The sequence below is a fragment of the Acidovorax sp. GW835-FHT14B10 genome (assembly GCF_058793725.1).
Genome location: NZ_JBXAGC010000029.1, coordinates 1 through 56,627, shown reverse-complemented (window position 1 = coordinate 56,627; position 56,627 = coordinate 1). Strand labels below are relative to the sequence as shown.

Annotated in this window: 52 protein-coding genes and 1 tRNA gene (1 of these 53 running past the window's edge); 20 read left to right on the top strand and 33 right to left on the bottom strand. The window is 64.2% G+C overall.

From position 1 onward, the window contains the following. Positions 1-1,249, top strand: the 3' portion of a protein-coding gene (gene msbA, locus AC1Q5S_RS18565; RefSeq protein ID WP_422204480.1) for a lipid A export permease/ATP-binding protein MsbA. The gene continues 539 nt to the left of window position 1, outside the view; 1,249 of the gene's 1,788 nt are visible here — the last part of the coding sequence; its start codon lies beyond the left edge, outside the window; its stop codon occupies positions 1,247-1,249. A 22-nt stretch (positions 1,250-1,271) separates the two neighbouring features. Here the strand turns inward: msbA and AC1Q5S_RS18560 are convergent, their stop codons facing one another. The 6 genes from AC1Q5S_RS18560 to mltG all read right to left on the bottom strand — a co-directional run bounded on the left by AC1Q5S_RS18560 (position 1,272) and on the right by mltG (position 5,898). Next, the gene (locus tag AC1Q5S_RS18560; protein ID WP_492239207.1) at positions 1,272-1,943 is read right to left on the bottom strand and encodes an ankyrin repeat domain-containing protein; all 672 of its coding nucleotides are present in this window, start codon (positions 1,941-1,943) and stop codon (positions 1,272-1,274) included. Continuing rightward, entirely contained in the window at positions 1,940-2,746 is an 807-nt protein-coding gene (locus AC1Q5S_RS18555) for a TatD family hydrolase (RefSeq protein ID WP_492239206.1), read from the bottom strand. The genes AC1Q5S_RS18560 and AC1Q5S_RS18555 overlap by 4 nt, the downstream gene beginning before the upstream one ends. A gap of 61 nt (positions 2,747-2,807) precedes the next feature. After that, entirely contained in the window at positions 2,808-3,167 is a 360-nt protein-coding gene (locus tag AC1Q5S_RS18550) for a PilZ domain-containing protein (RefSeq protein WP_303834462.1), read from the bottom strand. A 16-nt stretch (positions 3,168-3,183) separates the two neighbouring features. After that, positions 3,184-4,194: a DNA polymerase III delta subunit-related protein gene (locus tag AC1Q5S_RS18545; RefSeq protein ID WP_492239205.1), complete on the bottom strand. Its 1,011-nt coding sequence runs from the start codon at positions 4,192-4,194 to the stop codon at positions 3,184-3,186. Further along, positions 4,191-4,868 carry a dTMP kinase gene (gene tmk, locus AC1Q5S_RS18540; protein ID WP_422204488.1) on the bottom strand — a complete coding sequence of 226 codons (678 nt, stop codon included), beginning with the start codon at positions 4,866-4,868 and terminating at the stop codon, positions 4,191-4,193. Before tmk ends, AC1Q5S_RS18545 begins: the two co-directional genes overlap by 4 nt. Before the next feature lie 46 nt (positions 4,869-4,914). Next, positions 4,915-5,898, bottom strand: coding sequence for an endolytic transglycosylase MltG (mltG, locus tag AC1Q5S_RS18535; protein ID WP_492239204.1), 984 nt, complete (start codon positions 5,896-5,898; stop codon positions 4,915-4,917). Between the two features lie 45 nt (positions 5,899-5,943). Here mltG and ygfZ point away from each other — a divergent pair, with 45 nt between their 5' ends. Next, positions 5,944-6,861, top strand: coding sequence for a CAF17-like 4Fe-4S cluster assembly/insertion protein YgfZ (gene ygfZ / locus AC1Q5S_RS18530; protein WP_492239203.1), 918 nt, complete (start codon positions 5,944-5,946; stop codon positions 6,859-6,861). Between the two features lie 52 nt (positions 6,862-6,913). Here the strand turns inward: ygfZ and AC1Q5S_RS18525 are convergent, their stop codons facing one another. Genes AC1Q5S_RS18525 through AC1Q5S_RS18515 form a run of 3 tightly spaced genes read right to left on the bottom strand, consistent with a single transcriptional unit; the run spans position 6,914 to position 9,672 of the window. Next, positions 6,914-7,771: a YbgC/FadM family acyl-CoA thioesterase gene (locus AC1Q5S_RS18525; protein WP_492239202.1), complete on the bottom strand. Its 858-nt coding sequence runs from the start codon at positions 7,769-7,771 to the stop codon at positions 6,914-6,916. A 9-nt stretch (positions 7,772-7,780) separates the two neighbouring features. Continuing rightward, on the bottom strand, positions 7,781-8,743 hold the full coding sequence (locus tag AC1Q5S_RS18520) for an alpha/beta hydrolase (protein ID WP_492239201.1): 963 nt from the start codon (positions 8,741-8,743) through the stop codon (positions 7,781-7,783). 59 nt (positions 8,744-8,802) lie between these two features. Then, entirely contained in the window at positions 8,803-9,672 is an 870-nt protein-coding gene (locus tag AC1Q5S_RS18515; protein WP_492239200.1) for a 2-keto-4-pentenoate hydratase, read from the bottom strand. A gap of 59 nt (positions 9,673-9,731) precedes the next feature. On the opposite strand from AC1Q5S_RS18515, the gene gbd reads away from it, so the two are divergent. Both gbd and AC1Q5S_RS18505 read left to right on the top strand, forming a co-directional pair. Continuing rightward, complete coding sequence (gbd, locus tag AC1Q5S_RS18510) at positions 9,732-10,868, top strand: 4-hydroxybutyrate dehydrogenase (RefSeq protein WP_303834475.1); 1,137 nt, start codon at positions 9,732-9,734, stop codon at positions 10,866-10,868. 327 nt (positions 10,869-11,195) lie between these two features. After that, positions 11,196-13,970 carry a bifunctional diguanylate cyclase/phosphodiesterase gene (locus AC1Q5S_RS18505; RefSeq protein WP_422204496.1) on the top strand — a complete coding sequence of 925 codons (2,775 nt, stop codon included), beginning with the start codon at positions 11,196-11,198 and terminating at the stop codon, positions 13,968-13,970. Positions 13,971-13,992: 22 nt separating this feature from the next. Here the strand turns inward: AC1Q5S_RS18505 and AC1Q5S_RS18500 are convergent, their stop codons facing one another. The 11 genes from AC1Q5S_RS18500 to AC1Q5S_RS18450 all read right to left on the bottom strand — a co-directional run bounded on the left by AC1Q5S_RS18500 (position 13,993) and on the right by AC1Q5S_RS18450 (position 26,012). Continuing rightward, a complete protein-coding gene (locus tag AC1Q5S_RS18500; protein ID WP_303834480.1) occupies positions 13,993-14,820 on the bottom strand; it encodes an HDOD domain-containing protein in 828 nt (275 codons plus the stop codon). 48 nt (positions 14,821-14,868) lie between these two features. Next, positions 14,869-17,268 (bottom strand): Tex family protein, encoded by a 2,400-nt coding sequence (locus tag AC1Q5S_RS18495; RefSeq protein ID WP_422204499.1) that lies wholly within the window; start codon positions 17,266-17,268, stop codon positions 14,869-14,871. A gap of 229 nt (positions 17,269-17,497) precedes the next feature. Continuing rightward, a complete protein-coding gene (locus tag AC1Q5S_RS18490) occupies positions 17,498-18,367 on the bottom strand; it encodes a sensor histidine kinase (RefSeq protein WP_422204500.1) in 870 nt (289 codons plus the stop codon). Between the two features lie 28 nt (positions 18,368-18,395). Further along, positions 18,396-19,187 carry a LuxR C-terminal-related transcriptional regulator gene (locus tag AC1Q5S_RS18485; RefSeq protein WP_422204502.1) on the bottom strand — a complete coding sequence of 264 codons (792 nt, stop codon included), beginning with the start codon at positions 19,185-19,187 and terminating at the stop codon, positions 18,396-18,398. Between the two features lie 313 nt (positions 19,188-19,500). Next, positions 19,501-20,922, bottom strand: a complete 1,422-nt coding sequence (locus tag AC1Q5S_RS18480) for an MFS transporter (RefSeq protein WP_492239199.1) — start codon at positions 20,920-20,922, stop codon at positions 19,501-19,503. A gap of 43 nt (positions 20,923-20,965) precedes the next feature. Beyond that, the gene (locus AC1Q5S_RS18475; RefSeq protein ID WP_422204506.1) at positions 20,966-21,871 is read right to left on the bottom strand and encodes an SDR family oxidoreductase; all 906 of its coding nucleotides are present in this window, start codon (positions 21,869-21,871) and stop codon (positions 20,966-20,968) included. A 157-nt stretch (positions 21,872-22,028) separates the two neighbouring features. Further along, the gene (locus AC1Q5S_RS18470) at positions 22,029-22,961 is read right to left on the bottom strand and encodes a glutathione S-transferase family protein (protein ID WP_303834492.1); all 933 of its coding nucleotides are present in this window, start codon (positions 22,959-22,961) and stop codon (positions 22,029-22,031) included. 61 nt (positions 22,962-23,022) lie between these two features. Further along, positions 23,023-23,490: a GNAT family N-acetyltransferase gene (locus tag AC1Q5S_RS18465; RefSeq protein ID WP_422204509.1), complete on the bottom strand. Its 468-nt coding sequence runs from the start codon at positions 23,488-23,490 to the stop codon at positions 23,023-23,025. 2 nt (positions 23,491-23,492) lie between these two features. Beyond that, positions 23,493-24,509 carry an NADP-dependent oxidoreductase gene (locus AC1Q5S_RS18460; protein ID WP_492239198.1) on the bottom strand — a complete coding sequence of 339 codons (1,017 nt, stop codon included), beginning with the start codon at positions 24,507-24,509 and terminating at the stop codon, positions 23,493-23,495. A gap of 110 nt (positions 24,510-24,619) precedes the next feature. Beyond that, the gene (locus AC1Q5S_RS18455) at positions 24,620-25,042 is read right to left on the bottom strand and encodes a PaaI family thioesterase (RefSeq protein ID WP_303834496.1); all 423 of its coding nucleotides are present in this window, start codon (positions 25,040-25,042) and stop codon (positions 24,620-24,622) included. A 178-nt stretch (positions 25,043-25,220) separates the two neighbouring features. Beyond that, complete coding sequence (locus AC1Q5S_RS18450; RefSeq protein ID WP_492239197.1) at positions 25,221-26,012, bottom strand: SDR family oxidoreductase; 792 nt, start codon at positions 26,010-26,012, stop codon at positions 25,221-25,223. A 469-nt stretch (positions 26,013-26,481) separates the two neighbouring features. Between AC1Q5S_RS18450 and AC1Q5S_RS18445 the strand changes: the two genes are divergently transcribed. Then, positions 26,482-27,162, top strand: a complete 681-nt coding sequence (locus tag AC1Q5S_RS18445; protein ID WP_492239196.1) for a PEP-CTERM sorting domain-containing protein — start codon at positions 26,482-26,484, stop codon at positions 27,160-27,162. Positions 27,163-27,386: 224 nt separating this feature from the next. Next, positions 27,387-28,559: a VanZ family protein gene (locus AC1Q5S_RS18440; protein ID WP_303834502.1), complete on the top strand. Its 1,173-nt coding sequence runs from the start codon at positions 27,387-27,389 to the stop codon at positions 28,557-28,559. 8 nt (positions 28,560-28,567) lie between these two features. Here AC1Q5S_RS18440 and AC1Q5S_RS18435 read toward each other — a convergent pair whose 3' ends face one another. After that, the gene (locus tag AC1Q5S_RS18435) at positions 28,568-30,406 is read right to left on the bottom strand and encodes an acyl-CoA dehydrogenase (protein ID WP_492239195.1); all 1,839 of its coding nucleotides are present in this window, start codon (positions 30,404-30,406) and stop codon (positions 28,568-28,570) included. A 269-nt stretch (positions 30,407-30,675) separates the two neighbouring features. Next, a complete protein-coding gene (locus AC1Q5S_RS18430; protein ID WP_303834505.1) occupies positions 30,676-31,464 on the bottom strand; it encodes an IclR family transcriptional regulator in 789 nt (262 codons plus the stop codon). A gap of 200 nt (positions 31,465-31,664) precedes the next feature. Here AC1Q5S_RS18430 and AC1Q5S_RS18425 point away from each other — a divergent pair, with 200 nt between their 5' ends. Genes AC1Q5S_RS18425 through AC1Q5S_RS18405 form a run of 5 tightly spaced genes read left to right on the top strand, consistent with a single transcriptional unit; the run spans position 31,665 to position 36,745 of the window. Beyond that, positions 31,665-32,684: an amidohydrolase family protein gene (locus tag AC1Q5S_RS18425; protein ID WP_492239194.1), complete on the top strand. Its 1,020-nt coding sequence runs from the start codon at positions 31,665-31,667 to the stop codon at positions 32,682-32,684. Positions 32,685-32,728: 44 nt separating this feature from the next. Further along, on the top strand, positions 32,729-33,703 hold the full coding sequence (locus AC1Q5S_RS18420; RefSeq protein ID WP_492239208.1) for a Bug family tripartite tricarboxylate transporter substrate binding protein: 975 nt from the start codon (positions 32,729-32,731) through the stop codon (positions 33,701-33,703). Positions 33,704-33,736: 33 nt separating this feature from the next. Beyond that, positions 33,737-34,699, top strand: a complete 963-nt coding sequence (locus tag AC1Q5S_RS18415; protein ID WP_303834509.1) for a tripartite tricarboxylate transporter substrate binding protein — start codon at positions 33,737-33,739, stop codon at positions 34,697-34,699. Positions 34,700-34,709: 10 nt separating this feature from the next. Continuing rightward, on the top strand, positions 34,710-35,909 hold the full coding sequence (locus AC1Q5S_RS18410; RefSeq protein ID WP_092697897.1) for a CaiB/BaiF CoA transferase family protein: 1,200 nt from the start codon (positions 34,710-34,712) through the stop codon (positions 35,907-35,909). Continuing rightward, positions 35,906-36,745 (top strand): citryl-CoA lyase, encoded by an 840-nt coding sequence (locus AC1Q5S_RS18405; RefSeq protein ID WP_492239193.1) that lies wholly within the window; start codon positions 35,906-35,908, stop codon positions 36,743-36,745. The genes AC1Q5S_RS18410 and AC1Q5S_RS18405 overlap by 4 nt, the downstream gene beginning before the upstream one ends. Before the next feature lie 252 nt (positions 36,746-36,997). On the opposite strand, the gene AC1Q5S_RS18400 is transcribed toward AC1Q5S_RS18405, so the two are convergent. The 8 genes from AC1Q5S_RS18400 to AC1Q5S_RS18365 form a co-directional block, all read right to left on the bottom strand. Next, positions 36,998-38,173 carry an acetyl-CoA C-acyltransferase gene (locus tag AC1Q5S_RS18400; protein ID WP_303836310.1) on the bottom strand — a complete coding sequence of 392 codons (1,176 nt, stop codon included), beginning with the start codon at positions 38,171-38,173 and terminating at the stop codon, positions 36,998-37,000. Positions 38,174-38,206: 33 nt separating this feature from the next. Then, entirely contained in the window at positions 38,207-40,306 is a 2,100-nt protein-coding gene (locus AC1Q5S_RS18395) for a 3-hydroxyacyl-CoA dehydrogenase NAD-binding domain-containing protein (protein ID WP_492239192.1), read from the bottom strand. A gap of 209 nt (positions 40,307-40,515) precedes the next feature. Next, on the bottom strand, positions 40,516-41,211 hold the full coding sequence (locus AC1Q5S_RS18390) for an ABC transporter ATP-binding protein (protein ID WP_303836314.1): 696 nt from the start codon (positions 41,209-41,211) through the stop codon (positions 40,516-40,518). A 1-nt stretch (position 41,212) separates the two neighbouring features. After that, entirely contained in the window at positions 41,213-41,995 is a 783-nt protein-coding gene (locus AC1Q5S_RS18385) for an ABC transporter ATP-binding protein (RefSeq protein ID WP_492239191.1), read from the bottom strand. Positions 41,996-41,997: 2 nt separating this feature from the next. After that, positions 41,998-43,320 carry a branched-chain amino acid ABC transporter permease gene (locus AC1Q5S_RS18380; protein ID WP_303836316.1) on the bottom strand — a complete coding sequence of 441 codons (1,323 nt, stop codon included), beginning with the start codon at positions 43,318-43,320 and terminating at the stop codon, positions 41,998-42,000. A gap of 4 nt (positions 43,321-43,324) precedes the next feature. After that, entirely contained in the window at positions 43,325-44,278 is a 954-nt protein-coding gene (locus tag AC1Q5S_RS18375; protein ID WP_026437649.1) for a branched-chain amino acid ABC transporter permease, read from the bottom strand. Positions 44,279-44,346: 68 nt separating this feature from the next. After that, on the bottom strand, positions 44,347-45,579 hold the full coding sequence (locus tag AC1Q5S_RS18370) for a branched-chain amino acid ABC transporter substrate-binding protein (RefSeq protein ID WP_492239190.1): 1,233 nt from the start codon (positions 45,577-45,579) through the stop codon (positions 44,347-44,349). A 183-nt stretch (positions 45,580-45,762) separates the two neighbouring features. Beyond that, a complete protein-coding gene (locus AC1Q5S_RS18365; RefSeq protein ID WP_492239189.1) occupies positions 45,763-47,406 on the bottom strand; it encodes a 3-(methylthio)propionyl-CoA ligase in 1,644 nt (547 codons plus the stop codon). 384 nt (positions 47,407-47,790) lie between these two features. Here AC1Q5S_RS18365 and AC1Q5S_RS18360 point away from each other — a divergent pair, with 384 nt between their 5' ends. The 6 genes from AC1Q5S_RS18360 (at position 47,791) to AC1Q5S_RS18335 (ending at position 52,169) form a co-directional block, all read left to right on the top strand. Next, a complete protein-coding gene (locus tag AC1Q5S_RS18360) occupies positions 47,791-48,483 on the top strand; it encodes a Crp/Fnr family transcriptional regulator (protein WP_492239188.1) in 693 nt (230 codons plus the stop codon). 76 nt (positions 48,484-48,559) lie between these two features. Continuing rightward, the gene (locus AC1Q5S_RS18355; protein ID WP_303836325.1) at positions 48,560-50,044 is read left to right on the top strand and encodes a protein adenylyltransferase SelO; all 1,485 of its coding nucleotides are present in this window, start codon (positions 48,560-48,562) and stop codon (positions 50,042-50,044) included. After that, positions 50,041-50,454 (top strand): peptide-methionine (R)-S-oxide reductase MsrB, encoded by a 414-nt coding sequence (gene msrB, locus AC1Q5S_RS18350; RefSeq protein ID WP_492239187.1) that lies wholly within the window; start codon positions 50,041-50,043, stop codon positions 50,452-50,454. The genes AC1Q5S_RS18355 and msrB overlap by 4 nt, the downstream gene beginning before the upstream one ends. A gap of 35 nt (positions 50,455-50,489) precedes the next feature. Then, the gene (locus AC1Q5S_RS18345) at positions 50,490-51,044 is read left to right on the top strand and encodes a septation protein A (protein ID WP_303836329.1); all 555 of its coding nucleotides are present in this window, start codon (positions 50,490-50,492) and stop codon (positions 51,042-51,044) included. Positions 51,045-51,076: 32 nt separating this feature from the next. Continuing rightward, positions 51,077-51,316, top strand: a complete 240-nt coding sequence (locus AC1Q5S_RS18340) for a BolA family protein (protein WP_422203404.1) — start codon at positions 51,077-51,079, stop codon at positions 51,314-51,316. Positions 51,317-51,383: 67 nt separating this feature from the next. Beyond that, entirely contained in the window at positions 51,384-52,169 is a 786-nt protein-coding gene (locus AC1Q5S_RS18335) for a foldase protein PrsA (RefSeq protein ID WP_303836332.1), read from the top strand. A 332-nt stretch (positions 52,170-52,501) separates the two neighbouring features. Here the strand turns inward: AC1Q5S_RS18335 and AC1Q5S_RS18330 are convergent. The 3 genes from AC1Q5S_RS18330 to AC1Q5S_RS18320 all read right to left on the bottom strand — a co-directional run bounded on the left by AC1Q5S_RS18330 (position 52,502) and on the right by AC1Q5S_RS18320 (position 54,297). Next, a tRNA-Pro gene (locus AC1Q5S_RS18330) sits at positions 52,502-52,578 on the bottom strand. 95 nt (positions 52,579-52,673) lie between these two features. Beyond that, positions 52,674-52,922 carry a translation initiation factor IF-1 gene (infA, locus tag AC1Q5S_RS18325; protein WP_024815327.1) on the bottom strand — a complete coding sequence of 83 codons (249 nt, stop codon included), beginning with the start codon at positions 52,920-52,922 and terminating at the stop codon, positions 52,674-52,676. A 244-nt stretch (positions 52,923-53,166) separates the two neighbouring features. Further along, positions 53,167-54,297: an HPP family protein gene (locus AC1Q5S_RS18320; RefSeq protein WP_492239186.1), complete on the bottom strand. Its 1,131-nt coding sequence runs from the start codon at positions 54,295-54,297 to the stop codon at positions 53,167-53,169. 446 nt (positions 54,298-54,743) lie between these two features. Between AC1Q5S_RS18320 and asd the strand changes: the two genes are divergently transcribed. From asd to AC1Q5S_RS18305, 3 genes are all read left to right on the top strand, one after another. Next, positions 54,744-55,589 carry an archaetidylserine decarboxylase gene (asd, locus tag AC1Q5S_RS18315; RefSeq protein WP_492239185.1) on the top strand — a complete coding sequence of 282 codons (846 nt, stop codon included), beginning with the start codon at positions 54,744-54,746 and terminating at the stop codon, positions 55,587-55,589. A gap of 235 nt (positions 55,590-55,824) precedes the next feature. Then, complete coding sequence (locus AC1Q5S_RS18310) at positions 55,825-56,127, top strand: type II toxin-antitoxin system HigB family toxin (RefSeq protein WP_492239184.1); 303 nt, start codon at positions 55,825-55,827, stop codon at positions 56,125-56,127. Positions 56,128-56,144: 17 nt separating this feature from the next. Further along, entirely contained in the window at positions 56,145-56,516 is a 372-nt protein-coding gene (locus AC1Q5S_RS18305; protein WP_303836346.1) for a helix-turn-helix domain-containing protein, read from the top strand. Positions 56,517-56,627: the final 111 nt, after the last annotated feature.

The following is a 56,627-nucleotide window of genomic DNA, read 5'->3' as shown; positions in this document are numbered from 1 at the left end:
GATTGTGGCCGTGGTGGTTCCCGGTGTCGCCTGGATCATGAAGACCCTGTCGCGACGCCTGTACAGCCTGACCAAAAGCAGCCAACAGGCAACAGACGAGCTGGCCTATGTGGTGGAAGAAAACGTCCTGGCGCATCGGATGGTGCGCCTGCACGGGGCGCAAGCAGGTCAGGCCGAGCGCTTTGGCCACCTGAGCCGGAGCCTGCGCCGCCTGGCCATCAAATCGACCATTGCGTCGTCCTCCATGACGCCTCTGACCCAGTTGCTGGCCGCCGCCGCGCTCTCGACGGTGATTTGCATCGCCCTGTGGCAAAGCCGGGGCGCGGCAGATGCCCGCGAGGTGACGGTGGGCGGCTTTGTCTCGTTCATCACCGCCATGCTGATGCTGATTGCGCCCATCCGCCGGCTGGCCGATGTGGCCAACCCGATCACCCGCGGCCTGGCGGCGCTGGAGCGCGGTCTTGCGCTGCTCAGCGATGCCATTGCGGAAACCGGCGGCCATTACACCGCCGAGCGCGCAAAAGGCGCCCTGACCCTGCAGGACGTGACCGTGTCTTTTGGCCCAGAGCATGCCCTCGCACTGGACCGCGTGAACCTGTCGGTGCAACCGGGAGAAATCGTGGCCCTGGTCGGCCCGTCGGGTGCCGGCAAGACCACCCTGGTGAACCTTCTGCCCCGATTCGTGAGCCCTTCTGCCGGGCAGATACTGCTGGACGGCTACCCCTTGGCCGATTGGCGCCTGGACGGGCTGCGTGCGCAATTCGCCATGGTCAGCCAGGATGTGGTGATGTTCAACGACACCATTGCCGCCAACGTGGCCTTGGGCAGCTCCGTGGATGAACAACGGGTGCACGAATGCCTTGCGGCTGCGAACCTGACAGAGCATGTGGCCGCGCTTCCCCAAGGCATCCACACCATGGTGGGCCACAATGCCACCCAGCTCTCCGGCGGTCAGCGCCAGCGTCTGGCCATCGCGCGGGCCTTGTACAAGGATGCGCCCATCCTCATCCTGGACGAGGCCACCTCCGCGCTGGATACCGAGTCAGAGCGGCTGGTGCAGGACGCCCTGCAACGGCTCATGCACGGGCGAACCACCCTGGTCATTGCCCACCGCCTGTCCACCATCGAACATGCCGACCGCGTGGTGGTGATGGAGCGGGGCCGCATCGCGGAGCAAGGCACGCACAGCGCCTTGATGGCCAGCGGCGGGCTCTATTCCCGCCTGCAGAATCGCCCGGCCGCCGGTTGAGCGCCTCGCAATTGGCCACCCGCTACCACTTGCCGCGGTTCGGCTGGCGGCGTCGAATGGCGGCGGCCATGGCATCGGCCGCATCCCTGCGATCAACCCGCAGGGCAAAGTCACTGGCAGTCAGCCCCAGCTGGTTCTTCAGTGCAGGGTCGGCGCCCTCGTCCAGCAACAGTTGCAGCGCTTCCCGCGTGCCATATTGCGCGGCCATCATCAGGGGCGTGGAACCATTGGGCGACGCCGCATCGATGTAGGCATGGTGTTCCAGCAGCAAGGCCACGATGGCCGTGTGCTCGGGCGTGGTGCCCGACGCTGCATAGTGCAGGGCCGTCCAGCCCGGCTTGTTCACGTCGGCATCCCGCGCTATCAAGGCCTTGACCGCCTCGATGTCGCCTTTGATGGCTGCCAGCATCAGCGGGCTTTCGTCCTGCGCGTTGCGTGTTTCCACATTCAGCTGCCGTGCGCCCATCAGCGCCGCAAAGGCATTGCGGGAGTCCAGCTGCAACGCCATCGACAAACCCACCTGCCCCTTGGGGTCGCGCGTGTTCGGGTCAAAGCCCCTGCGCAGCAGCGCTGAAATGGTGGCGCCATCGTCGCGCCGGATGGCCGTGAAGAAATCGTCGTACGAGCCGGCATGCGCCATCGCACTCGCAGCCACCAGCGCCAGGGCGAGCACGGAACGGCGTTGCAGGCTCATGCCACCACTCCTTTGAACAAGGCCTCGAAATTGCGGCTGGTGGCCTGTGCCACCACGTCCAGCGCGATGCCCCGCGTCTGGGCGATCTGCTGGGCCACCAGGGGCACATACGACGGGTTGTTGGTCTTGCCCCGGTAAGGCACGGGGGCCAGGTAAGGGCTGTCGGTCTCGATCAGCATGCGATCCAGCGGTACATAGGCCGCCACGTCGCGCAAGTCCTGCGCGCTCTTGAACGTGACAATGCCCGAGAACGAGATGTAGTAGCCCAGGTCAAGTGCCGCGCGCGCCACCTGCATCGACTCGGTAAAGCAGTGGAACACGCCGCCCGCCAGATTGCCCGCACCGTCTTCACCCTCTTCGCGCAGTATCGCCAGGGTGTCATCGGAGGCGCTGCGGGTGTGGATCACCAGGGGTTTGCCGCAGGCCCGCGCGGCGCGAATATGGGTGCGAAAGCGCTCGCGCTGCCATTCCAGATCGGCAATGCTGCGACCGCCCTTGCGGTCTTCCATACCGTAATAGTCCAGGCCCGTCTCGCCAATGGCCACCACGCGGGGCAGCGCGGCGCAGTGGAGCAGATCTTGCACCGAGGGCTCGGTCACGCCCTCGTTGTCGGGGTGCACGCCCACAGTGCTCCAGAAATTGTCATGGGCCAGCGCCAGCGCATGTACACCATCGAACTCTTCCATCGTGGTGCAGATGCACAAGGCCCGATCCACCTGGGCGTCTGCCATGGCCTGGCGAATGGCGGGTAACTGGCTGAGCAGTTCCGTAAAAGTGAGGTGACAGTGCGAATCGGTAAACATGCGGTCTTCAAACAACAAAGCCGACCAGCCAGCGCGGGTCGGCACAGGATCACCAACGCAATCAGATGGTCTGCGTGGGGCGCTCAGAACCCAGGGCGGCACCCAGCAGCTCCTCGATCTTGGCCTTGAGCTGGCGCGATTTCTCGTCCTTGGGGAACTGGATGCCAATCCCCTGCGTGCGGTTGCCCGCTGCGCGCGGCGGGGTGACCCACGCCACGCGGCCGGCCACGGGATAGCGCTGGGTATCTTCAGGCAGCGTCAGCAGCACATAGACATCGTCACCCAGCTTGTAGTCGCGCGGTGTGGGAACAAAAATGCCCCCTTCCACAAAAAAGGGAATGTAGGCCGCGTACAAGGCCGCCTTTTCCTTGATGGCCAGCTGCATGACACTGGGACGGGGCGCGGTGGATGGACTGGTCATGGTGATGGGTGCGACTTCAGTGCCTTGAGTGTAGGGTGTTTCGCGCCTGGGCCACAAGCGCCTCCAGCATGAGGCCGGCGTTGAACGGATGGTCCGCGGTGCGCGCTTCCTTGGCAAGTGCGCGGGACCAGCGCGTGAGGGCGCCCAGCGAGGGCGGCTTGGGCAGATCGCCCGGCGCGAAATAGCGCGGTGCCGCACCCATGCTGGCGGCCAGCAGATCGTGGCACAGTTTCTGAAGGGCGTCGATTGCCTGGGCGGGCGCCCAGTCGCCCAGCACTGACACATCGCCCCGCGCAATGCCCTGTGGCAGCGCCGCCCAGGCCTGCGGGCTGCGGCCGGAGCGGGCCAGCGCCAGGGCGTCATCAGGGCGGCCACCGGCCGCACGCAAATGCGCTGCCGCGGCCGCTGGCTCCACCCCCCCCTGCCCTGTAAGCCACCGCAGCATGTCGGCCTCGGCAGGCCAGACCATGGTGTGCCCCAGGCAGCGGCTGCGGATCGTGGGGAGCAACTGGTGCGCGGCTTCGCTGGCCAGCACAAAGCGCACATCGCCTGGCGGCTCTTCCAGCGTCTTGAGCAGGGCGTTGGCCGTGATGTGGTTCATCTGCTCGGCCGGGTACACCAGCACCGCCTTGCCGCGCCCGCGGGCCGAGGTGCGCTGCGCAAACTCCACCGCATCGCGCATGGCCTCGACGCGGATCTCGCGGCTGGGCTTGCGCTTTTTGTCGTCGATATCGGCCTGGGCCTTTTCCGACAGGGGCCAGCCCAGCGCCATCATCTGCACCTCGGGCATCAGCACGCACAGGTCGGCATGGGTGCGCACGTCGATGGCGTGGCAGCTGCCACAGTGGCCGCAGGCCCCCTGGACGGTCGGGGCATCGCACAGCCAGGCGCGAACCAGTTCCATCCCGAGGGCGTACTGCCCCAATCCGGACGGCCCCTGCAGCAACCAGGCATGGCCGCGCTGGGACAACAGGCTGGTGCGTTGCGCAGCGATCCAGGGCGCCAATGCCACGGCCGGCTCGCTCATTGCGGCCCTCCCTGGCTGGCCACCATGATCGCCAGCCAGCCCTTGCGCACGAACACGCTGGTGAGCTGCTGCCACACGCGGTGGCGCTCCTGCGCCGCATCCAGGCGCGCAAAGCGCTGGGGCGCGGCGGCAGCGCGGTCGGCATACCCCTGGGCCACGCGGCGGAAGAACTCCACGGGCTGGGCCTCGAAACGGTCGGGCACACGCGCACCGGCCAGCCGCTCGGCCGCCACCTCGGGGGCCAGGTCGAACCACACCGTCAGATCGGGTTCTCGCATCCAATCGACGTCTGGCGCAAGCCCCGTCTGCGCGAGGCGCTCCAATGTGGATAGCACCCCGAGATCAAAGCCGCGCCCCGCGCCCTGGTAGGCAAAGGTGGCGTCGGTGAACCGGTCGCACAGCACCACCTCGCCCCGCGCCAGCGCGGGCTCGATGACGTTGCGCAGGTGGTCGCGCCGCGCGGCAAAGATCAGCAGGGACTCGGTGAGCGCGTCCATGGGGTCGTTCAGCACCATGGCGCGCAGCTTTTCGGCCAGCGGGGTGCCGCCCGGCTCGCGGCTCACGGTGACCGTGCGGCCCTGGGAGCGGAACGCGGCGGCCAGGCCCTCGATGTGCGAGGACTTGCCTGCGCCGTCAATGCCTTCAAACGTGATGAACAGACCGGGTCGTGACATGGAAACCTTGGTTGAATCGGGGCGGACTGGCTTGCACGCAAGCCGTTCACTGCCCGCGCTGGTAGCGGTTGACGGCACGGTTGTGCTCGTCCAGCGAAGCACTGAAATGGCTGGTGCCGTCGCCCTTGGCCACAAAGTACAGGGCGCGCGTGGCGTCGGGCTGCACGGCGGCCAGCAGCGAGGCCTTGCCCGGCATGGCGATCGGTGTGGGCGGCAGGCCCGTGCGGGTATAGGTGTTCCAGGGCGTATCGGCCTGCAGGTCCCGCTTGCGCAGGTTGCCGTCAAACTTCTCGCCCAGCCCGTAGATCACGGTGGGATCGGTCTGCAGCAGCATGCCTGCCCGCAGGCGGTTGGCGAACACGCCGGCGATCTGGCCCCGGTCGCGGGCCTTGCCGGTTTCCTTTTCCACGATGCTGGCCAGGATCAGCGCCTGGTCGGCCGACTGCAGGGGCGTGTCGGCCGCGCGCTGCGCCCAGGCGGCTTCGAGGCGGCGGTCCATGGCGTGCAGCGCCCGGCGCAGCAGAGCGAGGTCGCTCGACCCCTTGGCATAGGTGTAGGTATCGGGAAAGAACCGCCCCTCGGGATGCACGCCCGGGCGGCCCAGCTGCGCCATCAGCGCCTCGTCGGTCAGGGGGGCGGAGTCGGGCCTGAGCTGGTCTTCCCGGGCCAGTGCCTGGCGCACCTGGCGCCAGTTCCAGCCCTCCACCAGCGTGAGTGCGCGCAGTGCCTCTTCGCCGCGGGCCAATTTTTGCAGCAGGCCGATGGGGGTGGTGCCCGGCGGAATTTCGTAGTTGCCGGCCTTGATGGCACGGTCCTGCCCCGACACGCGGAACCAGGCATACAGCAGGCGGGCATCCACGCGCGCGCCGGTAGCCACCACATCGCGGGCCACGCCCCTCGGTGTAGTGCCAGGCTCGATGGCCAGCTCCAGCGTCTCGCCGGCTGCAACGATGGGTTGGTTCAGCCACCAGTAGGCAGCACCACCCGACACGATCAGAACCAACGCGATCAAAACCAGTAAACGTCGCACAACCCTGCTGCCTGTATGAATGGGAGCGGGCATCATAATTCAGCGATGACCTACTCGTTGAACGGCATTGCCCCCCTGTCCCACCTCGGCGTGATTCGCGTGGAAGGCGAAGACGCTGCCAAATTTCTCCACGGCCAGCTCACCCAGGATTTCGCCCTGCTCGGCATGGACCAGGCCCGCCTGACCGCCTTTTTGTCGGCCAAGGGCCGCATGCAGGCCAGCTTCATCGGCTTCAAGCGCAGTGCCACCGAGGTGCTGCTGGTCTGCAGCCGCGACCTGCTGCCCGCAACGCTCAAGCGCCTGTCGATGTTCGTGCTGCGCGCCAAGGCCCAATTGACGGATGCCACCGCCGACTTCGCGCTGTATGGCGTGGCCGGGGAATCTATCCATTCAGCAGCTTTTGGCGCACAAACTGCCTGGTTCAAAACCGACATTGGCTCTGCAACCGTGGTGCACCTGTATCCCGCAGACGGCCAGCCCCGCGCACTGTGGGTGGCACCTGCCTCCGACGCAGCCCCCGCAGGCCCCGCGCTGGATGCCAACCTGTGGCTCTGGAGCGAGGTGCGCAGTGGCGTGGCCACGCTGACCACACCGGTGGTGGAAGCCTTTGTGCCGCAGATGCTCAACTATGAATCGGTGGGCGGCGTGAACTTTAAAAAGGGCTGCTACCCCGGGCAGGAGGTGGTCGCACGCAGCCAGTTCCGGGGCACGCTCAAGCGGCGCGCCTATGTGGCGCATGCGGCGGCCGAAGTGGCGGTGGGCGCCGAAGTGTTCAGCACGGCAGACCTGGAGCAGCCCTGCGGCACCGTGGTGCAGGTGGCACCCGCCCCGGGCGGCGGATTCGATGCCATCGTGTCGGTGCAGATCACGGCCGCGCAAGAAGGCGGCCTGCAGGTGGGCGCGGCGGGCGGCGTGGCGCTGTCGCTGCTGCCCTTGCCCTACGCGTTGCTCGAAGATATTTGAATCCGCCCTTGCTGAAAAAGCACCAGCAGCTCATTTTTCAATAGCAATCCAGCTACAACTGCTGCGCCATGGCAATGTGCGCAATGCCCGCTTCCTCATACGGTTCGCCCACCACGGAGAAACCGGCGCGGCGGTAGAAGCCTTCGGCGCTGCACTGGGCATGCAGCTGCACCGCGCTGTCGCCCCGGGCGCGCGCGGCTTCGACCAGCGCGTCCAGCAATTGCCGCCCCCATTGCGCGCCGCGCACCGAGCGGTCCACCGCCATGCGGCCGATGCGGCCCACACCGGGTGACGGCTGCAGCAGGCGGCCAGCGGCAATGGGCATGCCCAGCCGGTTGTAGAGGACGGCATGGCGGGCCGAGATGTCCTGCACGTCGGCCTCGACCTCGGCGGGAATGCCCTGCTCGTGCACGAACACGGCGGTGCGCACGCGGCCCGCGTCGCGGCCCAGGGTGTTCCAGTCGCCGGTGCGCACCTCGGCCATGTCGGCGCCCGCCTCAAAATCCTCGAAGATGGCGCGCAGCGCAGGCGGCACCGGGCGCGAGGTCTGCGTGGCGGGGTCGGCAAACACATAGACCAGTTCGCCCGACACCAGCAGCCGGTCGCCGCTGAAGATGCCCGCCTCGAACAGGCTCGACGAATTGCCCACCCGCGCACAGCGCAGGCCCACATCCAGCGCGTCATCCAGCCGCGCCGAGGCGTGGTATTCGAGCGTGGCCTTCTTCACATACATCTCGCCGCCCAGAACCAGCATGCTCGCCTCATACGGCATTGCCAGCGCGCGCCAGTAGTCGCTCATGGCCGTGTCGATGTACATGAGGTAGTGCGCGTTGAACACGATCTTTTGCATGTCCACCTCGGCCCAGCGCACGCGCAGGCGGTGAACACAGCGGAAGTCACTGCGTTGCATCAATTCTCGTTACTCCAGGTGAAATGCCAGCCGCAGCGCACGGGCTGCGTCGGCATGGGCCTTGCGCGCCTCGGGGATGGCGCGGCCCATCTTGATGAATTCGTGGGTCACGCCCCGGTAGATGTCCAGGTCCACCGCCACGCCGGCCAGGCGCAGCTTGTCGGCGTAGGCTATGCCTTCGTCCACCAGCGGATCGCATTCGGCCAGGCCGATCCAGGCGGGGGCCACGCCCTCCACATCGGGGGCGAGCAGCGGGGCAAAACGCCAGTCTTCGCGCTCCGCGCGGCTTTGCACATAGTTGCCGAAGAACCAGCTGATGGCGGGCTCCTCCAGCACCAGGCCCCGTGCAAAGGTGGCATGGGAGGGGGTGTCCTGGTGGGCCGCACAGCCGGGGTAGATCAGCAGCTGCAGCGCCAGCGGCAGACCGGCATCGCGCGCCAGGATGGCGTTGATAGCGGCCAGCGTGCCGCCCGCGCTGTCGCCGCCCACGGCCAGGCGCACGGGGTCAGCCCCCAGGGCCCGGGCATAGGTGGCCAACCATTGCAGGGCATCCCAGGCATCGTTGCTGGCCGTGGGAAAGCGGTGCTCTGGCGCCAGCCGGTAGTCCAGCGATACCACCATGCAACCCGCCAGACGCGCCAGCTCGCGGCACAGGATGTCGTGCGTGGCAATGCTGCCGATGGTGAAGCCGCCCCCATGCAGATACAGCAGCAGCGGCAGGCCCGTGTCGGTGGACGGCGCATACAGCCTGGCAGGCAGCGCATGGCCGTCGCGGGCCGGAAGCTGAAAATCCTCCACGCGCGCCAGGGTGGCCTTGGGCACCTCCAGCACATCGGCGCCGGCCTGGTAAGCCATGCGTGCATCCTGTGGGGAGCGCGTATGCAGCGGCGCATGGCCCGCGCGGGCCATGCGTTCCAGCACGCTGCGCATCTGGGGGGTCAGGCGGGTATGGTGAATGTGCGGATCGGTCAACGGTCAGGGTCTCGAACAAAAGCCCGCGCAGCGCGGGCCGGATCAACAAGGGGATGGATTTACCTGAAGCTCAGCCGCACAGGCGTTGCACCCGGCAGGCCGTCATAGGTGATGGTCACCGACAACCCGGCCCTGGGCGGCAGCAGCGGCGAGAACGAGCCCAGGCTGATCAGGTCACCCGGCTGCATGGCCAGCCCCTCCCGCGCCAGCGCACCGGCCAGCCACACCACGGCGTTGAGGGGGTGGCCCAGGATGTCGCTGCCCTTGCCGCCGCCCAGGCGTGCCCCTGCGCCATCGGTCAGCGACACGTTCATGTCGGCCAGCGCCTTCAGCATGGCATAGCGCTCGGCACGGTAGGCGGGCACGGCCAGCGGGCTGCCGGCCACGCCCAGGCGGGCACCCACGTTGATGGCGCTCACGCCCGCGCCGTTGAGCTTGGGCGGGGCCTGCACCATGAGGTCGGGCAGTTCGATGAACGGGATGACCTGGTCCACCGCCTCCAGCACTTCCATGGGCGTGCGGGCCTGGTTGATGGCGGCGCTCTTCACGCGCACCAGCATGTCGGCCTCGTACAGCGGACGGGCACCAAACGCCGCGTCCACCGTGGCGCCGCTCTGCAACACCATGCCTTCGTAGAGCTTCCCCCACACGGGCTTGTCGGTGTTGAAGCGCTTTTGCACCGCCGGATTGGTCAGCCCCGCCTTGTAGCCAATCACCTTGCCCAGGCGCTGCGCCAGCAGCTGGTTGAGCTTGCCGCGCGTGCAGGTGCCATCGGCTTCGGACAGGTTTTCGGGGTTGGCGGCCGGGGTCCTGGCGACATAGTGGGCCACCAGATCGACCGTCTGGGCGTCGGTCAGGCACTGGGCCTGCGCAGCTGTCACACAAGCGACGGCCCCGGCCAGGGCGGTGAGGGTTTGCTTCATGGTCATGCGTGTCTCGGGGTTGTAAAGTGTTTGCAAGCATCGTAAACGCAACTCCACCCACTGCCATGTCTCTCATCTACTACGTCACCCAGGTCCAGTTTGCATTCGGCGCCGTCCAGCTGCTCCAGCAGGAATGCGAGCGCGTGGGCATCACGCGCCCCCTGGTCGTGACCGACCCCGGCGTGAAGGCCGCGGGCGTGCTGCAAAAGGCACTGGACGCCCTGCCCGGCATGACCGTCGCGGTGTTCGACCAGACGCCATCGAACCCCACCGAAGCCGCCGTGCGTGCCGCCGTGCAGATGTACAAGGCCCAGGGCTGCGACGGCCTGATCGCCGTGGGCGGCGGCTCGGCCATCGACTGCGCCAAGGGCATTGCGATTGCCGCCACGCACGAGGGGCCATTGACCCACTACGCCACCATCGAGGGCGGCTCGCCGCGCATCACCGACCGTGCAGCGCCCCTGATCGCCGTGCCGACCACCAGCGGCACGGGCAGTGAGGTGGCGCGCGGCGCCATCATCATCGTGGACGACCACCGCAAGCTGGGTTTTCACTCGTGGCACCTGGTGCCCAAGACCGCCATCTGCGACCCCGAACTCACGCTGGGCCTGCCCCCCATGCTCACGGCCGCCACCGGCATGGATGCCATCGCGCACTGCATGGAGACCTTCATGTCGGCCGCGTTCAATCCGCCAGCCGACGGTATTGCGCTCGATGGCCTCACGCGCGGCTGGGCCCACATCGAGCAGGCCACCAAAAACGGCAGCGACCGCGACGCGCGCCTGCACATGATGAGTGCCAGCATGCAAGGCGCCATGGCCTTCCAGAAAGGCCTGGGCGCCGTGCACTCGCTCAGCCACAGCCTGGGCGGCGTGAACCCGCGCCTGCACCACGGCACGCTCAACGCCATGTTTCTGCCCGCCGTGGTGCGCTTCAACGCGCAGGCCGAGTCGGTGCAAAAAGACAAGCGCCTGGAGCGCATGGCCCATGCCATGGGTCTAGCCGCAGCGGGCGACATCCCTGAAGCCCTCCGTGACATGAACGCCCGCCTGGGCCTGCCTACCGGCCTGGCGGCCATGGGCGTCACAGAGGGCCTGTTCGACGACATCATCCAAGGCGCCATGGCAGACCACTGCCACAAGACCAATCCCCGCATTGCGACGCCCGAGGAATACCGGGACATGCTGGCGCAGTCCCTTTGATGGCCTGAACGGCCTCGCACAAAGCGCCACGCGCGAAGGCCCGGTAGCTCGCTCCCCCCCTGCACACCACCCCCAACAGGCGCGCATTGCAAGCGCTTCGGGCGGTGGCATCGAGCGCAATGCGCCGCAGATCTCATGGCTAACACAGACAGGGCTTAACCGCAAGGTCTTTCCGAGGCAATAGCGCTAAACTCACACAAAAGAAACAATTTCTAATACTTTCAGCCGTATCGGCCGACATACAAGATTGTGATGTGTCAAGTGAAAATTCAAACTTGGCTTGCGCATGGGATCTATCCCCGGCTGTTCATTCCCATTCTGTTGATCATGGCTTTGGTCACAGGGGTGCGTTACCACGCGCTGCTGACCATCGAGACGGAGGAAGCCACAGCGCGCGCATCCGCTGAGCTGGGCCGTATAGGCAACAGCCTTCTACCCCTGCTCGTCCATCTGGATGCCCCCACACCCCAGGTCATGGAACAGGCGCTGCACGACGGAGCCCCGGGTGTGCCGCCCGCACTCAAGACGCTGCAGTGGCAGGTTGGCTCCACGCCCCTGGCAGTCTTGAACCATCCGCTGGAGAAAGCGGACGCACCTGCCTGGTTCTCTGACTATCTCGCAATCCAACCGCCCCAGCGGCAGTTCACACAGCGGTTGAATGATGGCCGCATCGGGGTACTGACGGTAACGCTCTGGCCTCAGACGCTGGAAAACCAGATATGGCGCACCTTGGTAGTTCAGTCGCGCATTTCGGCGCTGAACATGGTCACGATCCTGCTGCTCCTGACATTGCTGCTGCGCGCCAACGCCCGCATGCTGGGGCGGCTGGCCCGCGCATCGAACCAGTTCAAGCAGGGGCATCTGGACACCCGCATGGCTGTCAGCGGATCACTGGAGGCACGGGCCATGGCAAGCGCCTTCAACGATATGGCCACCAAGGTGCAATCGCTTGTGCATTCTTTGCGGGAAACCCAGCACCTGCAAAGTGAACAGCTGCATTTCACCCGGCAGCTGATTGACGCCCTGCCCCTGCCTCTTTTCGTGCGCAGCGCCAGGGGCGAGAGTCTGGACACCAACAAGGCCTGGCGCCATCTTTTTGAAAACCCGGGCCCCGGCCCGTTGAATGCGGTTGCCGGCAATGAGCTGCCGGGCTCCGGGAGATCCGTCGCATTGCAGGCTCTGCTGGCAACCCACGCACAAGGCAGCGAAATACAGGTGCACCCTGTCAACCTGCCGGTTCGGGACATGGCCTATTACCAGGCACACTTCACCACCACCGACGGGGCCAGGGCCGGAATCATTGGCACGCTGGTGGATGTCACCGAACGCAAACAGGTGCAAGAGGCCCTGCGCGCCGAAAAGGAGCGCGCCGAAATCACGCTCGCATCCATTGCAGACGGCGTCATCACCACGAACCAGGCCGGGCACATTGAAACCATCAACGAGGCTGCCCAGCTCATGACCGGGTACACGACACAGCAAGCTGTCGGGCGCCCCCTGCAAGAGGTCTTCAAGCTCCATGAAAAGCCGTTGAACCTGCTGACGGCCAGCGACCCCGACCAGGACACGAACACCCCGCTCACGCAGAAAGCCACCCACCAGGTCCTCATCCACCGCTCTGGCGAGCGCTATGCCATTGAATACACTGCGGCGCCCATCCGCCTGGGTGACGGCATGGTGGCTGGCCGCGTGCTGGTGTTTCGCGATGTCACAGAAACGCGCAACCTGCGCCAGCAGATTTCCTGGCATGCCCGCCACGACGCATTGACGGGCTTGCATAACCGCAACGCGCTGGCCGTGCGGCTCACGCATGCCATCTTCATGGCGCACAGCCAAGGCACGCTGCTGGCAGTGTGCCTGCTCGATCTGGACCACTTTCAGGCCATCAATGAACAACACGGTGTTCTGGTCGGCGATCGGCTTTTGAAAGAAGTGGCGCTGCGTCTGAGCGCCTTTGTCACGCACAGCGACGCAGCGGCGCGCATGGGGGGCGACGAATTTGCCCTGCTCCTGGGCGACATGCCCCACCCACAAGCCATCGAGGAGCGCCTGCTGCAGTTGCTGGAGCATCTGTCACAGCCCTACGCCATCGACGACCTGACCCTGCACTGCACTGCCAGTGTGGGAGTGGCTGTCTTCCCCCACGACAATACCGGCTCCGACACCCTGCTGCGCCATGCCGACCAGGCGATGTGCCAGGCCAAGGCCGCCGGGCGCAATCAGTTGCATTTTTTCGATGTGCGGCTCGACCAGGAAGTGCAAACGATGCACTCGCGGCAAACCCGCGTGGCGCAAGCGTTGCATCACAACGAGTTGCGTCTTTATTACCAGCCCAAGGTCAATATGCGCACGGGCCAGGTTATCGGGATGGAGGCACTGATGCGGTGGCAGCATCCCGAACTGGGGCTGCTGGGTCCGCACGACATCTTCCCGGAGGTGAACGACACAGACCTGATTGTCGATATGGGCGAATGGGTGCTGCGCGAAGCGCTGGCACAGATGCGGGTGTGGACCCGGGCAGGCATGGCATGGTCCGTCAGCGTCAATATTGCGGCGCGGCAGTTTCATTGCAGCAATTTCGTGGATCGCCTCAAGGAAATCCTGTACGGTTGCCCCGAGGTATCACCCCGACGCCTGGAACTTGAAATCCTGGAATCCGCCGCCCTGGAGGACATCCAGTACATGCACCAGATGATGAAGAAATGCCAGGCGCTGGGTGTGCAGTTCGCGCTGGACGACTTTGGCACCGGTTTCTCGTCACTGTCCTATCTCAAGCGCCTGCCTGCCGAAACCATCAAGATCGACCAGTCTTTTGTCAAGGGCATCCTGCATGACCCGGACGATCTGACGCTGGTCAGTGCCATCGTGTCGCTGGCAGCAGCCTTCCATCGTCACGTCATTGCCGAGGGCGTGGAGACACAGGCGCACTGCGACAAGTTGCTCCAGCTGGGATGCGAGCTGGGGCAAGGCTTTGGCATTTCGCCTCCCATGCCGGCACAGGAAGTGGTCGGCTGGGTTGATGGCTACCAGCGCAACCGCGACGCGGCGGCGGACCACAGCGCATCGTCGCTCCCGCTCAACGAGTCGCTCCACAAGACATAACGGAGAGAGAAGTGGTCGCCGTTCAGACCACGTAGTCGCAGGCCTCGGGCCGTACGGTCCAGTCGATCGGGTCTTGCTGGAGCACCATGTCGATGTCATAGCCCAGCATCAACCCCACCTCGCCCGGGAAGGACACCGCCATTTCCTTTTCCCCCATGTCGGCCTCGCGGGCGCGGACTCGCCACGATGCCAGGTGGATCACCCCCGCCAGCGGCTCGTAGGCGTTGTTGTCGAGCGGGGCGCTCTGGTGTTGCAGGGCGTCCACCACCACCTCAGGAAACTGCCAGCGCTGCGCCAGCCCGGCGCTCACGCTGCCATAGCAATAGCCCAGAACGCGCTGCTCGATCTTGGCCCGCCTCATATCGAACGGAGATACCAGCGTGTTGATCGGCAAGATGATGTCCGGTGCGGCGAGGTGCATCAGCAGCTCGCCCAGCGCATGCAGCAAACCCGCGGTGTAGGCGGCAATCTGATTGTGGTGACCGATGCCCGCCAGGGAACGGGCCAGCTTGGCCGTGTTGAGGCTGTAGCGCCAGAACTGCTGCATGTTGATGCCCGGCACCGAACGCGAAGTGGTGCCCAGCGGCGCGGAAGCAACCAGGGCCCGCAACTGCGCCACGCCCAGCAGCGCCAGCGCCTCGGGGATGCCGGCAATCTGGCGCTGCATCTGGAACGCCGGCGCATTGGCCACCTCCAGCAGCCGCGCGGCCAGTGCCGGATCGGTGCCAATGAGCTGATTGGCCCGACGCAGGCTGGGCTCGTCATGGCCCAGCTCGGTCATCAGCAGCGCCACGGCGCGCGGAAGACTGGGCAGAGCCGCGGGGTGTGCCAGCAGTGCGTTCAGCTCCATGGGGTACAGCGCCTCCGGTTGAGATGCTGGCGATTATGTACCCGGTTGTTACCGATTTTTGGCCTGCTGCAACTTGGCGAAGGCCGAGGCCATGGCGGACTGCTGTGCTGGTTCGGGCGCACGGCGCTGGGCCTGGGGCTGCTGGTAGCCGCGCCCTGCCCCTTCAAAGCGGTTATCGCGTGGTGCGCCCCGGTCGCCAGAAGGGCGCGGTGGCGCATCGCCCAGCTTCATCGACAGGCCGATGCGTTTGCGCTCCACATCCACTTCCATGACCTTGACCTTGACGATGTCGCCGGTCTTGACCACCTCGCGGGCGTCGTTCACAAACTTGTGCGCCAGCTGGCTCACATGCACCAGGCCGTCCTGGTGCACCCCAAGGTCGATGAAGGCGCCAAACTGGGCCACGTTGCTCACGGTGCCTTCGAGGATCATGCCTTCCTTGAGGTCCTTGATGTCTTCCACCCCATCGTTGAAGCGCGCCACCTTGAAGTCCGGGCGCGGGTCGCGGCCGGGTTTTTCCAGCTCGGCCAGGATGTCCTTGACCGTAATCACGCCGAACTTGTCGCTGGAAAACAGCTCGGGCTTCAGGGTCTTGAGCATGTCGGCACGGCCCATGAGCTCGGCCACGGGTTTGCCCGTCTTTTCCATGATCTGCTCGACCACGGGGTAAGTCTCGGGGTGTACGCCGGTCATGTCCAGCGGGTTCTCGCCACCACGGATGCGCAGGAAGCCCGCGCTCTGCTCGAAGGTCTTGGCGCCCAGCCCCGCCACGTCCATGAGCTGCTTGCGGCTCTTGAAGGCGCCGTTGGCCTCGCGCCAGCGCACCACCGCCTTGGCCACACTGCCCGACAAGCCCGACACGCGGGAGAGCAGTGGCACGCTGGCCGTGTTCAGGTCCACGCCCACGGAGTTCACGCAGTCCTCCACCACCGTGCCCAAAGTGCGCGCCAGCTCGCTCTGGTTCACGTCATGCTGGTACTGGCCCACGCCGATGCTCTTGGGATCGATCTTGACCAGCTCGGCCAGCGGGTCCTGCAGGCGGCGGGCAATGGAGGCGGCGCCGCGCAGGCTCACGTCCACGTCAGGCATCTCTTGCGAGGCGTATTCGCTGGCGCTGTACACCGAGGCACCGGCCTCGCTCACCACGACCTTCTCGATGGCTGCTCGCGCTTGACCCGTCTGCGTTACAGGCACTTTTGACATCAATTTGATCAGCTCGGCCGCCAGCTTGTCGGTCTCGCGACTGGCCGTGCCGTTGCCAATCGCGATCAGGTTCACGCCGTGCTTCTCACACAGCCTGGCCAGCGTGTGCAGCGCGCCATCCCAGTCGCGGCGCGGCTCGTGCGGGTACACGGTGGCGGTTTCCACGAGCTTGCCGGTGGCGTCCACCACGGCCACCTTCACGCCGGTGCGAATGCCGGGGTCCAGCCCCATCACCACGCGCGGGCCGGCGGGTGCGGCCAGCAGCAGGTCGCGCAGGTTGTCGGCAAACACCTTGATGGCGACCTTCTCGGCGTCGTCGCGCAGGCGGGCGAACAGGTCGCGCTCGGTGGAGAGGCTCAGCTTCACGCGCCAGGTCCAGGCCACGCACTTGCGCAGCAGGTCGTCGGCGGGACGGCCGGCATGGCTCCAGCCCAGATGCAGGGCGATCTTGCCTTCGGCGAAGCTGGGCTTGCCAGGTTCTGGTTCCACCGGCAAGACCAGCTTGGCTTCGAGGATTTCGAGGCCCCGGCCGCGGAACACGGCCAGCGCACGGTGCGATGGCACGCGGCCGATGGGCTCGTCGTAGTCGAAGTAGTCACGGAACTTGGAGACCTCGGGGTCGTTCTCGTTCTTGCCTTCGACCTTTTTGCTGCGCAGCAGGCCCTCGGCCCACAGCCATTCACGCAGGGATTGCACCAGCACGGCGTCCTCGGCCCAGCGCTCGCTCAGAATGTCGCGCACACCGTCGAGCACGGCGGGCACGGTGGAGAAATCGGCGCCCGGCTTGCCATCGTCCAGCACTTCGGGCGGCCTGGTAAATGCCGCGGCTTCCCTCACGGGGTCGAGCATGGGGTCGGCAAACAGCTTGTCGGCCAGCGGCTCGATGCCGCACTCGCGCGCAATCTGGCCCTTGGTGCGGCGCTTTTGCTTGAAGGGCAGGTAGATGTCTTCCAGCTCCTGCTTGGTCGGCGCGGCGGCTATGGAAGCACGCAGCGCGTCGGTCAGCTTGCCCTGCTCGTCGATGCTCTTGAGCACGGCGGCGCGGCGGTCTTCGAGCTCGCGCAGGTAGGACAGGCGCGCTTCCAGCTCACGCAGCTGGATATCGTCGAGCCCGTTGGTCACTTCCTTGCGGTAGCGTGCGATGAAGGGCACCGTGGCGCCGCCATCGAGCAGCTCCACAGCGGCCTTGACCTGTTGCTCGGTGATCCGGATTTCTTCGGCAATCTGCCGGACGATCTTTTGCATGGCGTTCTAATTCTGCGGGCACATCAACGGGAAAAGCGGGGGAGTGTGCCACATGCGACGAACCCGGCCGCGCCAGCGGAGCCGGAAGTCTTGCGCGCAACCAATCATCTTTTGATAGCAGCCAGCGCCTGCCAGCAAAGCGCTTGATTTATTTTTCATGGTGAACCGCACCAGACTTTGCAGCACCCAGGGATGCTCAGCGGGCCATGCCACCGCTATCCGAGCCGGGCTATGCGCCGTGCAACCCCTGGCGCAGCGGCTGGGGTGCGCCATCGACTGGCAGCACCACGCGAATGCAGGTGCCGCCCTCCTCGGGCCGGACCAGCTCCAGCGCCCCGCCCATCTGCAACGCCCGGTGGCGCATGCCCTCCAGGCCAAAGCCTGGCGGCGGGGTGCCAGAAGCCGCAGAATCCTCGGACAGGCCTCGCCCGTTGTCGCAGACCTCCAGGCACCATGCGCCCGGTTCCCCGACATAGTGCAGGCGCACCGCCACCTGCGTGGCCTGCGCGTGCTGCAGCACGTTGCTCAAGGCTTCCTGCACGATGGAGACCATGTGCTGGGCGCGCACACCACTGGGCGTTGCAATGCCGTCTGCGGCCTGGACATGCCACGCCATGCGGATGCCACGCCGGTCCAGCACCGGCTGGACGCGGTGGCGCAGGCGCGCCAGGCGATCGGCGAGCATGTCGGCACCGCTGTCCATAGAATCCACCACCAGGCGCAGGTCCAGCAGACACTGCTCCAGCGCCCGCAGCGCCTGCGAATGGGCTGGCACTTGGGGGTCCAGCAGCCCCATGGTGTTGACCAGTTGCGAGCCAACGTTGTCATGCAGCTCCCGGGCGATGCGCTGGCGCTCGGCCTGCACTTCGGCACTGGGGCGGGGATTGCGCCGTGGCCGCCACTGCAGGGCGCGCGGAAGCTGGACCAGGATCAGCAGCCCCAGCAGAGTCTGGCTCATGAGCTGGGTGGCCGCAAGCCACTGCACGGCGGGGGAGCTCAAGGCCCAGAAATACCCCACCAGCAAGAGACCCAAGACCCATTGCACCAGCCAGAGTGCTAGGCAGGCCAGGGCGAAACGGGGCGGGCTGGTACGAAACATGTCGGCACATTCGCGGCAGCCGCGGCGCCTAGAACAGCCCCCGCAGCGACGCAAACCGCACAGCCTGGGCGCGGGTACGCACCTGCAACTTGCGGTAGATGTTACGAATGTGCGTGTTCACCGTCATGGCGCTGATGCGCAGGTTGGTGGCAATTTCTGCGGTGGTGTAACCGCCGGCCACCATGCGCAGGACATCCTTCTCGCGGTCGGACAAGAGCTCGGCTTCGGCGGGTTCCTGGCGCTTGGGCGGATCAGCATGGGTCTTGTCAAACCGCTGCAACAGGCGTCGCGCCAAGGTGGGCGTGATGGACGCACCGCCATTGACCACCTGCAGCACTGCCTGCGCATAGTTGCCAAACCACGAGTTCTTGCCGAGGTACCCGGTGGCACCCAGCTCAAAGGCGCGCAGCACTTCGTCTTCGTTCTCCATGACGGAGATCACCACCGCCTCGGCCGAGGGGCGCACGGTCTTGAGGTAATCCAGCAGTTCGAAGCCCTCGCCGTCACCCAGGTGCAAATCCACCAGCAGCACATCGAACTCGTGCTGCTTGATGGCCTTGCGCCCCTCGCGCAGGCTGGACGCCTGCGCCACCACCAGGGTGCGGGGGTCCGCCATCAGCTCTTGTGCAATCACCAGGCGGATATGCGCATCGTCATCCACCAGCAATACCCGCACCGGGTGATCTGTCTGCCCCACCAGGAAATCAGGCCATACGGACGCCAGGTTGCCATGTCCGACCAAGGGCCCCTCACCGGCGCCACTGTCGTGCGACCCGAAGGAAAGCCCGGCCATGCGGTGCTCGGTGGAAACGATGGTCATACAACCTCCAAACGGGTGCGAAAGCCCCTGCACGGGGCATTCACTGCCACACGCGACATCCAGATGCCGACACTAAAAGAAACACCAGCAAACATCTACACCCAAAAATATCAATTTACATACATTGCATAAGTTACAAATAAAAACTACCTGAGTCGCATGTGCCCGCAGCCCTGTTATCACAGAGGCGTTATGCGTTGCGCCTCGTCTGCCCCAGTGCTTGCGAGAAGGCTGGTGCCCGTGGTGTCTGCCGCAGGCAGCAGGCCATTCCGGCGCAGATACGTTATCCACGCCCCCGTCCGGCGTTCTTTCTTCAATGCGTGGCGCGCAGACGCAGCGAACTGCACACACCCGCCACCACCGCAAAGGCCGCGGCAAGCAGCAAGGCCACCCATTCGCCTGTGCCATCGTGCGAGGGCCACACGGTAAAGATGGTGGCCAGCAGGACCGCCCCCATGGTCTGCCCGGTCAACCGGGCCGTGCCCAGCATGCCGCTGGCCGCGCCACTGCGGTGCAGCGGGGCTGAGGTGACAATGGTGTGGTTGTTGGGCGACTGGAACAGCGCAAAGCCCGCACCGCACAGTGCCATGCGCCAGACCATGTCGAAGGCAGACGGATCGGTCGGCAAGGCCGCCAGCAAGAGCAGGCCGCAGGCGAAAATCCCCATGCCGATGGCCCCCAGCAGGCCATCGGCGTAGCGGCCGATCAGGCGCCCCGCGATCGGCGCTGTCACCACGATGGCCACGGGCCAGGCCGTGATCAGCAACCCCGCCTGCAAGGGAGTGCGGCCCAATCCCTCCAGCAGCAAGAAGGGCAGCACCAGATAGGCCAAGGTCTGCGCACAAAGCGCGCCCACCGACGACCCCATAGACAACGCAAACACCGGAATGCGCAGCAGATCCACCGGAAACAGGGGCGCAGCCAGGCGCCATTGGCGGCGCAGGTACACCCAGCCCACCACCACACCGGCCGCCAGCAAGCCCCAGGCCTCGGGAGAGGCGCCGGCCCGCCCCGCGCTGTGGGCAGCACCCAGCCGCTCGCCCCCCACGAAGATCAGCGTGAACATCAGTACGTTGAGCACGACATCCAGGGCCGCAGGGCGGGATTGCACCACCGCGCTGGGTGGATTGAAGGGCAGCGCCCGCCATCCCAGCCACAGCGTCAAGGCCCCCAGGGGCAGGTTGAGCGCAAACAGCCAGGGCCACGGCGCCACCGACAGGATGCCCGCAGCCACCGACGGGCCCGCCACCGAGGCCAGCGCCACCACCATGGAATTGATCGCCAGGCCGCGCCCCAGTTGCGCACGCGGATAGGTCAACCGCACCAGGGCGGCATTCACGCTCATGATGCCGGCCGCACCCAGCCCCTGCACAGCCCGGGCCACAATCAGCGTGGCCAGCGAATCGGCCAGCATGGCCCCCACCGACGACAGCGCAAACAGCGCCATGCCGACGAAGTACACGCGCCGATACCCCAGTCGCTCGCCCAGCGACGCCAGTGGCAGCAGCATGACGAGCGTGGCGATCTGGTAGGCGTTGATCACCCAGATCGCATGGGCCGCGCTGGCGTTGAGCTCGCGCGCAATGCCAGGCAGGGCCAGGTTGACGATGCTGCCATCGAGCACTGCCATCGCAATACCCAGAATGATGACCAGCATGGCGCGGTTGCGCGCTGGCGGGGGCAGGCCGTCGGTTCGCTCGCTGCTGGTTTGGTTGGCTTGGTTGGCTGGATTCATCGGTTCAGACGCCACTGCGTGGCGCCACGGAGGGCTCGCAGGCTCAGTCGGTGCGCAATGCTGCGCGCAGCTGCGCTCCCAGCGCGGGCTTGTCGGCAAAGGGATCGGTGGGGTTGCGGGCCTGCAGTATGTCTTCCATGCGGGTCTGCACTGCGCCTATCGCCCTGGGATGGCTGTAGATATAGAACCGGTTGGCCGCCACGGCGTCAAACACTTTCTGCGCCACTTCGGCGGCCGTCACCTTGCCGGAACTGACGGCCTTGTTGGTCATGGCCTGGCCGATAAGCTGGCTCTGGGTGGGCTTGTCGCCCGCCAGCCCATCGGGGCGGTTGCGCTGGCTCTCGTTGATGCCCGTGGCCACGAAATACGGGCACAGCACGCTGGCGCCCACCTGGTCCGTCACCAGTGAAAGATCCTGGTACAGCGTTTCCGACAGACTGACCACGGCGTGCTTGCTCACGTTGTAGATGCCCATGTTGGGCGGCGCCAGCAGGCCCGCCATGCTGGCGGTGTTGACGATGTGGCCGCGCCACTGCGGATCCTTCCTGGCCGCCTCCAGCATCATGGGCGTGAACACGCGCACGCCGTGCACCACGCCCATGAGGTTCACGCCCAGCACCCATTCCCAGTCCTTGACCGAGTTTTCCCATACCAGACCGCCCGCACCCACGCCAGCGTTGTTGAACACCAGGTGCGGTGCGCCAAAGCGCTGCGCCACATCCGCGGCCAACTGCTCCATCTGGGGGGCGCTGGAGACATCCACCTTGCGGGCCAGCACCTGGGCGCCTGCTGCCTGCATCTCGGCAGCGGCGGCATCGAGTGCGTCCTGCTGCACATCCACCAGCACCAGGTTCATGCCCAGGCGGGCGCCAATGCGCGCGCATTCCAGGCCAAAGCCCGAGCCTGCGCCGGTGAGGACGGCGGTCTTGCCAGCAAAGTTGTCGATCATGTTGCGTGTCTCCTGAAGAATTTCTGTTGAGGAATGGTGCGAGGCCGTGGAACGGGGCGCTGCCCGTCGCGCGGGACGCCGAGCAAGGGCCGCCCCGCTGCGAAGGCGTCGTCCCCTTCCCGGCGAAGCCGAGAGAAGGGGGAAGCGGCGCAGCCGCTCAGGGGGATGCCCTTAACACATAGCCAATACGGGGAAAGTGCACATGCACCGTGCCGGCACGCGGATCGGTGCGGCGCAGGCTGTAGCGCGTGCGTGTGGCGGCGATGAGGGTGCCCGCGGTGGGCTCGGTGCCAAAGCTCTCGGCCGCCACCGTGACCTCGTCCCCCAGCGCAATGCCGTGCTCGTCCTGAAAGACGTCGTTCACCACCGGCAAGGGTTCGGCACCGGCCGCCACCGTGATGGCGTCGGCGGCGCTGAATTTCTCCATGCGGCCGTGCCCCAGGGCCGCCACCCGGTCCATCCACTCCAGCACGGCGGGCGTGGCCTGGAAGATGTCGGCCATCACCGGCACGCACTGGCGCGTGAACCACAGCGGGTGGTAGGCGGCAAAGTCGGCCACGCAGGGCTCGGCGCCAAAGGTGAAATCATGTTCTTCCACCATGTGCGCCAGGCGCCGCAGATAGGAACGGTAGGCCGCCGTGGCGTCCTGCGGGCGCAGGCGCGGCATGCCGGCACTCATCTGGCGGCGGTCGTCGCCAAAGGCCTGGGCCACCTCGGGCGCCACATGGGCAAAAAGCGCCTGGGCGCCGCGCGGTTGCAGGCTGTAGGCCATGGCGCTCTGGAACAGGGTGCTGTCGGCCCACTGTGCAAACACCCGCGCCACGCCCTTGAGATGGGGTGGAAACAGCACCGGCTCGGGGTGCTCATGTTCGAGCACCTCGCAGATCAGCGCCGAGTCGCAGTAGATGTCGGCGCCGATCTGCAGGAACGGCGTCTTGCGGTAGCCGCCCGTGAGGGCCACCACATCGGGCTTGGGCGCGATGCTGGGGATGATCACCGACTTCCAGGGCAACTGCTTGAAGCCCAGCACCAGACGGATCTTTTCCGAGAAAGGCGATGAGGGGTAATGGTGCAGGATCAGTGCGGTCATGGGCAATCTCCAGTGCAAGCATTGAAACAAATGGCCGTGCAGGCATCAGCGCCGGCACTGCTCAGGGCGGGCTCCACAGCATCTCGATGTGGGGAATGCCATCTTCGAGGTACACGTCAGAGACCGCCACAAACCCCAGGCTGCCATAAAAACGCTGCAGATGCGCCTGCGCGCTGATGCGCACCGCCCTGCCCGGCCAGACCTGTTGGCAGCGGTCCAGCCCCTGCACCATGAGCGCGCGCCCCATGCCGCCACCGCGCGCCGCGCGGGCCGTGACCACGCGCCCGATGGAGGGCTCGGGGTAGTTCACGCCCGGGTCCACCACGCGCAGGCAGGCCTGCAAGGCCCCGGCATCGTCATACCCCAGCAGGTGCCAGGATTGCTTGTCCGCACTGTCCGGGTCCTGGTAGGGCCCCTGCTCCAGGATGAACACCTTGCAGCGCAGGGCCAGCGCATCATGCAGGGCATGCACGCCCAGGTCGTCGAAGCGGGCCCAGGTCCAGCGCAGCACGGGCGGCAAGGCAGCCATGTTCAGACCAGCTTGACGAGCTGCTTGCCGAAGTTCCTGCCCTTGAGCAGGCCCAGAAAAGCCTCGGGGGCCGCGGCAATGCCTTGCGCAATGGTCTCGCGCGGGCGCAGCTTGCCGGTGCCCACCAGGGTGCCCAGCTCTTGCAGGGCCTCGGGCCACACCTCCATGTGCTCGCTCACGATGAAGCCTTCAACCTTCATGCGGTTGATCAGTATGAGCGCGGGGTTGGCCATGGGCAAGGGCTGGCCATCGTAACCGGCGATCATGCCGCACAGGGCGATGCGGCTGAAGGCGTTCATGCGCAGCATCACGGCGTCCATGATCCAGCCACCCACGTTTTCAAAGTAGCCGTCGATGCCGTTCGGGCAGGCATCCTTGAGGGCCTTGGACATGGCCTTCACGTCGCTGTGCTCTTTGTAGTCAATGCACACGTCAAAGCCCAGCTCTTCCACCGCATAACGACACTTCTCGGCGCCGCCCGCAATGCCCACGGCGCGGCAGCCGCGCGCCTTGGCCAGCGCGGCAAAGGCGCTGCCCACGGCACCCGTGGCGGCGCTCACCACCACGGTATCGCCTGCCTTGGGCTCGATGATCTTCACCAGGCCATACCAGGCCGTCACGCCCGGCATGCCCACGGCGCCCAGGTAGTGCGACAGCGGCACATGGGTGGTGTCCACCTTGCGCAGCGCGCCCACGGCATTGCCATCGACCACGCTGTATTCCTGCCAGCCGCCCATGCCCACCACCTTGTCACCCACGGCGAACTTGGAGTTCTTGCTCTCGGCCACCTCGCCCACGGTGCCACCGATCATCACCTCGCCCAGCGGCTGCGAGGCCGCGTAGCTCTTGCTGTCGTTCATGCGGCCGCGCATGTAGGGATCAAGGCTCAGGTAATGGTGGCGCACCAGCACTTCGCCCTCCTGGAGCGCGGGGGTGTCAGTGGCCACCAGCTTGAAATTGCTGGCCACGGCCTCGCCCTGGGGGCGGTTGTCGAGCACGATTTGTTGGTTGCGTGGCATGAATGACTCCTTTTTGCTACTTTTTTAATAGCTTCTTGCGCTTATAAATTTGCGCAAAAGCCCGATTTGATTCAAACCTGGTTCAGGGCATCCAGCGGCCGGATCCCCCATCAATCCGTCGAAATCACCCGCTGCCCATCGGCTTGGGCGGGCTGGCGCCGCACATACTTGAACGTGCCCGTGGCGTGGCTGCAGACACGGCCTTCGGCGTCGAACACCGTGCCTTCGACAAAAGCGATGCTGGCGGTACGGTGGATCAGACGCCCCTTGGCCACCAGCGGCCCGCGCGCGGGTTGCATGAAGCTGGTCTTCATCTCGATGGTGACCACGCCAAAGTCGGGCATGTCACTGCGCGCCGCGGTGGCCAGGGCCACATCCAGCAAGGCCATCGACGCGCCGCCGTGGGTCACGCCAAATGAGTTCAGGTGCTCGGGGAGCGCTTCGTAATGCAACTCGGACTCGCCCCCCGCCATGCGGTGCAGTCTGAAACCGAGATGGCTGACAAAGGGGATATCGGCACCAAAATTCAACACAGGCAACTCCAGGGTTTAAGAAAAGACACAAAGAATAGCCCTTGTGCCGCGGCGGCAACCTGTGCGGCCCGCATGGGCGCATGGCCCCTGGGGCCGTCCACCGCAGCACTGCACCGGTCCAGCCCGCAAGGCAGTCCGCGCCGAACGCGCCACCCCCGAAAAGGCAGCGCCCGCAGGCTCAGCCACCGGTGACCACGCTCACCCCGCCATCCACCGCCAGCCACTGGCCGGTGATGTGCTTGCCCGCATCCGAGGCATACAGGGCGCACAGGCCCTTGAGGTCTTCGTCGTCGCCCAGGCGGCCCAGCGGTGCATGGGCAGCCAGCGCCTCTTCGCCCATGGCCTTCAGGGTGCCCACCGTCATCCGGCTGGGGAAAAACCCCGGGCAGATCGCGTTGACGCGGATGTTGTACTTGCCCCATTCGGCGGCCAGCGCCCGCGTGAAATTGATGACCGCGCCCTTGGACGTGTTGTAGGCAATGGTGTTCATGCCGCTCGGGTTGCCACCCAGGCCCGCGATGGATGCCACATTGATGATGCTGCCGCTGCGCCGCGCAATCATGTTGTGCTTGGCAATGTGCTGGCTCAGGATGAAGTAGCCGCGCACGTTGAGGTTCATCACCTTGTCCCAGGCATCGACCGGGTGGTCTTCGGCGGGCGCACCCCAGGCAGCGCCGGCATTGTTGACCAGGATGTCCACATCGCCCATGCGCTGCAGGGTTTCGTCGGCCAGGCGGCGGATGTCGGCCTCTTGCGCGCAGTCTGCGGCGATCCAGCGCGCATCGATGCCGGCGGCCTGCAGTTCGGCCGTGGCCTCCTCCAGGTCCGACGCCTTGCGCGAACTCAGCATGATCCGGGCACCGGCTTCCCCCAGCGCGTGCGCCAGCTGCAGGCCCAGCCCGCGCGAGCCCCCGGTGACCAGGGCCGTCTTGCCGGTAAGGTCAAACAATTGTGGGATGGTGCGGGTCATGTCTTGTCTCCTGGTTTGAATGGGGTCGCTGCCAGCAACCAGCCTGGCACTGCGTTGCGATGCATTGTGCGTTGGCGCGGCGGCGGGGTCTGTCGCCTGGGCGATTGGAAGTCGCGAATGAGAGCTGCGTGGTACAGAAATCGGCCAGGAACACCAGTGCAAAAGCGCACAGCCCAGGTGTCAAGGCCCGCTCAACACTGGCGTGCGACGTCGGGTTCGCCAGAATTCCTTCGCCAGCCCCGTCCACAGAACCCACGCTTGCGCGGTTGCAATGCCATTCACAAAGTGAAGCCGACAGCCCATCACCCCGGCTCGGCGTAATCGCCTTGTTGATCCGTCGGAATTATTTACAGCCAAGACGTTACCGACGGCTGAAAAAAAGCAAGTCATTGATTAATAACGACTTTGTTTGTTGGCACAAAGCGTGCTTTGTAACAGTGGCTTGAGAAAACCATCCGGGAGAACCACCATGTCGATGACAAAAAAACTCGCTATCGCAGGCATTGTGGCGAGTGCCTGCCTTGCTGTGCACGCTGCGCCAGTGACGTATCTGGCCGCAGACAATAATGTGACCACGCTCGCGCAAATGGTGAACTCGACCGCAGCCGCGGCATCGTTCCTTTCGGTGGCTGGCGCACTGAACACCGTGGATTTCGAATCCCCCCTGCCTGCCAACCTGACCATCACCGGCGGCACGACCAACACCGGAACCCCCGGCTGTGGCGCCGTGTGCGGATTCAATACCACTGCAGGTGGCGCACTCTTCCGGACCGTAAGTGGCGGCTCGGTCACTTTTTCCTTCGTCAACGCAGTGGATGCTTTCGGCTTTTTCGTAAACGGCCTGCAGACAGATCTGGTTCCGCAGCAAACTATCAATTACGTGGATGGTTCCTCGGTCACACAGACCATCAACATGCCCTCAGCGATCAACGGTGGCGGCGCTTTCATTGGCTTCATTGACTACGGTCAGCTGATCTCCAGCGTGACTTTCAATGCGACAAACGACATTCTTGGGTTTGACGACCTGCGCTTCGGCCGCTCGGCCAACAACCCTGACGATCCCAACAATGTGCCCGAGCCCGGCTCGCTTGCGCTGCTCGGAGTTGCTCTCGCAGGGCTTGCATCGATTCGCCGCCGCCAACAGCGCTGATCGTTTGCCCGCCCGCCCGGCGCGCGAGACATCGTCGGGCGTGCGCACCCGTGGCAGGCCGTCAACAATTCTCGGCAGTTATCAGCGCAAAAATAGCATGCAGCGCCCATCCAGCAAGCGCTGACAGCTATATTTTTATAGCATCCAAGTCGAGCGCGGCCAGCGCAGGGCCCACTGCAAGGTGATGTATGGTGTGATCCCGGATTCAGTGACCCGAGGCGCCCATGAAATCTGTCGATGATCGCTCGCGAGGCCTCCCGATCGCGCTGGCGCTGGTTGTATTGCTCGTTGCGTATGGCTCGCTGTTCCCCTTCCAGTGGAACTTCAATGCGCCGCAGGCGTTCATCTGGAGCGGCCGCATCGGTCTGGTGGACCTGGTCGAAAACATCGCGTTGTTTGTGCCGCTGGGTGGGCTGCTGGGCTGGGCTGGGCTGGAGCGTCCGCGCAAGTGGGTGTTTTTTGCCGCCTGGCTGGCGGCGGCGATAGTGTTGGCCAGCGCGCTGCAATGGCTGCAAAAATTCCTGCCCCGCACCCCAGCACTTTCAGATGTCATCTTCAACATGGCGGGCTATGCGCTGGGCTGGGGCGCAGGGTTTGCCGCACGGTGGCGTGTGGGTCACTTGCTGAACCGGCACCAGGGTTGGGCCGATGCCGACCGGTTCACGCTGGTGCTGATCGTGCTGTGGTGGGTGGCAGAGCTGTATCCGCTGATTCCCACGCTGGACGTTTCCTCGGTGGCACAGAACGTCAAGTCGCTGTGGCAGCAAGACCTGTGGCAACCGCGGCGCATGCTGCTGCATGTGGGTATGGCGGTGATTGGCTTGTCTGCCATTGCGCACCTGGCCCGCACCGCCCATCTGGCGCACCGCGCACACACGTTGGCCCTGCTGGCCACACTGGCGGTGCTGGCAGGCAAATTCGTGGTCGTGGGTCAGTCGCCGGGCATGGCGGTGGTGCTGGGCATTGGGGGCGGCTGGTTGCTGTGGCGGTGGCTGGATACGTGGGCGCCTGGGGCACGCTGGGCAGCCACAACATGGGCGGCCCTGGCCACCTACCTGCTCGACGCCCTCTGGCCCTGGGCGTGGCGCACGCCGCCGGCCGACATGGAATGGATGCCGTTTGCTTCCACGCTCTCGACCTGGGTGCAGTCTGCCATCACGGCGCGCGCGTTGGAGTGCCTGTGCTTTGGCGCCATGCTCTGGAGCACGGTGCGCAACGGGGCCTTGCTGGCAGGCATGACCCTCTGCACGGCGGTGCTCGCTTTGGTTTGCGAATGGACGCAGCGCTATCTGCCCACCCGCACGGCCGAAATCACGTCGGTGCTGCTGGCCGTGGGCATGGGTTGGCTGCTGTCCGCTTGCACCCCGGCGCGCGGTACGCACAGGGCTGCGGTGTGAGCGTTGCCCTAAAACGCCTCTTCGCCGAGCGCGGCGCAGGTGGTATCGCGGCGGTTCACCACGTTGAGCCAGGCACCCATCTTCGGCAGTTCGTAATGGTAGAAATAGCGTGCAGCGCCCAACCTTCCTGCGCTAGCAGCTACTGAAAGCGCAGCATCCGCGCGCAGCGTGGCCAGTGCCACATCCAGCCAGGTCCAGGCCAGCACCATGTGGCCAAAGGCCTGCATGTAGGGCACGGCGTTGGCCAGGGCCTCGGCCGGATTGCCGGTGTCCCAGGCGGCCTGCGTGGCGGCGGTCACCTGCTGCAGCGCATCGCCCAGCTGCGCCGCATAAGGCGCCAGCACGGGCACGGCGGCGGCCTGCGCCATGGTGGCCTGCATGCGCGCGGCCAGCAGCTGCAGGCCCCGGCCGTTTTCCATCAGCACCTTGCGGCCCAGCAGGTCGGCGGCCTGGATGCCGTGCGTGCCCTCGTGGATCATGTTCAGGCGGTTGTCGCGCCAGTACTGCTCCACGGGGAAGTCGCGCGTGTAGCCGTAGCCACCGTGGATCTGGATAGCCAGCGAGTTGGCCTCCAGGCAGAACTCGCTGGGCCAGCTCTTGGCAATGGGGGTCAGCACTTCCAGCAGCAGGCGCGCCTCGTCGGCGGCCTCGGGTGCGCCGGTGTGCTGCTCGTCCACCAGGCGGGCACAGAAGAGGTTGAGCGCCAGCGCGCCCTCGCCATAGCTCTTTTGCGCCAGCAGCATGCGGCGCACGTCGGCGTGCTCGATGATGCGCACCTGGGGCTGGGCGGCGTCCTTGCCGCCAGCACCCATCAGACGGCCCTGCGGGCGGTTCTTGGCGTAATCCAGGCTGGCGTAGTAGCCCGCCAGACCCAGCATGGTGGCGGCCATGCCGATGCCGATGCGCGCCTCGTTCATCATGTGGAACATGCACGCCAGGCCCTTGCCGGGCTGGCCCACGAGGTAGCCCACCGCTCCCGCCCTGCCCTGCACCGGGTACTTGCCTTCGCCAAAGTTGAGCAGCGTGTTGATGGTGCCGCGCCAGCCCAGCTTGTGGTTCAGGCCCGCCAGTGCCACGTCGTTGCGCACGCCAGTCAGCTGGCCCTCGGTATCCACCAGCTTCTTGGGCACGATGAACAGCGAAATGCCACGCGTGCCCGGCACCAGCTTGCCATCCGGCCCCGGAATCTTGGCCAGCACGAGGTGGACGATGTTCTCCGACAGCTCATGCTCGCCCGACGAAATCCACATCTTGTGGCCCGTGAGGCGGTAGCGCGGGCCGAGCGGGTCGACCTCGAATCCATCACCATCCGGCACGGCACGTGTCGCCACATCGCTCAAGGACGAGCCCGCCTGCGGCTCCGACAGGCACATGGTGCCCGAGAAGCGCCCCGAGAATTCATTGAGCGCAAACACCTGCTTCTGCAGCGGCGTACCGTGCACCATCAGCAGGTTGGCATTGCCCACACTCAGCAGACTGGAGCTGATGCTGATCGAGGCCACGGCAAAGAAGGCATTGGCCGCCGCATCCACCGTGTAAGGCAGCTGCATGCCGCCAATGTCGTAATCCTGCGCCGCGCTGAGCATGCCCGAGGCGGCATAGGCGTCGTAGGCATCCTTGGTGGCCTGCGGCAGCGTGACGCGCTCGCCGTCGAAATGCGGCTCCTGCGTGTCCACCGTGCGGTTGAACGGCGCGTACTTCTCGCGCGCGATGCGCTCGCAGGTGTCGAGCACGGCATCAAACGTTTCGCGCGAATGGTCGGCAAACCGCTCGCGCGTGTTGAGCGACTCGGCCTGAAGCCAGTCGTAGAGCAGAAAATCGAGGGTGGAGCGCAGGGAGGTCGTCATGCGGGAAATTATGGGAGCCGCATCGGGCTATCGCGTGTCCGGTGGGTGACGCGGACCGGCGGCACCTCGGGTGGAATGACCGGTTGAATCGGCCATCCATGGCAACCGTTCACTGCTTTGGTAAAGCGGACGTTCCGAATCCAATCGAAGCCGCACGTGGTTGCTTCAAGCGAGGCGCCTCATATGTCCTGCGGCACACCGTACGCGCAGGCGTCACCAGCGATTCGGCTGGGTCGCTGCCTGGTCACTCGTGTTGCCCCAGGACTTTTCTAGGCGACGCGGTCCTTCAATCGCGCCATCGTCAGTTGCTCCAACCCTTGTTGATAGCGCACAGTGCCGCCGCCCAACGCGGATGTGGCATCACGCGCGGTTTCAAGGACCTGGCGGCATGCGGCCAGCATTGCGTCCGACGGTTCCAGTCGCGCTCGCGGGCCGGACACCGTCAGCGCGCCTTGCAACTCACCGTTGACCCCAAACACTGGTGCCGCAGCAGAAGCAGTTTCGGGGTCGCGCTCGCCGTACGAAACGGCCCACAACTGCTCGCGAATCTCCTCGTAGCCCCGAGGCGGCGATGCGGAGAACGCGAGCAGGACCTTGCCCGATGCACCTTGGGCAACGGCGTATTCCTGCCCGATCTGCACGGACGCACGAACCGACCTTGCCGGCTCGGCGCGAAACAGCGCAATGCGCTTGTCGTCTTGCCTTACGTAGAAGGAAGCCGTTTCGCCAGTGGCCGCGCTCAACTGCTTGAGCAAGGGCTCAATGACATGCCCCACCTGGAAAGAGCGTTGGTAAATCGAAGCGAGCCGCAGTGGCTGCGGGCCAATGGAGTATTGGCCGTCCGGCAGTTTGCGAATGAAGCCGCCGTGCTCCAAGGCACCGAGTAGACGCAGCACAGTGCTTTTGTAAAGCCCGGTCCTCCTCGACAGCTCGGTCAACGTGAGCCGGCCCTCGTCGGGTCCAAAAGCGGCGAGCAGAGAAAACGCTTTATCCAGGACAGCAATGCCACTTGATTCGGCGGTGTTAGCGGGCGGTGGAGCGGTAGTCGAGTCAATCATGGAGGCATAGGACGGACGAAATGGCGCGCTGTCTTCAGGCAGCCAAGTCGAAGTGTGACACGCCGCCGCGGACGCACCAGCACATGCCCAAAAGAAGGGTTAACCCGCATTCAAAAGGTCGTTTTTTGTTTGTATAGTTCTATCTAACAGTCCTTGGTTCTATCTAATAGAACATCAACACACACTCCAGAGACACAAGCATGTCCACCAGCAACTATCTGCCCGTTCGTGACGACTGGCTCGCGCTGCGCCAGGAGGCCGTCCTGGAGCCTGAGTTGCCCATCGTCGACGCGCACCACCATTTCTACGACCGGCCGGGTTGGACCTATCTCGATAGTGAGTACCTGGCCGATGCACGCTCCGGCCACAACGTGGTCGCGTCCGTCTACATGCAGGCGCTAACGCGGTACAAGCAGGAGGGGCCTGCGGCGCTCAAGCCCGTTGGAGAAACAGAGTGTGTCAATGCCATGGCACAGAAACAGGCCGAGGGCATCCCGCAAATCGCCAAGGGCATCGTGGGCCACGCCGATCTCCGGCTGGGCGCGGAAGTACGGGAAGTGCTGGAGGCGCACGTGCAAGCCGGCGCGGGTCGCTTCAAGGGCGTGAGGCACCTCACGACTTGGGACGCGGATTCGTCGCTGGTCAATCCCCTGTCCGCAGTCCCTCGCGGCCTTCTTCTGGACAAGGCCTACGGCCGCGGGGTTGCCCAGTTGGCTTCGCTGCAGCTCTCCTACGACGCATGGCTGTTCTTCCATCAGTTGCCAGAACTCTTCGAATTGGCCAAATCGGCGCCGGACACCCCCATTGTCATCAATCACTGCGGCGGCATCGTCCGAGTCGGTGCCTACGAATCACGTCGCCAGCCAGTCTTCGAGACCTGGCTGCATTCCATGCGGCAGCTCGCCCAGTTACCCAACGTCTACGTGAAGCTGGGTGGACTGGGGATGCGCATCAACGGATTCGACTTTGAGAAGGGCGAGCTTCCTCCGAGTTCTGAGCAGTTGGCCGAGGCGTGGAAGCCGTGGATGGAGCCGTGCATCGAGGCCTTTGGGGCAGAGCGCTGCATGTTTGAAAGCAATTTCCCAGTCGACAAGGGTTCGTACAGCTACGTCACGTGCTGGAACGCCTTCAAGCGACTGACTTCCCGCGCCACTGCCCACGAGCGCGCAGCACTTTTCCAAGGGACGGCGACTCGGGTCTATCGCCTCGCCCAGCCCTAAGCCGATCCACCTGCCCCCCAGTTCCTCAGGAGACTACCTTGAACATTTCCAAGTTCGCCACCGCCCGCGTGGCCATATCTGTCGCTCTTGTCGTCTGCAGCGTTGCAGCCGCTGCGCAAAGCGCCTACCCCAGCCAGCCCATCAAGGTTGTCGTACCGTTCCCGCCAGCCGGTGGCACCGATGTGCTCACGCGCCTGGTGGCCAACGAGGTGACATTGAAGGACAGCAAGTGGACCTTCATCGTCGACAACAAGCCGGGCGCGGGTGGGAACATCGGCATGGACGCCGTCGCCAAAAGCAAGAAGGACGGCTACACCGTCGGAACGGGGCAGACCGCCAACCTGGCCATCAATCCGACGCTGTACACAAAGATGCCTTTCGATGCTTCGAAGGACTTTGCGCCGGTCGTGCTACTGGCCTCGCAGCCACTTGTCTTGGTCGTCCGAGCGGACTCTCCCATCAAGAACCTGGAAGACCTGAAAACACAGGGGCAGAGCAAACAGCTGACGATGGCTTCCGCCGGCACCGGCACCGTGGGCCATGTGGGCGGCGAAATGTTCGCCCGCCGTGCGGGCCTCAAGGTCATGCACGTCCCGTACAAGGGCGCCGGTCCCGCCACCACCGACCTGTTGGGCGGTCAAACGGACATCTACTTCGCCACCCCGCCCAGCATCGTTTCCATGGTCAAGGCTGGCAAGTTGCGCGCCGTCGCCGTCACTTCGCTCAAACGCATTGAAGTGCTTCCCGATGTTCCCACCATCACCGAGTCCGGCTATCAGGGTTTCGTCGTGGAGGACTGGAAGGCGCTCGTTGCTCCGGCCGGCACGCCGCCTGAAGCCATCACCAAGGTGAATGAGGCCGTGAACGCGGCCCTGAAGCGGCCGGAGGTCATGGCCCGCCTGCGCGACGAAGGCAGCGTTGCACGCGGTGGCTCGCCGGCGGAGCTCGGCGCCTTCATGAAGAGCGAACAGACGCGCTGGGGTACCGCTGTCCGTGAATCGGGCGCGAAGCTCGATTGAGTGCCCCTCTCTCAACAACTTCCGGAGACTTTCATGCCATTCAACACCTTGCGCCGAGCCATCGTCCTTGCAGGCGCCGCATCCCTCTTCAGTGCTGGCGCATTCGCTCAGAAGCCCGTCACCATCATTGTTCCCTATGCGCCTGGCGGTAGCGCCGACTTGGTGACGCGTGTCATCGCGCAGTTCGCCGCACCCGGCGTCGGCGCACCGTTGATTGTCGACAACCGCACCGGTGGCGGCGGCGTCGTCGGCTGGGGCGCAGCCGCCCGGTCTGCCCCCGACGGCAATACCTTGCTCACCGTCGAGCTCTCCTACACCATCGCCGCTGGCCTGATTACGACACTTCCATTCGACCCCAAGAAAGCCTTCACACAGGTCGCCACGGCGGTCAAGGTCCCGCATGTTCTGGTCATCAATCCGGCCGTGCCTGCGAAGACAGTGCAGGAGTTCATCGCCCTGGCCAAGGCACAGCCGGGCAAGCTGAACTATGGCTCTGGCGGCAACGGCACCAACACGCATCTGGCGGGCGAACTTTTCAAAAGCACCACGGGTGTCGACCTCGTGCACGTCCCCTACAAAGGCGCCGGCGCCGTCCTGACCGACCTCATGGGCAACCAGGTTCAGGCCCTCATCACCTCCGTACCCACCGCGCTTCCGCACATCAAGAGCGGCAAGCTCCGCGCCCTCATGGTGACCGGGGCAGAGCGCAACGCCATGCTGCCCGACGTGCCGTCTGCCAAGGAGGCAGGCATTCCCAGGATGGACATGGACTACTGGATTGGCATCGGCGCCCCGGCCGGCACGCCGCAAGTCGTCGTGGACAAGCTGAACAAGGAGTTCAACGCATCCCTTGCCCAACCGGAGGCCAGGAAGAAGATTGCCGAGATGGGCCTGACGGTGGTGGCGAATACACCCGCCCAGGCAACGCAACTGGTCAACAGCGAGATTCAGCGCTGGAGCGCCGTCATCCAGCAGGCCGGCATCAAGGCCGACTGAGGAGAGCGTCATGTCCAATGCGCTTCGCGGCGTCCGCGTTCTTGACCTCACCAACGTGCTGGCGGGGCCCTTCGCCTGCCACCAGCTGGCCCACATGGGCGCCGACGTCATCAAGGTGGAGACCCGCAACGGCGGTGACCTGGCGCGCCAGCTCGGCGCCGACCCCGAGCTGAACAAGCGCTACATGGGCGTCTCGTTTCTGGCGCAGAACCCGGGCAAGCGCTCCATCACCATCGACTTCAAGCACCCGACCGGAAAGGACGTATTCAGGAAACTGGTGCGCACGGCAGACGTCGTGGTCGAGAATTTCCGCCCTGGCGTCATGCAGCGCCTGGGACTTGGCTACGACGAACTCCTGAAGGAGAACCCCAAACTCATCTACTGCGCCATCTCGGGATTTGGCCAGGATGGGCCGCTTCGCGACCTGCCGGCGTACGACCAAATCATCCAGGGCATGTCAGGCGTCATGAGCATCACCGGTGCGCCGGAGAACGCGCCTTACCGCGTCGGCTATCCGGTCGCCGACACGATTGGGGGCATCACCGCGGCATTCGCGGTCGCGGCAGCCTTGGCGGACCGGGAGCGCAGCGGCGGAACCTTCATCGATGTCTCGATGCTCGAAGCCGTCATGGCGACCATGGGATGGGCGGTCTCGAATCACCTGATTGCAGGTCGCGAGCCCAAGCCCATGGGCAACGAGAACGTGACCGCCAGCCCGTCCGGAACTTTCCGTACCGGTGACGGACTTCTTAACATCGCCGCCAACAAGCAAGAGCAGTTCGAGGCCGTGTGCCAGGTCGTGGGACGCCCCGAACTCATCACCGACGCGCGCTTCAGCGAACGACAGGCTCGCCTGCAGCACCGGTTCGAACTCAAGGCAGCGTTAGAGGAAGCCATGGCCATGAAGTCGACGGACGAGTGGTGGACACTTTTCAATCAGGCTGGCGTGCCTGCAGGCCCTGTCTACTCGGTTCCCCAGGCACTTGAACACCCCCAGGTGGCTGAACGCGGCATGGTGGGTCGTTTTGACAATGTGCCCGGTGTCGGTCGCGACATTCGCCTGGTACGCACAGGATTCAAGGTGAATGGCCAAGCACCTCGGGTCGACTCAGCGCCACCCACGCTGGGGCAGCACTCTGATGAAATTCTGGCGGAACTGGGCTATTCGCCTCTGGAAATTGAGGCACTGAAAGAGGAGAAGGCAGTATGACGGACACGACACCCGATGCACGCAAGGCCACCGAGGACTGGTGGCGCACAAGCATCATCGACATGTCGCCTGGCGTCATCCGCTACCGCGGGTACCCCATCGAAGACTTGATTCGCGAGCGAGTCAGCCTGGCGCAGATGATCTGGCTGATGACGCGTGGTGAACTTCCCACCCGCGTCCAGGGCGAACTGCTGGAGTCCGCTCTGATGTCCGCGGTCGACCATGGTCCGCAAGCTCCGAGCATTGCCATTGCACGAATGGCAGCTACGTGTGGCGTTGGCCTCAACAGCGCCATGGCCTCGGCAGTCAATGTCCTGGGCGATGTTCACGGGGGTGCCGGCGAACAAGCCGTGGAACTGTATGAAGACATCGCTGCGCGGATGGACACGGGCGCAACCGAGGACGACGCAGTTGCGGCGGGGCTTCGGGCGTTTGTGGAAGTCCATGGCAAGGTCATCTCGGGTTTTGGGCATCGCTTTCACCCTGTAGACCCTAGAAGCGCTCCTCTACTCGAGCTCGTCGATGAAGCAGCCAAGAAGGGTGAGGTGAGCGGCAGGTTTGCGCGCATCGGACGAGCCGTTGAAGCGACGCTGAGCGCGAGCAAAGGCAAGCCAATCCCCATGAACATCGATGGGGCCACCGCGGTGATCTACGCTGAGCTTGGCTTTCCGGCGCCATTGGCGCGGGGACTCTTCTGTCTATCGAGGTCGGTCGGCGTGCTTGCTCACGCGTGGGAACAAACACAGCAAGGCGGCCGCATCAAGGGGCCGATACCCCGCCAGTTCATTCCGACATACCAGGGGCAGCCAAAGAGGAAGGTGCCGGTTCAACGTTAACAGGAGCTGGCCAAGTCGTGTCCCACGCCGCAGAGGTTCACTCAGGAGACGATTTCGCACAGGCGGCCAATGTCTGCTGGGAGCCGACTGCCGTCCGCCCCCCAAGCTGCGCGGCAACGCAACCAAGGCATCTCAAGCCCTCCAGGCCCCCCGCACCCATTCATCAATCACCAGCAGCAAATAAATAGCAAACGCCCCACGCAAACCTTGCGGCATGCGCGGGGCGTTGAGTCTCCAAGTCGCCGTCAGCGCTTACAGCACTTCAAACACGCCCGCCGCACCCATGCCGCCACCAATGCACATGGTCACGCACACACGCTTGGCACCGCGGCGCTTGCCTTCGATGAGGGCGTGGCCCGTGAGGCGCTGGCCGCTCATGCCGAAGGGGTGGCCCACAGCGATGGCGCCGCCATTGACGTTGAGCTTGTCGGCAGGGATGCCCAGCTTGTCGCGGCAGTAGAGCACCTGCACGGCGAAGGCTTCGTTCAGCTCCCACAGGTCGATGTCGTTCATCGACAGGCCCAGGCGCTTGAGCACCTTGGGGATGGCGAACACGGGGCCGATGCCCATTTCGTCGGGTTCGCAACCGGCCACGGCGAAGCCGAGGAAGCGGCCCAGGGGCTTCAGGCCCTTCTTCGCGGCCAGGTCTTCGTGCATGACGACCACGGCACCGGCGCCGTCGGACAGCTGGCTGGCATTGCCGGCCGACACCAGGCCACCCGGCAGGGCTGAGCGCAGGTCCTTGATGCCGTCGTAGGTGGTGCCGGCGCGGATGCCTTCGTCCACGCTCACCGTCACCTGCCTGGTGGTGAGGCCCAGACCCAAGTCGGCCACGCCCATGGTCACGGTGATGGGTGCGATTTCGTCGGTGAACAGGCCGGCCTCCAGCGCTGCGGCAGCCTTCTGCTGGCTGGCGGCGCCGTATTCGTCCATGGCCTGGCGGCTGATGTTGTAGCGCTTGGCGACCTGCTCGGCCGTTTGCAGCATGGGCCAGTAGACCTCGGGCTTGTTCTTCATGAGCCAGGTTTCCTGCAGCATGTGCTGGTTCATTTCCTGCGCGGTGCAGGAAATGGTTTCCAGGCCACCGGCCACGTAGATGTCGCCTTCGTTGGCAATGATGCGCTGGGCGGCGGTGGCGATGGTCTGCAGGCCGGACGAGCAGAAGCGGTTGATGGTCATGCCCGATACGGTGACGGGGCAGCCGGCGCGCAGGGCGGCCTGGCGGGCGATGTTGGCACCGCTGGCACCTTCGGGCGTGCCGCAGCCCATGATGACGTCGTCCACTTCAGCGGCTTCAATGCCGGCCCTGGAAATAGCGTGCTCGATCACGTGGCCACCCAGCGTGGCGCCGTGGGTCATGTTGAAGGCGCCCTTCCAGCTCTTCGTCAAGGGGGTGCGTGCGGTCGATACGATTACTGCGGAAGTCATGTTGGTTCCTTGTTCGGTGGTGTGGCTGGACGCTTAGCGGAAGGCCTTGCCTTCGGCGGCCAGCTTGGCCAGCAGCGGCGCGGGCTTCCAGAACGCGGCATCGTCCAGCGGGTTCTTGGCGAAGCGGTTCATGGCCTGCACCACGTTGAACAGGCCGACTTCGTTGGCGTAGTTCAATGGACCGCCCCGGTGCACCGGGAAGCCGTAGCCGAAGATATAGACCACGTCGATGTCGCTGGCCTTGTTGGCGATGCCCTCTTCCAGGATGTAGGCGGCTTCGTTCACCAGACTGAACACCAGGCGCTGGACGATTTCTTCGTCAGAAATCTTGCGCGGCGTGATGCCGAGCGACGCGCGGTGGTCCTCGATCATCTTCACCACCTCGGCGTTCGGGATGGCGTCGCGCTTGCCGGGCACGTAGTCGTACCAGCCGGCGCCGGTCTTCTGCCCGAAGCGACCTTTCTCGCACAGCAAGTCGGCGGTCTTGCTGTACTTCATGTCGGGCTTTTCGGTGTAGCGGCGCTTGCGGATGGCCCAGCCGATGTCGTTGCCGGCCAGGTCGCCCATGCGGAACGGGCCCATGGCCATGCCGAATTTTTCCATCGCCTTGTCCACCTGCTCGGGCGTGCAGCCTTCGTCGAGCAGGAAGCCACCCTGGCGGCCGTACTGCTCGATCATGCGGTTGCCGATGAAGCCATCGCACACGCCCGAGACCACGGCGGTCTTCTTGATCTTCTTGGCCATGGCCATCACGGTGGTCAGCACGTCCTTGGCGGTGGCGTCGCCGCGCACCACTTCGAGCAGCTTCATCACGTTGGCCGGGCTGAAGAAGTGCAGGCCCACCACGTCCTGCGGACGCTGGGTGAAGTGGGCGATCTTGTTGACGTCCAGCGTGGAGGTGTTGCTGGCCAGAATGGCGCCGGGCTTCATCACGGCGTCGAGCTGCTTGAACACGGCCTCCTTCACGCCCAGTTCCTCGAACACGGCCTCGATCACGAGGTCAGCGTCCTTCAGGTCGGCGTAGTCGAGCGTGGTGCTCAGCAGGGCCATCCGCTGCTCGTACTTGTCTTGCTTGAGCTTGCCCTTCTTGACCTGGGCTTCGTAGTTCTTTCGGATGGTGGCGATGCCACGGTCCAGCGCCTCCTGCTTCATCTCCAGCATCTTCACGGGGATGCCGGCGTTGAGGAAGTTCATGGCGATGCCGCCGCCCATGGTGCCGGCGCCGATCACGGCCACGGCCTGGATGTCGCGCTGGGGGGTGTCGGCGGGCACGTCGGGAATCTTGCTCGCGGCGCGCTCGGCCAGGAACAGGTGGCGCAGCGAGCGCGATTCGGGCGTCCACATCAGGTTGATGAACAGCTCGCGCTCGAACAGCAGGCCATCGGCAAACTTCTTCTTGGTAGCGGCTTCGACGGCGTCCACGCACTTGGCGGGCGCCGGGAAGTTCTTGCTCATGCCCTTGACCATGTTGCGCGCGAACTGGAAGTACGCGTCGCCCTGCGGGTGCTTGCAGGGCAGGTTGCGCACCAGGGGCATGGGGCGCACGTCGGCCACGCTCTGCGCGAAAGCCAGGGCCTCGGCGGCCAATGCCTCAGACGATGCTGCCATCTTGTCAAACAGCTTCTGGCCGGGCATGGAGCCGAGCAGCTCGCTCTTCACGGGCTCCCCGCTCACGATCATATTCAGGGCCGCTTCCACACCCACCACGCGCGGCAGGCGCTGCGTGCCGCCGGCGCCGGGCAGGATGCCCAGCTTCACTTCGGGCAGGGCCACGCTGCAGCCGGGGGCCGCAATGCGGTAGTGGCAGCCCAGGGCCAGCTCCAGCCCGCCGCCCATGCAGACCGAGTGGACCGCGGCCACCACGGGCTTGGGCGAATTCTCCACCGCCGCAATCACGGAGTGCAGGTTGGGCTCTTGCAGGGATTTGTCAGTGCCGAATTCCTTGATATCGGCGCCGCCGGAAAACGCGCCGCCCGCGCCGGTGATGACGATGGAGGTCACCGCGGCATCGTCATTGGCACGGGTCAGGCCGTCCACAATGCCCTGGCGGGTCGACAGGCCGAGCCCGTTGACGGGAGGATTGGCCAGCGTGATCACGGCAACGGAGCCGTGGACTTTGTATTCAGCGGTCATGCTGTTGTTCCTTGGAAATGAGAAAAGAACGATCGTGCGATTTTTATTGTAGAGAGTTCTGCCCGCGTTGACTGTGCCGATTTGTCTCGCCCGGGACAAAAGACAACCAGCCACTCACATGGGAGCAAACGCGGCCCATGGCACAAGGCAGTGAGCACCTCGCTGGCGCCAGCAGGCCTGCCGCCCCGCTGCATCGCCGGCCCGCGTGGTCAGACCTCCAGCCACTCTTTGCGGACATAGCTGTCGGCCCGCAAGGTTTCGGGGGTTCCCTGGAAAACGATGCTGCCATGGCCCATGACCAGCGTCCGGTCGGAGATGGTCATGGCGATGGTGAGCTTTTGCTCGATCAGCAGCACCGAGATGCCGCGCGACTTGATGGTCTGCAGGTATTGCCCCACCAGTTCAACGATCTTGGGAGCCAGGCCCTCGGTGGGTTCGTCGATGATGATGAGGTCGGGGTCGCCCATCAGGGTACGGCACAGGGTGAGCATCTGCTGCTCGCCGCCCGACATCACGCCCGCCTCGATGTTGCGGCGCTCCTTGAGGCGGGGAAACATGTCGTACATGTCGTCAAACGACCACCGGCTGCCCTTGCCCTTGCCTTTTTGCCCCAGCAGCAGGTTCTGGTGCACCGTGAGGTTGGGGAAGACATCGCGGCTCTCGGGCACATAACCAATGCCCAGATGGGCAATCTCGTAGGCCTTCTTGCCCTTGAGGGCCTGCCCCTTCCATTGCACCGAGCCGTCCCAGTCCACCAGGCCCATCACGGCCTTGGCCGTGGTGGAGCGGCCCGATCCATTGCGCCCCAGCAAGGCCACGATTTCACCGGGCTGGACATCGAAGGAAACACCATGGAGCACATGGCTTTTGCCGTAGTAGGCATGGAGGTTGTCGATTTTCAGCATGTCAGTGTCCCCCCGCCTGCGCATCGGCCACGGCAGAGCCCAGGTAGGCTTCTTGCACGCGCGCATTGGCGCGAACCTTGTCGGGGGTGTCAAAGGCGATGACCTCGCCATACACCACCACGGCAATCTTGTCGGCCAGGCCGAACACCACGCCCATGTCGTGCTCCACCGTGAGCAAGGTGCGGCCTTCGGTCACCTCCTTGATGAGGTGGATGAAGCGCGTGGTTTCGCTGCGGCTCATGCCGGCCGTGGGCTCGTCGAGCAGGATCACATTGGCGCCGCCGGCAATGGTGACGCCGATCTCCAGCGCGCGCTGCTCGGCGTAGGTCAGGTTCACGGCCAGGGTGTCACGCTTCTTGTCGAGCTTGATCATCTCCATGAGCTGCCTGGCGCGCTCGTTGGCATCGTCCAGCTTCGAGAGAAATCGCAGGAAGGTGTACTTGTAGCCCATGCTCCAGAGCACGCCGCAGCGCAGGTTTTCAAACACACTCAGCTTGGGAAAGATGTTGGTGATCTGAAAGCTGCGCGACAACCCCATGCGGTTGATTTCGTAGGGTGCCTTGCCATCGATGCGCTGGCCATTGAGCAGCACCTCGCCGCTGGTGGGGCCAAAGCGTCCGCTGATCAGGTTGAACAGCGTGGACTTGCCCGCGCCATTGGGGCCGATGATGGCCACCCGCTCGCCGGGCTTCACGGCCAGGTTCACGCCACGGATGATTTCTGTCTTGCCAAAGCTCTTGCGCAGATCACGCAGTTCGAGCGCACAAGGTGTGTTTGTCGCCATGTTCACAGCGCCTCCCCCCGCTTGATTTCGTGTTCGATCTCTTCCTGGATAGTGCCCCATTGGCGCACAAACTGGCGCCGGCACAGCTCAAACAAGCCGAGCCCCGTCAGCAGCACAAACCCTGCGCCAAACCAGCTGCCCACCGAGTTGGCGTGCAAGGTGGCCCCCAGAAAATCAAGCTCTGGTCCCAAGGCGGCATTGAGCTGCAGGTGATAGGTCATCTCCACCATGGCTGCGGCCCCCAGCACGGCCACCAGTGCGGTGCCGCCCAGCGCCAGGTACGAGGGCCACAGGCCGCGGAGCTTGCCAAACTTGGCCAGCCGCAGATTCATCATGACCAGGCTGGCAATGCCGCCGGGCGCATACATCACCATGAACAGGAAGACGAGCCCCAGGTACAGCAGCCAGGCCTTGGACAACTCCGACAGCAGCACCGACGCCAGCACCAGCAATACCGCACCGATGATGGGCCCGAAGAAGAAGGTGGCCCCCCCCAGGAAGGTGAACAGCAGATACCCGCCCGAGCGCAGCACATTCACGCTGTCGGCCCCCGTGACGATCTCGAAATTGATCGCCGCGAGCCCCCCCCCGATGCCGGCAAAGAAGCCCGCAATGATGAAGGCGAAGTAGCGCACGCGCTGGGTGTTGTAGCCGATGAATTCGACGCGTTCGGGGTTGTCGCGCACGGCATTGAGGATGCGTCCCAGCGGCGTGCCCGTGAAGGCGAACATGGCGGCGGTGCAGACAAAGCAATACGCAGCGATGAGGTAATACACCTGGATGGAGGGGCCGAACGTGATGCCGAAGAACGACTGGCCATACACACGGTCGGTGGTGATACCGCCCTCGCCGCCAAAAAATTCGGGGAACATCAGCGCCATCGAGGCCACCAGCTCTCCAATACCCAGCGTGATCATGGCGAACGTGGTGCCCGATTTCTTGGTTGTCACGAACCCGAGCAGGATGGCGAAGAACATGCCGGCCAGGCCGCCCACCAGGGGAATCAGCACCAGCGGCACCGGCAGCGCGTCCTTGCCCGCCAGGTTCATCGCATGGATGGCGATGAACGAACCCAGGCCGGTGTACACCGCATGCCCGAAGCTCAGCATGCCGCCCTGCCCCAGCAGCATGTTGTAGGACAGGCAGATGATGATGAGGTAGCCGATCTGCGAGAGCATGGTCAGCGCCAGGCTGCTGCGAAACAGCATGGGCGCGACGATGAGCAGGAGCGCAAACAGGCTCCAGATGACCAGGCGGCCCACGTTCCATGGCTTGAACCGGTGGTATTGCGTGGCCGGAGAAACAGTTGTAGTGGTGGACTTCATAGCCTCAGTCTTCCCGGGTACCCAGCAGGCCCTTGGGGCGGAAGATCAAAATCAGAACCAGAAAAAGATACGGCAGGATGGGAGCCACCTGCGAGACCGTGAGCTTGAGCAAGGGCCAGCCAAAGGTCGCTTCCGACACTGCCACGCCCATGCCTTGCAGCGCCGAGGCCAGCGAGTAATCGATGGCCACGGCAAAGGTCTGCACCAGGCCAATCAGCAGCGAGGCCAGGAATGCCCCGGCCAGCGAACCCATGCCGCCCACCACCACCACCACAAAGATGATGGAGCCGACCGAGGCCGCCATGGCAGGCTCGGTGACATAGGTATTGCCGCCAATCACCCCGGCCAGCCCTGCCAGGGCCGCACCACCGCCAAACACCAGCATGAACACGCGGGGCACGTTGTGGCCCAGGGCCTCCACCATCTCGGGGTGCTTGAGGGCGGCCTGGATCACCAGACCAATGCGGGTACGGGTGAGCAGCAGCCACACCGACACCAGCATCAGCAGTGCCACCAGCATCACGAAGGAACGCGACCTGGGAAACTGCGTGCCATACAGCGTGAACAAGGGCCCCTGCAACTGCGTGGGCAGCCCATAGGGGACCGTGGAACGCCCCCACACCAGCTGCACCAGCTCCAGGATCAGATACGACAAGCCGAACGTCACCAGCAACTCTGGCACATGGCCAAACTTGTGCACACGGCGCAGGCTGTAGCGTTCAAACAGGGCACCCATGGCCCCCACCAGCAGGGGCGCCAGCACCAGCGCGGGCCAGAAGCCCACCACGCTCGAGATCGTGTAGGCGATGTAGGCCCCCAGCATGTAAAAGCTGGTGTGCGCGAAATTGAGCACCCCCATCATGCTGAAGATGAGGGTGAGGCCGGAGCTGAGCATGAACAGCAGCAGGCCATAGCTCACACCATTGAGCGTGGAGATCACGAAAAACTCAGGATTCATTGGAATTTTTCATTGCTGGGTAAAAAAAAGGCCCGAGTAGGTCGGGCCTCGAAGCGATGGAGCCGAATTTACGGACGCTTCATCTGGCACGAGGTGGGCGTGCTGGCCACATAGGGCTCGTAGTACTTCACCGGAACGAATGTGTAGCCGGTGCCCTCGGAGTCGAGCGGGTACTTGCCCCCGGCCTTCTCCCACTTGGAGATGAACAGGCCTTGCTGCAGCTGGTGGTCGGTCTTGCGCATTTCGACCTCGCCATTGAAGCTCTTGAACTTCATGCCTTCGAGCACGGCAGCCACCTTGACGGGATCGGTCGACTTGGCCTTGGCAAAACCTTCGGACAGCATGGAGAAGGCGTGGTACACGGCGCCGGTGTACATGTCGTCGTTGAACTTCTTCTTGTAGTCCAACACGATCTGGTTCAGCGGGCCCGGCAAATTCATGTGAGCGTATGCGGCCATGTACACACGGCCCGCTGCTGCGGCACCCATGGCAGTGGGGCTGCCGGTCACGGAGCCGTAGTAGGTGTAGAAGTTGACATTGTTCAGGCCGGCGTCGTTGGCGGCCTTGATGAGCAGCGCCAGGTCGGAACCCCAGTTGCCCGTGATTACGCTGTCGGCGCCCGAGGCCTTGATCTTGGCGATGTAGGGCGAGAAATCACGCACCTGGGCCAGCGGATGCAGGTCGTCACCGACAAACTGCACGTCGGGGCGCTTGCGCTTCATCATTTCCTTGGCGAACTTGGAAACCTGGTGTCCGTGCGAGTAGTTCTGGTTGATCAGGTAGACCTTCTTCACCTCGGGAAGGTCCTTCATGTAGGTGGTCAGCGCTTCCATCTTCATGGAAGTGTCGGCGTCCAGGCGGAAGTGCCAGTAGCTGCACTTGCTGTTGGTGAGGTCGGGGTCCACAGCGGCGTAGTTGAGGAACAGGACTTCCTTGCCGGGGTTGCGGGCGTTGTGTTTTTCGAGCGCGTCGATGATGGCCAGCGCGGGGCCGGAACCATTGCCCTGCACCACGTAGCGTGCGCCCTGGTCCATGGCCGAGCGCAGGGCGCTGGTGGTTTCTTGCGGGCTCAGCTTGTTGTCGATGCCGATGATTTCAAACTTGACGCCGGCTGCATTCTTCTTGTTGAACTCTTCCGCCAGAAATTGAAAGCTCTTGAGCTGGTTCGTTCCTACTGCGGCCATGAGGCCCGAGAGCGGATCCAGCCAGGCGATCTTGACCGTTTCACCCTTTTGGGCGAACGCTCCGCCAGCGCTTACCAGAATGACGGATGCAGCTACTGCTTTGATAGCAAATTTCATGGTCTTGTCTCCTGTTGAATCAACCGAATGCAGCGTACCGCGTTGCACCAAACCACCCCTCAGGGATTGCCCCTAGCAGCTATCGCGCAGGCGACTGGCCCACCGAAAAAGCCAACGACATGCCGCCGGCGGCCGGCATGTCAGCGGGCGCAGCGCTTCCCCGAGCGCCACGCCCACTGCGCTTCACAAGCCGGGCAAACGATAGTCCTTGAGCTGTTCGCGCAGCTTGGCCTTGAGCATCTTGCCCGTGGCACCGATCGGAATGGCGTCCACAAACACCACGTCATCGGGCACCTGCCACTTGGCGGTCTTGCCCTCGTAGAAGGCCAGCAGTTCCTCGCGACTCGCTTCGGCACCGGGCTTCAGGGCCACGGCGATGATCGGGCGCTCATCCCACTTGGGGTGCGGCATACCGATGCACGCCGCCATGGCGATGGCCGGGTGCGCCATGGCGATGTTCTCGATGTCGATGGAGCTGATCCACTCGCCGCCGGACTTGATCACATCCTTGCTGCGGTCGGTGATCTGCATGAAGCCGTCGGCGTCGATGGTGGCCACATCGCCTGTGGGGAACCAACCGCGCCCCTGTGCGTCGGGCACCAGCGGGCTGCCGCCTTCGCTGCGGTAATAGTCGGCCACGATCCACGGCCCCTTCACCAGCAGATCGCCGTAGCTCTTGCCGTCCCAGGGCAGTTCATTGCCCGCGCTGTCGACGATCTTCATATCCACGCCGTAGATGGCGCGCCCCTGCTTTTGCAGGATCTTCATCTGCCCGTCGCGCGGCAAGGCGAGGTGCTTGTTCTTGAGCGTGCACAGCGTGCCCAGAGGGCTCATCTCGGTCATGCCCCAGGCGTGCAGCACCGACACCCCGAATTCGTCCTGGAAGGCATGGATCATGGCGGGCGGGCAGGCCGATCCACCTATCACCGTGCGGTTGAGCGTGCTGAACTTCAGGCCGCCGGCCTTGACGTGGTTCAGCAGCATCTGCCAGACCGTGGGCACGCCGGCGGCAAAGGTCACCCCTTCCGCCTCGATCAGCTCATACACCGATTTGCCATCGAGCGCAGGCCCCGGAAACACCAGCTTGCAGCCAGTGAGCGGTGCCGAGTAGGGAATGCCCCAGGCATTGACGTGGAACATCGGCACCACGGGCAATACAGAGTCGCGCGCCGAGAGGCCCATCACATCGGGCAGTGCCGCCGCATAGGCATGCAATGTGGTGGAGCGATGGCTGTAGAGCGCGGCCTTGGGGTTGCCGGTGGTGCCGCTCGTGTAGCACATGCTCGAAGCCGAGTTCTCGTCGAACACCGGCCAGGCGTAGTCGCTGGATGCGCCGCCGATCCACGCCTCGTAGCTCACGAGACCGGGGATACCCGAATCGGCGGGCAGCTTGTCGGCATCGCACAGCGCCACCCACTTCTTCACCGAAGGGCAGCGCGCATGCACGGCCTGCACCAGCGGCAGGAAGGAGGTGTCAAAGCACAGCACCTGGTCTTGCGCATGGTTGACGATCCAGGCGATCTGGTCGGGGTGCAGGCGCGGGTTGATGGTGTGCAGCACACGGCCCGAGCCGCTGACCCCAAAGTACATCTCCATGTGGCGATAGCCATTCCATGCCAGCGAAGCCACGCGGTCGCTGAACTGCAGGCCCATGCCATCCAGCACGTTTGCCAGCTGCTTGGAGCGCAATGCGAGGTCGCGGTAGGTGTAGCGATGGATGTCACCCTCGACCCGGCGTGAAACGATTTCCGCATCGCCGTGGTGCCGTTCGGCAAACTCGATCAGCGACGAAATCAGCAGTGGTTGGTTCTGCATCAGGCCCAGCATGTGCGCTCCTTGAAAGTCATGTTGTTTGGAATCCTTATCCTACCGTGGCAAAGTCGCGCAAAGGCTTACGCCGCGTGCCCTGCAAGCCGACGCCGCTGCTGCTCGGCCACCGTTGCAGACGCACGTGGATGCAAGGCGCCAAGCCGCTCTCGGCCCGTGCGACAGTCTGCAGCGTTTCACGTCCGGCGCCAACACATGTCGCACGGCTGACAGGTGGCGCGGGTTTTCCCGCCCCTGCGGCCGGCAGGTTCCCATCCATCTGTTCACGCCCCTTTTTCAGCGGCGGCGCCGTCCGTGGCAGCCCCTTTCCCCGCCGACCCCGCAGAAGTCCACCACGATCAGTCAGCCCCGTGGCAGATCCAGCCACCAGCACCGCGCGGCACAATGCACGCAATGTTTTCCGCTCCCTCTGCCCAGCGATTCATCGCCACCCAGCCGTGGTTCCACAGCCTGTCGCCGGGACGGCAGGAAGAAGTGCGCGATGCCGTGCAGACACTGCAGGGCGGCAAGGGTGAAACCATGCTGGCGGCGGGCACCACGGTTCAGGGCTGGTATGCCGTGCTCAGCGGCCTGGTGATGCTGCACAGCCCCGAAGCGCGCGGGCGGCACTCTGCATTTCTGGGCGTGCCTGATGGCGAGTGGTTCGGAGAGGGTTCGGCCATGAAGCCAGAATCCCGCCGCTACCACGTTGTCGCGCTGCGCGAGACACGGCTGCTGTGCCTGCCGCTGCCGCTGTTCTCGGCACTGCGCGACACCAACCTTGCTTTCAACCAATACCTGGCCAACCACCTCAACATGCGGCTCGGCCAGGCCATGGCGATCATCGAAGCCGGCCGCATGCGCTCGCCCGAGCATCGCGTGGCGCTGTACCTGAGCCCCTTGTTCTGGCGCAGCACGCGGCGCATCCTGCTCACACAGGAAGAACTGGGGCATCTGGCAGGGCTGTCGCGCCAAACGGTCAACCGCGTGCTGCGCACATTGGAGGCCCTGCGCATCGTCACGCTGGACCTGGGGCGCGTGGCCGTGGTGGACGACGACGCATTGCGCGCCTACCTGGCCGCCACCATCGACAACTGAACAGCCGCGCGCAGCGGGCCAACGCACGCAAGGCCCTGCGGGCGCCGGGGCATCCCGACTACGAGACAATGCCCCCATGAACCCCCATGCCGACCGCCCCCCCGCCCCGCCGTTGGACCTGACGGACGACCGCGGCGGTTTTGCGAGCCTGGGGCCGGCATTCTTTACCCACTTGAATCCCACGCCCTTGCCCCAGCCGTACTGGGTGGGCACCAGCAGCGGCGTGGCGGATCTACTGGGCCTGGACGCCACCTGGATGGCGTCCGACGAAGCCCTGCGGGTGTTCACGGGCAATGCCTGCCCTCCCGCTAGCCGCCCGCTGGCCAGTGTCTACAGCGGCCACCAATTTGGCGTCTGGGCAGGACAACTGGGCGACGGGCGCGCGATCCTGCTGGGTGAAACCCCCGAAGGGCTGGAAGTGCAGCTCAAGGGCAGCGGCCGCACTCCGTACTCGCGCATGGGCGATGGACGCGCCGTGCTGCGCTCAAGCATCCGCGAATTTCTGTGCAGCGAAGCCATGCATGCGCTGGGCATCCCCACGTCGCGCGCCCTGTGCGTGACGGGCTCACCGGCCCCCGTACGCCGTGAAGAGACGGAAACCGCCGCCGTCGTGACCCGCGTGGCCCCCAGCTTCGTCCGTTTTGGCCACTTCGAGCACTTCGCCGCGCGCGACATGCAAAAGGAATTGCGCGCACTGGCCGACTATGTGATCGACCGCTATTACCCGGCCTGCCGCACCACACCGCAGCCGGGGGCCAACGCCTATGCAGCCTTGCTGCAGGCCGTGAGCGAACGCACAGCAACGATGGTGGCACACTGGCAGGCCGTGGGTTTTTGCCACGGCGTGATGAACACCGACAACATGAGCATCCTGGGCCTGACGATCGACTACGGCCCCTTCCAGTTCCTGGATGCGTTTGTGCCCGGCCATGTCTGCAACCACAGCGATACCCAGGGCCGATATGCCTACAACCGCCAGCCCAATGTGGCTTACTGGAACCTGTTTTGCCTGGCCCAGGCGCTGCTGCCGCTGATTGGCGACCAAGAACTGGCCCAGGCGGCCCTGGCATCGTACAAAACCGTTTTCTCCACCGACTTCATGGCCCGCATGCGCGCCAAGCTGGGCCTTGTACAGGAGCGTGCCGGCGATGCCGATCTGATCGACAGCATCTTGCTGCTGCTGGCCCAAAACGGCGTGGACTACACCATCTTCTGGCGCCGCCTGTCGCAGGCCGTGGCGCACAACAACTTCGAACCCGTGCGTGACCTGTTTGCAGACCGTGCGGGCTGGGACCGGTGGGCGCTATCTTATTCAGAGCTTCTAGCGCCTATGAATAAAGAGCTATCTGCCGATTTGATGCTAAAAACCAATCCCAAGTTCGTGCTGCGCAACCACCTGGGTGAGCAGGCCATCCGCGCGGCGAAACTTGGCGATTTTTCCGAGCTGCGCACCTTGCAGCGCCTGCTGGAGCGTCCGTTCGACGAACACCCCGGCCACGATGCCTGGGCCGACTTCCCGCCCGACTGGGCTTCCTCCATCGAGATCAGCTGTTCATCATGAACTTTCCTGTCCAGAAAACCGACGCCGAATGGCAAGCCATCCTGCACGAAAAAGGCGCCGAACCTACAGCCCTGCAGGTCACGCGCCATGCGGCCACCGAACGCCCCTTCACCGGCAAATACGAGGCCCACTGGGCCGATGGCAGCTACCACTGCATCTGCTGCGGGGCCAAGTTGTTTGATGCCGCCACCAAGTTCGATGCCGGCTGCGGCTGGCCAAGCTTCTCGCAGGCAGTGCCGGGCGCCATTGCCGAAATCATGGATCATAGCCACGGCATGGTCCGCACCGAAACCGTGTGTGCACAATGCGGGGCGCATCTGGGCCATGTCTTCGAAGATGGTCCCGCCCCCACCGGCCTGCGCTACTGCATGAATTCGGCCTCGCTCGATTTCGAGCCCGACGCCCCCTGAAACGCGCCAGACCATCACCCCTACCCTCAGGCGACATGAAACTACTGATCGATTTCTTTCCCATCTTCCTGTTCTTTGCGGCGTTCAAGATCTGGGGTATCTACATCGCCACGGCGGTGGCGATTGCCGCCACGGTGGTGCAGATCGGCTACCTGCATTACAAGCACGGCAAGGTCGAACCCATGCAATGGCTCAGCCTGGGGGTGATCGTGCTGTTCGGCGGTGCCACCCTGCTCTCGCACAGCGACACCTTCATCAAATGGAAGCCCACGGTGCTGTACTGGCTGATGGGTGGCGCGCTGCTGGGCGGCCAGCTGTTCTTCCGCAAGAATTTGCTCAGGTCCCTGATGGGTGCCCAGATGGATCTGCCAGAGTCCGCCTGGCGCACAATGAACTGGAGCTGGACGGGCTTCTTTGCCGTCATGGGCGTGCTCAACCTTTGGGTGGCCTATCACTTTGATACCGACACCTGGGTCACCTTCAAGCTGTTTGGCGGCATGGGCCTGATGTTCGTGTTTGTGCTGGCGCAGGCGCTGTATCTGAGCCGCTACATGAAGGACACCGACGACACCAAAGGGCCACAGGCATGACGGCAAACCAACTCCCCCCCCTGGCCCAGGCCATGCAGCAGCGCTTGGTTGAAAAACTCACTCCCACCCATGTGCAAGTGGTGGACGAAAGTGGCGCCCACGCGGGCCATGCAGGCGCCAATGGCACGGGCTTCGGAACCCATTTCAGGGTGCGCATTGCGTCACCCCTGCTTACAGGAAAAGGCCGCGTGGCGCAGCATCGCCTTGTGTATGATGCGCTGCAAGAATTTATTGACCAGGGCGTTCACGCCATCGCCATTGAAGTTCTCTGAACCGGCACCCATCTACGCAGCTGCCGGCCTTCAGCCTGCAATCACCCTCTCATTTTTTGGATTCCGCATGAAGAAACAGATCCTGTCCGGCCTCGTGGCCGCTGCCGTGCTGGGTACGATGGCCCTGCCCGTTTCCGCCCAGAACATTGCCATCGTGAACGGCAAGGCCGTGCCCAAAGAGCGCGCCGAAGTTCTGCGCCAGCAGGTGGAGCGGTCCGGTCGCCCTGTGACCCCTGAAATGGAAGGCCAGATCAAGGAAGAAGTGATCGCCCGCGAAATCTTCCTGCAGGAAGCGCAAAAACGTGGCCTGGAAACATCAGCCGACTACAAGGCACAGATGGAACTGGCCCGCCAGACCATCCTGATCCGCGAACTGTTCGCCGATTTCCAGAAAAACAACCCCGTCACTGACGCTGAAGTCCAGGCCGAGTACGACAAGTTCACGGCAGCCAACAGCGGCAAGGAATACAAGGCCAGCCACATCCTGGTGGACAAGGAAGCCGATGCCAAGGCCATCATTGCCTCCATCAAGAAAGGCGCCAAGTTTGAAGACATCGCCAAGAAGCAATCCAAGGATCCAGGCTCTGGCGCCAAGGGCGGCGATCTGGACTGGGCCAACCCCGCCAGCTATGTGAGCGAATTCACCGAAGCCCTGATCAAGCTCAGCAAGGGCAAGATGACCGAGACCCCCGTCAAGAGCCAGTTTGGCTGGCACGTGATCCGCCTGGACGATATGCGCCAGGCCCAGTTGCCCAAGCTGGACGAGGTCAAACCCCAGGTGGCGCAGCAACTGCAGCAGCAAAAACTGGCAAAGTTCCAGGAAGAACTGCGCGCCAAGGCCAAGGTGGAATAAAAAGGGAAGTCGCCGCGTTCACCCGGAACGCCCACTCACCCACAGGAAACGCGGCCCAGGCCGCGTTTTTTTATGGTGATGGTGTCGTTCTCATCGCGAATGGGCTGGCGGTTGGCAAAGCACCACACCCTCATTACCCAGCGCCGTCAGGCCACCGACCGTGATCGGACCATGGAGCAAGCTCGGGCTCCACCGCGCGGGCAAGACATGGGTATCGCCATGCAGCCAACAGCACAACATGCAAAGCAGCGTCCACACAATCAGTCTGCCGGTGCAAAACCGGCAGAAAGTAAAAAAGGACTTGCAGCTTGTGCTGCAAGTCCTTTGAACATTGGTCGGAGCGGCGGGATTCGAACTCGCGACCCTCTGCTCCCAAAGCAGATGCGCTACCAGGCTGCGCTACGCTCCGACAGCTCGTATTCTAACTCGAAAATCTGGCCTATTTTGGGTTTGACGCATTTCATTTTTACGTCTCTCCTGCGACAGGAGTCGCCATGGAGAAAATCAACGGCTGGAGGGCCCTGGACCACGACCCGCCAGATGGCGGAAAGTGATGCGTCCCTTGGTCAAATCGTAGGGCGACAATTCCAGCGACACCTTGTCGCCCGCCAAAATGCGGATATGGTGCTTGCGCATCTTTCCACCGGTGTAGGCAATCAGCTGGTGACCATTTTCCAAGGTCACGCGAAAACGCGAATCCGGCAAAACTTCCGTCACGGAGCCTTGCATTTCAATGAGTTCTTCTTTGGCCATGGTTATCTCTTAAAAACAAATATTCTGTGGTTGGCACTCCAGCACATCGTGCATCCACGACCGCCGTTACCGTGCCTTCAGGGGGCTCGGGGCACGGTGCTTTGCGGGCGGGGGAGTCGCTGCACCCGGGGCGCAGATCAGAAAAGAGGCCGGGGAGACGGCTTCAATGGACAGGCGAGGCGCTGTGCATGAGCCTGCTGATTGTAGCGCGATGTCCCCGGTCTGCCTATGCTGGCGCGCCAAACTACCCAGCAGGGGTGGAATCCATCACTTGCGGAATCTGCAAGGCGCCAGCCAGCGTACGCACCAGATCTGTCTGGGTGATGATGCCCACCAACTGCTGACGGGTGTCCACTACCGGAATGTGATGATGCCCACCCTGCGAAAAAAGAGGCACGAGATCCATGGCGTGCTGCTGCTCTTCAATCACTTGTACAGGGTGCGACATGATCTCGCCCACCGATGCCGGCTGGCCGCTGCGGCCCATCACCAGTGTCCGCAGTCGCTGCCCCAGACCTTCGTGCATATCCAGGTTGGCAAGCCGCATGAAGTCCGCCACGGTGACAATACCCACCACCAGGCGATGTGCATCCACCACGGGAAGCGCCTTGACCTGCTGGCTGCGCATCAGTGCCCAGGCGTCCTTGAGCGACACTCCCGCCTCCACGGCCAACGGCGGCTTGGACATGACGTCCGAACAGCGCAGATCCCCCAGCGTGCGCTGAAAGGCCGCCCGACCGGCCAGATGCAACAACCCTTCAAGGTCCTCGCGGCTCACATCGAGAAGCTGGTTGTAGTGAGACAACGCGGCATCCACATCCGATGCGACAAAGGGTCCCGATTGTGGCGGGCCCACTGGTTCGCGCCAGCGTTGCGAATGGGGATATTGGCGCCCCGTCAGGGTGTTGTAGGCCACCCCTAAAACCACCAGCGCCAAGGCGTTGAAGCAAATAGGAAAAGCCGCCAGTTGTAATCCGTTGCCCTGGGCTATCACAACATACAGTGCCATGGCACCGCCTGGCGGATGCAGGCAACGCAGGGGCACCATGAGCGCCATGGCCAGCCCCACCGCCAGCGCTCCGGCCACGGCAGGGTCGGGCACCAGCGCCGCGCAAACGCCCCCCACCAGTGCCGACAAAGTGCTGCCACCCAGCACCGGCCAGGGTTGGGCCAATGGGCTGGACGGCATGCCAAAGACCAGAATGGCGCTCGCACCCAGCGAGCCCACCATCCAAGGGCCAGCGTGGTCCATCGCCCACCAGCGACTCAGCAGGGCTGCAATCAAGACACCGAGAGAGACACCCACAATCACCCGAAGTCTTTCACGGCCATCAATGCCCACCGGTGCGGGCGAGAAACGACGAAGCCAGCGCATCCACCGCGCGCCAGGCGATGTCAGAAATGTGGCAGGAGGGGTGGGAGGAAGGCCCGAATGTGGAGAGGACATGAAGCAATCGCAAACGCCAGGGCACCGTCGCACCTCAGCTTATCGTGTTCGTGGTCCAGATTTATTCACGAAAAAATCGCACTGGGCCAGCACCTGACCTAATATTTTGCCGAAGTCCGCCGAAATGCGATGGAAGCCCGACCAATACCCGGCAGCCAAACTTCCGCCAGCATTTCTTGCACCCACCGTCACGCGCGCCGAGCCGCCTCGGCAAAACGGGTTTTGGCTTCCAGGGCTGTCGCACGGTGATTTCGCTGCGCACCGGACACGCGGAACCCACCCTTGTCACGGCAAAGACTGCGGAGATGCATGGCACCAACCCCAAGGGATGCGGCCGATAGAATCAGCCGCTTTCGTCCTTGAGAGGCTTGCCCGTGTCCGATCATCTGGCAGTTCTGCCGCAGTACCTCATGCCCAAGCGGGCACTCACCATGCTAGCCGGCAGATTTGCGTCGGCACGGCTGGGGGGTTTGACCACCGCGGTGATACGCCGCTTTGTGGCCCGCTACAACGTGAACATGGCAGAGGCGGCCAATCCCGATATCGCCAGCTATCCATCATTCAACGACTTTTTCACGCGCGCGCTGAAACCGGGCTTGCGCCCGCTGGCATCGGCCGATCTGATTTGCCCAGTGGACGGAACCATCAGCCAGTTTGGCCGCATGGAAAACGACCTGATCTTTCAGGCCAAGGGCCACCACTACTCCACCACCGCGCTGGTGGGTGGTGATGCCGCACTGGCAGCGCGCTTTGACCACGGCCATTTCGCCACCTTGTACTTGAGTCCACGCGACTACCACCGCATCCACATGCCCTGCGCGGGCCAACTCACGCGAATGGTGCATGTGCCGGGTGACCTTTTTTCCGTGAACCCCACCACGGCGCGTGGCGTTCCGGGCCTTTTTGCACGCAATGAGCGCGTGGTGTGCGTCTTCGAATCAGACCACGGGCCTTTTGTGCTGGTACTGGTGGGGGCCACCATCGTGGGCAGCATGGCCACCGTATGGCATGGTCAGGTGAACCCGCCCCGCACGGGCCAGCTGCGGCAATGGAACTATGCTGCAGGCCAGGTACGCCTGCAGCAAGGCGAAGAAATGGGACGTTTCCTGCTGGGTTCTACCGTGGTCATGCTGTTCCCAAAGGGACCGCTCCAGTTCAACCCTGACTGGGGGATCACGCGGCCAATCCAAGTGGGCGAAGCCATGGCCGCATACAGGTAACCATCCCACGGCCAAACCAGGGGCGGATCAGCCTCAGATAGGCGCACAGGGACCCACTGGGCGGGATCTGTTCGTTTCCATGACCGGCGTTGCCCCACCAGGTAGGCAACGACGCAATCCAACCGCGTGAATGGTGCGCGCGTAATCCATTCACACCCATTCCAGGACGCCGTGATCACCCGCCCGATCTGGACGCCACTTGCCGAAGTCCCATTTTGGGACTAAACTTCGACCCATGCGAGTGATTGCCGTGTCTACCCTTCGGGCCTTCTGGGGGCGCTATCCCGACGCCGAGCAGCCGCTGAAGGCTTGGTACGAGGAAGCCACGAGTGCGAGCTGGACCCAGCCCGCTGACATCAAGGCGCAGTACCGCAGCGCCAGCGTACTGAAGAACCGTCGTGTGGTCTTCAACATCAAAGGCAATGACTATCGGCTGATCGTGGCCGTTGCGTACAAGTTGCAGATCGTCTACGTGAAGTTTGTCGGCACCCATAAGGAGTACGACGCAGTGGACGCAGAAACCGTTGAAATGGCCTGACCGGCCACGGAGGAAACATGGACATCCGCCCTATCCACACCGAAGCAGACTACAAGGCTACTCTCAAAGAGATTTCGGCCTTGATGGACTCCGACCCCGATCTGGGCACGCCGGAGGGTGATCGCCTGGACATCCTGGCCACGCTGGTGCAAGCCTACGAGGCCAAACACATACCCATCACTGCACCCGATCCGGTGGAAGCCATCAAATTCCGGATGGATCAGAGCGGTCTGTCCGTCAAAGATCTTGAGCCCATCATTGGCAAGAGCAACCGCGTCTACGAAGTCCTGAACCGCAAGCGTCCGCTGACGCTGGCCATGATCCGCAGACTGCATCAGAGCCTGGGCATCCCGGCCGATGTGCTGATTGCGGAGACGGCTGCAGGGTGAGCAGCGAACACTGAGCTTGGCTTCTACGGTGAACTGACCTTGCCCCTGAACAGTGGAGTTCTTGGCCTTGTTGAAAATACCGACAAGGAGTCAAGAGATGACGGCAAAGCA

Coding starts and splice junctions, on each gene's coding strand:
- AC1Q5S_RS18470 (WP_303834492.1), bottom strand. CDS start 22,961: ATGACCGCACTGATCCTGCACCATTACCCCTCATCGCCTTTCTCGGAA.
- AC1Q5S_RS18475 (WP_422204506.1), bottom strand. CDS start 21,871: ATGATCGACAACTTTGCTGGCAAGACCGCCGTCCTCACCGGCGCAGGC.
- AC1Q5S_RS18385 (WP_492239191.1), bottom strand. CDS start 41,995: ATGGCGACAAACACACCTTGTGCGCTCGAACTGCGTGATCTGCGCAAG.
- AC1Q5S_RS18450 (WP_492239197.1), bottom strand. CDS start 26,012: ATGACCCGCACCATCCCACAATTGTTTGACCTTACCGGCAAGACGGCC.
- AC1Q5S_RS18445 (WP_492239196.1), top strand. CDS start 26,482: ATGTCGATGACAAAAAAACTCGCTATCGCAGGCATTGTGGCGAGTGCC.
- AC1Q5S_RS18490 (WP_422204500.1), bottom strand. CDS start 18,367: ATGTTTCGTACCAGCCCGCCCCGTTTCGCCCTGGCCTGCCTAGCACTC.
- ygfZ (WP_492239203.1), top strand. CDS start 5,944: ATGACCTACTCGTTGAACGGCATTGCCCCCCTGTCCCACCTCGGCGTG.
- AC1Q5S_RS18545 (WP_492239205.1), bottom strand. CDS start 4,194: ATGAGCGAGCCGGCCGTGGCATTGGCGCCCTGGATCGCTGCGCAACGC.
- AC1Q5S_RS18460 (WP_492239198.1), bottom strand. CDS start 24,509: ATGCCACGCAACCAACAAATCGTGCTCGACAACCGCCCCCAGGGCGAG.
- AC1Q5S_RS18435 (WP_492239195.1), bottom strand. CDS start 30,406: ATGACGACCTCCCTGCGCTCCACCCTCGATTTTCTGCTCTACGACTGG.
- AC1Q5S_RS18370 (WP_492239190.1), bottom strand. CDS start 45,579: ATGAAATTTGCTATCAAAGCAGTAGCTGCATCCGTCATTCTGGTAAGC.
- AC1Q5S_RS18505 (WP_422204496.1), top strand. CDS start 11,196: ATGGCTTTGGTCACAGGGGTGCGTTACCACGCGCTGCTGACCATCGAG.
- AC1Q5S_RS18515 (WP_492239200.1), bottom strand. CDS start 9,672: ATGACCATGAAGCAAACCCTCACCGCCCTGGCCGGGGCCGTCGCTTGT.
- AC1Q5S_RS18320 (WP_492239186.1), bottom strand. CDS start 54,297: ATGCGCTGGCTTCGTCGTTTCTCGCCCGCACCGGTGGGCATTGATGGC.
- AC1Q5S_RS18365 (WP_492239189.1), bottom strand. CDS start 47,406: ATGCTGGGCCTGATGCAGAACCAACCACTGCTGATTTCGTCGCTGATC.
- infA (WP_024815327.1), bottom strand. CDS start 52,922: ATGGCCAAAGAAGAACTCATTGAAATGCAAGGCTCCGTGACGGAAGTT.
- AC1Q5S_RS18375 (WP_026437649.1), bottom strand. CDS start 44,278: ATGAATCCTGAGTTTTTCGTGATCTCCACGCTCAATGGTGTGAGCTAT.
- tmk (WP_422204488.1), bottom strand. CDS start 4,868: ATGTCACGACCCGGTCTGTTCATCACGTTTGAAGGCATTGACGGCGCA.
- AC1Q5S_RS18495 (WP_422204499.1), bottom strand. CDS start 17,268: ATGCAAAAGATCGTCCGGCAGATTGCCGAAGAAATCCGGATCACCGAG.
- AC1Q5S_RS18430 (WP_303834505.1), bottom strand. CDS start 31,464: ATGATTGACTCGACTACCGCTCCACCGCCCGCTAACACCGCCGAATCA.
- AC1Q5S_RS18305 (WP_303836346.1), top strand. CDS start 56,145: ATGGACATCCGCCCTATCCACACCGAAGCAGACTACAAGGCTACTCTC.
- AC1Q5S_RS18500 (WP_303834480.1), bottom strand. CDS start 14,820: ATGGAGCTGAACGCACTGCTGGCACACCCCGCGGCTCTGCCCAGTCTT.
- msrB (WP_492239187.1), top strand. CDS start 50,041: ATGAACTTTCCTGTCCAGAAAACCGACGCCGAATGGCAAGCCATCCTG.
- AC1Q5S_RS18440 (WP_303834502.1), top strand. CDS start 27,387: ATGAAATCTGTCGATGATCGCTCGCGAGGCCTCCCGATCGCGCTGGCG.
- AC1Q5S_RS18485 (WP_422204502.1), bottom strand. CDS start 19,187: ATGACCATCGTTTCCACCGAGCACCGCATGGCCGGGCTTTCCTTCGGG.
- AC1Q5S_RS18525 (WP_492239202.1), bottom strand. CDS start 7,771: ATGCAACGCAGTGACTTCCGCTGTGTTCACCGCCTGCGCGTGCGCTGG.
- AC1Q5S_RS18360 (WP_492239188.1), top strand. CDS start 47,791: ATGCACGCAATGTTTTCCGCTCCCTCTGCCCAGCGATTCATCGCCACC.
- AC1Q5S_RS18550 (WP_303834462.1), bottom strand. CDS start 3,167: ATGACCAGTCCATCCACCGCGCCCCGTCCCAGTGTCATGCAGCTGGCC.
- AC1Q5S_RS18405 (WP_492239193.1), top strand. CDS start 35,906: ATGACGGACACGACACCCGATGCACGCAAGGCCACCGAGGACTGGTGG.
- AC1Q5S_RS18395 (WP_492239192.1), bottom strand. CDS start 40,306: ATGACCGCTGAATACAAAGTCCACGGCTCCGTTGCCGTGATCACGCTG.
- AC1Q5S_RS18310 (WP_492239184.1), top strand. CDS start 55,825: ATGCGAGTGATTGCCGTGTCTACCCTTCGGGCCTTCTGGGGGCGCTAT.
- AC1Q5S_RS18555 (WP_492239206.1), bottom strand. CDS start 2,746: ATGTTTACCGATTCGCACTGTCACCTCACTTTTACGGAACTGCTCAGC.
- AC1Q5S_RS18345 (WP_303836329.1), top strand. CDS start 50,490: ATGAAACTACTGATCGATTTCTTTCCCATCTTCCTGTTCTTTGCGGCG.
- AC1Q5S_RS18560 (WP_492239207.1), bottom strand. CDS start 1,943: ATGAGCCTGCAACGCCGTTCCGTGCTCGCCCTGGCGCTGGTGGCTGCG.
- AC1Q5S_RS18335 (WP_303836332.1), top strand. CDS start 51,384: ATGAAGAAACAGATCCTGTCCGGCCTCGTGGCCGCTGCCGTGCTGGGT.
- AC1Q5S_RS18415 (WP_303834509.1), top strand. CDS start 33,737: ATGCCATTCAACACCTTGCGCCGAGCCATCGTCCTTGCAGGCGCCGCA.
- AC1Q5S_RS18465 (WP_422204509.1), bottom strand. CDS start 23,490: ATGGCTGCCTTGCCGCCCGTGCTGCGCTGGACCTGGGCCCGCTTCGAC.
- AC1Q5S_RS18400 (WP_303836310.1), bottom strand. CDS start 38,173: ATGACTTCCGCAGTAATCGTATCGACCGCACGCACCCCCTTGACGAAG.
- AC1Q5S_RS18480 (WP_492239199.1), bottom strand. CDS start 20,922: ATGAATCCAGCCAACCAAGCCAACCAAACCAGCAGCGAGCGAACCGAC.
- AC1Q5S_RS18425 (WP_492239194.1), top strand. CDS start 31,665: ATGTCCACCAGCAACTATCTGCCCGTTCGTGACGACTGGCTCGCGCTG.
- AC1Q5S_RS18380 (WP_303836316.1), bottom strand. CDS start 43,320: ATGAAGTCCACCACTACAACTGTTTCTCCGGCCACGCAATACCACCGG.
- gbd (WP_303834475.1), top strand. CDS start 9,732: ATGTCTCTCATCTACTACGTCACCCAGGTCCAGTTTGCATTCGGCGCC.
- AC1Q5S_RS18390 (WP_303836314.1), bottom strand. CDS start 41,211: ATGCTGAAAATCGACAACCTCCATGCCTACTACGGCAAAAGCCATGTG.
- AC1Q5S_RS18340 (WP_422203404.1), top strand. CDS start 51,077: ATGCAGCAGCGCTTGGTTGAAAAACTCACTCCCACCCATGTGCAAGTG.
- AC1Q5S_RS18410 (WP_092697897.1), top strand. CDS start 34,710: ATGTCCAATGCGCTTCGCGGCGTCCGCGTTCTTGACCTCACCAACGTG.
- AC1Q5S_RS18355 (WP_303836325.1), top strand. CDS start 48,560: ATGAACCCCCATGCCGACCGCCCCCCCGCCCCGCCGTTGGACCTGACG.